At 73.8% G+C, this 56,469-nt stretch carries 50 protein-coding genes (2 of these 50 cut by a window edge); 19 read left to right on the top strand and 31 right to left on the bottom strand.

The annotated features are described in order from the left end of the window. The 9 genes from hpnD to ACFY15_RS14490 all read right to left on the bottom strand — a co-directional run. Positions 1-588 carry the 5' portion of a presqualene diphosphate synthase HpnD gene (hpnD, locus tag ACFY15_RS14530; protein WP_390686807.1) on the bottom strand. 363 nt of this gene lie to the left of the window's left edge, so the window shows 588 of its 951 coding nt (coding positions 1-588); the start codon lies at positions 586-588; the stop codon falls past the left edge of the window. Then, entirely contained in the window at positions 585-1,514 is a 930-nt protein-coding gene (gene hpnC / locus ACFY15_RS14525) for a squalene synthase HpnC (RefSeq protein ID WP_390686806.1), read from the bottom strand. Before hpnC ends, hpnD begins: the two co-directional genes overlap by 4 nt. A gap of 320 nt (positions 1,515-1,834) precedes the next feature. Then, positions 1,835-2,617: an ABC transporter ATP-binding protein gene (locus ACFY15_RS14520; RefSeq protein ID WP_390686805.1), complete on the bottom strand. Its 783-nt coding sequence runs from the start codon at positions 2,615-2,617 to the stop codon at positions 1,835-1,837. Beyond that, positions 2,610-3,539 (bottom strand): ABC transporter permease, encoded by a 930-nt coding sequence (locus tag ACFY15_RS14515; protein ID WP_390686804.1) that lies wholly within the window; start codon positions 3,537-3,539, stop codon positions 2,610-2,612. The genes ACFY15_RS14520 and ACFY15_RS14515 overlap by 8 nt, the downstream gene beginning before the upstream one ends. Positions 3,540-3,641: 102 nt before the next feature. Next, the gene (locus ACFY15_RS14510; RefSeq protein WP_390687052.1) at positions 3,642-4,514 is read right to left on the bottom strand and encodes a glycosyltransferase family 2 protein; all 873 of its coding nucleotides are present in this window, start codon (positions 4,512-4,514) and stop codon (positions 3,642-3,644) included. Between the two features lie 8 nt (positions 4,515-4,522). Further along, positions 4,523-5,302, bottom strand: coding sequence for a CDP-alcohol phosphatidyltransferase family protein (locus ACFY15_RS14505; RefSeq protein WP_390686803.1), 780 nt, complete (start codon positions 5,300-5,302; stop codon positions 4,523-4,525). Next, on the bottom strand, positions 5,280-6,341 hold the full coding sequence (locus tag ACFY15_RS14500; RefSeq protein WP_390686802.1) for an iron-containing alcohol dehydrogenase family protein: 1,062 nt from the start codon (positions 6,339-6,341) through the stop codon (positions 5,280-5,282). The genes ACFY15_RS14505 and ACFY15_RS14500 overlap by 23 nt, the downstream gene beginning before the upstream one ends. Beyond that, positions 6,329-7,081, bottom strand: a complete 753-nt coding sequence (locus ACFY15_RS14495) for a sugar phosphate nucleotidyltransferase (RefSeq protein ID WP_390686801.1) — start codon at positions 7,079-7,081, stop codon at positions 6,329-6,331. The genes ACFY15_RS14500 and ACFY15_RS14495 overlap by 13 nt, the downstream gene beginning before the upstream one ends. After that, complete coding sequence (locus tag ACFY15_RS14490; protein WP_390825574.1) at positions 7,078-8,721, bottom strand: DUF5941 domain-containing protein; 1,644 nt, start codon at positions 8,719-8,721, stop codon at positions 7,078-7,080. Before ACFY15_RS14490 ends, ACFY15_RS14495 begins: the two co-directional genes overlap by 4 nt. On the opposite strand from ACFY15_RS14490, the gene ACFY15_RS14485 reads away from it, so the two are divergent. Then, positions 8,689-8,826 (top strand): hypothetical protein, encoded by a 138-nt coding sequence (locus ACFY15_RS14485; protein ID WP_390825572.1) that lies wholly within the window; start codon positions 8,689-8,691, stop codon positions 8,824-8,826. The two genes, ACFY15_RS14490 and ACFY15_RS14485, sit on opposite strands and share 33 nt — an antisense overlap. Before the next feature lie 922 nt (positions 8,827-9,748). Beyond that, positions 9,749-10,351, top strand: coding sequence for an isopentenyl-diphosphate Delta-isomerase (gene idi / locus ACFY15_RS14480; RefSeq protein ID WP_390686800.1), 603 nt, complete (start codon positions 9,749-9,751; stop codon positions 10,349-10,351). An 84-nt stretch (positions 10,352-10,435) separates the two neighbouring features. Here idi and ACFY15_RS14475 read toward each other — a convergent pair whose 3' ends face one another. Then, the gene (locus ACFY15_RS14475) at positions 10,436-10,930 is read right to left on the bottom strand and encodes an ATP-binding protein (RefSeq protein ID WP_390687050.1); all 495 of its coding nucleotides are present in this window, start codon (positions 10,928-10,930) and stop codon (positions 10,436-10,438) included. A gap of 130 nt (positions 10,931-11,060) precedes the next feature. Continuing rightward, a complete protein-coding gene (locus ACFY15_RS14470; RefSeq protein WP_390686799.1) occupies positions 11,061-11,255 on the bottom strand; it encodes a hypothetical protein in 195 nt (64 codons plus the stop codon). 129 nt (positions 11,256-11,384) lie between these two features. On the opposite strand from ACFY15_RS14470, the gene ACFY15_RS14465 reads away from it, so the two are divergent. Continuing rightward, positions 11,385-12,140, top strand: a complete 756-nt coding sequence (locus ACFY15_RS14465) for an enoyl-CoA hydratase/isomerase family protein (RefSeq protein ID WP_390686798.1) — start codon at positions 11,385-11,387, stop codon at positions 12,138-12,140. On the opposite strand, the gene ACFY15_RS14460 is transcribed toward ACFY15_RS14465, so the two are convergent. Together ACFY15_RS14460 and ACFY15_RS14455 are read right to left on the bottom strand one after the other, a co-directional pair. Next, positions 12,141-12,812 carry a DJ-1/PfpI family protein gene (locus ACFY15_RS14460; RefSeq protein ID WP_390686797.1) on the bottom strand — a complete coding sequence of 224 codons (672 nt, stop codon included), beginning with the start codon at positions 12,810-12,812 and terminating at the stop codon, positions 12,141-12,143. Between the two features lie 59 nt (positions 12,813-12,871). Further along, the gene (locus ACFY15_RS14455) at positions 12,872-13,840 is read right to left on the bottom strand and encodes a GlxA family transcriptional regulator (RefSeq protein WP_390686796.1); all 969 of its coding nucleotides are present in this window, start codon (positions 13,838-13,840) and stop codon (positions 12,872-12,874) included. 132 nt (positions 13,841-13,972) lie between these two features. Between ACFY15_RS14455 and ACFY15_RS14450 the strand changes: the two genes are divergently transcribed. Both ACFY15_RS14450 and ACFY15_RS14445 read left to right on the top strand, forming a co-directional pair. Then, a complete protein-coding gene (locus ACFY15_RS14450) occupies positions 13,973-15,235 on the top strand; it encodes an SLC13 family permease (RefSeq protein ID WP_390825594.1) in 1,263 nt (420 codons plus the stop codon). A gap of 38 nt (positions 15,236-15,273) precedes the next feature. Further along, the gene (locus ACFY15_RS14445) at positions 15,274-16,911 is read left to right on the top strand and encodes an ABC-F family ATP-binding cassette domain-containing protein (RefSeq protein ID WP_390686795.1); all 1,638 of its coding nucleotides are present in this window, start codon (positions 15,274-15,276) and stop codon (positions 16,909-16,911) included. Between the two features lie 55 nt (positions 16,912-16,966). Here the strand turns inward: ACFY15_RS14445 and ACFY15_RS14440 are convergent, their stop codons facing one another. After that, positions 16,967-17,770: a hypothetical protein gene (locus tag ACFY15_RS14440; RefSeq protein WP_390825571.1), complete on the bottom strand. Its 804-nt coding sequence runs from the start codon at positions 17,768-17,770 to the stop codon at positions 16,967-16,969. Positions 17,771-18,114: 344 nt separating this feature from the next. Here ACFY15_RS14440 and ahcY point away from each other — a divergent pair, with 344 nt between their 5' ends. The 10 genes from ahcY to ACFY15_RS14390 are packed head-to-tail and all read left to right on the top strand — an operon-like array spanning position 18,115 to position 29,849. Next, the gene (gene ahcY, locus ACFY15_RS14435) at positions 18,115-19,635 is read left to right on the top strand and encodes an adenosylhomocysteinase (RefSeq protein ID WP_390686793.1); all 1,521 of its coding nucleotides are present in this window, start codon (positions 18,115-18,117) and stop codon (positions 19,633-19,635) included. Positions 19,636-19,680: 45 nt separating this feature from the next. Then, positions 19,681-20,637 carry a cupin domain-containing protein gene (locus ACFY15_RS14430; RefSeq protein WP_390686792.1) on the top strand — a complete coding sequence of 319 codons (957 nt, stop codon included), beginning with the start codon at positions 19,681-19,683 and terminating at the stop codon, positions 20,635-20,637. Between the two features lie 43 nt (positions 20,638-20,680). Beyond that, positions 20,681-21,952 carry an aminotransferase class III-fold pyridoxal phosphate-dependent enzyme gene (locus ACFY15_RS14425; protein WP_390686791.1) on the top strand — a complete coding sequence of 424 codons (1,272 nt, stop codon included), beginning with the start codon at positions 20,681-20,683 and terminating at the stop codon, positions 21,950-21,952. Beyond that, positions 21,949-24,171, top strand: a complete 2,223-nt coding sequence (locus ACFY15_RS14420; protein ID WP_390686790.1) for a hypothetical protein — start codon at positions 21,949-21,951, stop codon at positions 24,169-24,171. The genes ACFY15_RS14425 and ACFY15_RS14420 overlap by 4 nt, the downstream gene beginning before the upstream one ends. Then, positions 24,168-25,361 carry a M16 family metallopeptidase gene (locus ACFY15_RS14415; protein ID WP_390686789.1) on the top strand — a complete coding sequence of 398 codons (1,194 nt, stop codon included), beginning with the start codon at positions 24,168-24,170 and terminating at the stop codon, positions 25,359-25,361. The genes ACFY15_RS14420 and ACFY15_RS14415 overlap by 4 nt, the downstream gene beginning before the upstream one ends. After that, a complete protein-coding gene (locus ACFY15_RS14410; RefSeq protein ID WP_390686788.1) occupies positions 25,358-26,233 on the top strand; it encodes a hypothetical protein in 876 nt (291 codons plus the stop codon). The genes ACFY15_RS14415 and ACFY15_RS14410 overlap by 4 nt, the downstream gene beginning before the upstream one ends. Position 26,234: 1 nt before the next feature. Further along, entirely contained in the window at positions 26,235-27,329 is a 1,095-nt protein-coding gene (locus ACFY15_RS14405) for a nucleotidyltransferase family protein (protein ID WP_390686787.1), read from the top strand. Then, entirely contained in the window at positions 27,326-28,279 is a 954-nt protein-coding gene (locus ACFY15_RS14400; RefSeq protein ID WP_390686786.1) for an ABC transporter ATP-binding protein, read from the top strand. Before ACFY15_RS14405 ends, ACFY15_RS14400 begins: the two co-directional genes overlap by 4 nt. Continuing rightward, positions 28,276-29,043 (top strand): ABC transporter permease, encoded by a 768-nt coding sequence (locus tag ACFY15_RS14395; RefSeq protein ID WP_390825570.1) that lies wholly within the window; start codon positions 28,276-28,278, stop codon positions 29,041-29,043. The genes ACFY15_RS14400 and ACFY15_RS14395 overlap by 4 nt, the downstream gene beginning before the upstream one ends. Next, complete coding sequence (locus ACFY15_RS14390) at positions 29,040-29,849, top strand: ABC transporter permease (RefSeq protein WP_390686784.1); 810 nt, start codon at positions 29,040-29,042, stop codon at positions 29,847-29,849. The genes ACFY15_RS14395 and ACFY15_RS14390 overlap by 4 nt, the downstream gene beginning before the upstream one ends. On the opposite strand, the gene ACFY15_RS14385 is transcribed toward ACFY15_RS14390, so the two are convergent. From ACFY15_RS14385 to ACFY15_RS14355, 7 genes are all read right to left on the bottom strand, one after another. Continuing rightward, positions 29,839-32,217, bottom strand: a complete 2,379-nt coding sequence (locus ACFY15_RS14385) for a tetratricopeptide repeat protein (protein WP_390686783.1) — start codon at positions 32,215-32,217, stop codon at positions 29,839-29,841. The genes ACFY15_RS14390 and ACFY15_RS14385 overlap by 11 nt on opposite strands. A gap of 205 nt (positions 32,218-32,422) precedes the next feature. Further along, positions 32,423-32,668, bottom strand: a complete 246-nt coding sequence (locus ACFY15_RS14380; protein WP_390686782.1) for a hypothetical protein — start codon at positions 32,666-32,668, stop codon at positions 32,423-32,425. Positions 32,669-32,738: 70 nt separating this feature from the next. Continuing rightward, positions 32,739-33,530 (bottom strand): SDR family NAD(P)-dependent oxidoreductase, encoded by a 792-nt coding sequence (locus ACFY15_RS14375; RefSeq protein WP_390686781.1) that lies wholly within the window; start codon positions 33,528-33,530, stop codon positions 32,739-32,741. Positions 33,531-33,560: 30 nt separating this feature from the next. Then, positions 33,561-34,757, bottom strand: a complete 1,197-nt coding sequence (locus tag ACFY15_RS14370; RefSeq protein ID WP_390686780.1) for an MAB_1171c family putative transporter — start codon at positions 34,755-34,757, stop codon at positions 33,561-33,563. After that, entirely contained in the window at positions 34,747-35,199 is a 453-nt protein-coding gene (locus ACFY15_RS14365) for a hypothetical protein (RefSeq protein ID WP_390686779.1), read from the bottom strand. The genes ACFY15_RS14370 and ACFY15_RS14365 overlap by 11 nt, the downstream gene beginning before the upstream one ends. Positions 35,200-35,519: 320 nt before the next feature. Continuing rightward, on the bottom strand, positions 35,520-37,934 hold the full coding sequence (locus ACFY15_RS14360; RefSeq protein ID WP_390687048.1) for a Tex family protein: 2,415 nt from the start codon (positions 37,932-37,934) through the stop codon (positions 35,520-35,522). A gap of 96 nt (positions 37,935-38,030) precedes the next feature. Beyond that, complete coding sequence (locus tag ACFY15_RS14355; protein WP_390686778.1) at positions 38,031-38,894, bottom strand: hypothetical protein; 864 nt, start codon at positions 38,892-38,894, stop codon at positions 38,031-38,033. A 318-nt stretch (positions 38,895-39,212) separates the two neighbouring features. On the opposite strand from ACFY15_RS14355, the gene ACFY15_RS14350 reads away from it, so the two are divergent. After that, positions 39,213-40,700 carry a M1 family metallopeptidase gene (locus ACFY15_RS14350; protein WP_390687047.1) on the top strand — a complete coding sequence of 496 codons (1,488 nt, stop codon included), beginning with the start codon at positions 39,213-39,215 and terminating at the stop codon, positions 40,698-40,700. Positions 40,701-40,742: 42 nt separating this feature from the next. Here ACFY15_RS14350 and ACFY15_RS14345 read toward each other — a convergent pair whose 3' ends face one another. Next, positions 40,743-41,633 (bottom strand): oxygenase MpaB family protein, encoded by an 891-nt coding sequence (locus tag ACFY15_RS14345; RefSeq protein WP_390686777.1) that lies wholly within the window; start codon positions 41,631-41,633, stop codon positions 40,743-40,745. Between the two features lie 140 nt (positions 41,634-41,773). On the opposite strand from ACFY15_RS14345, the gene sph reads away from it, so the two are divergent. Continuing rightward, the gene (gene sph / locus ACFY15_RS14340) at positions 41,774-42,763 is read left to right on the top strand and encodes a sphingomyelin phosphodiesterase (protein WP_390686776.1); all 990 of its coding nucleotides are present in this window, start codon (positions 41,774-41,776) and stop codon (positions 42,761-42,763) included. A gap of 481 nt (positions 42,764-43,244) precedes the next feature. Here sph and ACFY15_RS14335 read toward each other — a convergent pair whose 3' ends face one another. Then, the gene (locus ACFY15_RS14335; RefSeq protein WP_390686775.1) at positions 43,245-45,071 is read right to left on the bottom strand and encodes an AMP-dependent synthetase/ligase; all 1,827 of its coding nucleotides are present in this window, start codon (positions 45,069-45,071) and stop codon (positions 43,245-43,247) included. Positions 45,072-45,156: 85 nt separating this feature from the next. On the opposite strand from ACFY15_RS14335, the gene ACFY15_RS14330 reads away from it, so the two are divergent. After that, positions 45,157-45,885 (top strand): MerR family transcriptional regulator, encoded by a 729-nt coding sequence (locus ACFY15_RS14330; protein ID WP_390825569.1) that lies wholly within the window; start codon positions 45,157-45,159, stop codon positions 45,883-45,885. On the opposite strand, the gene ACFY15_RS14325 is transcribed toward ACFY15_RS14330, so the two are convergent. The 8 genes from ACFY15_RS14325 to ACFY15_RS14290 form a co-directional block, all read right to left on the bottom strand. Further along, complete coding sequence (locus ACFY15_RS14325; RefSeq protein WP_390686773.1) at positions 45,834-48,086, bottom strand: M48 family metalloprotease; 2,253 nt, start codon at positions 48,084-48,086, stop codon at positions 45,834-45,836. The two genes, ACFY15_RS14330 and ACFY15_RS14325, sit on opposite strands and share 52 nt — an antisense overlap. Beyond that, positions 48,083-48,613, bottom strand: coding sequence for a hypothetical protein (locus ACFY15_RS14320; protein ID WP_390686772.1), 531 nt, complete (start codon positions 48,611-48,613; stop codon positions 48,083-48,085). Before ACFY15_RS14320 ends, ACFY15_RS14325 begins: the two co-directional genes overlap by 4 nt. A gap of 141 nt (positions 48,614-48,754) precedes the next feature. Next, positions 48,755-50,929: a 3-hydroxyacyl-CoA dehydrogenase NAD-binding domain-containing protein gene (locus tag ACFY15_RS14315; protein ID WP_390686771.1), complete on the bottom strand. Its 2,175-nt coding sequence runs from the start codon at positions 50,927-50,929 to the stop codon at positions 48,755-48,757. Positions 50,930-50,975: 46 nt separating this feature from the next. Further along, complete coding sequence (locus ACFY15_RS14310; protein WP_390825568.1) at positions 50,976-52,190, bottom strand: acetyl-CoA C-acetyltransferase; 1,215 nt, start codon at positions 52,188-52,190, stop codon at positions 50,976-50,978. A gap of 60 nt (positions 52,191-52,250) precedes the next feature. Further along, the gene (locus tag ACFY15_RS14305; RefSeq protein ID WP_390686769.1) at positions 52,251-53,393 is read right to left on the bottom strand and encodes an acyl-CoA dehydrogenase family protein; all 1,143 of its coding nucleotides are present in this window, start codon (positions 53,391-53,393) and stop codon (positions 52,251-52,253) included. 9 nt (positions 53,394-53,402) lie between these two features. Next, entirely contained in the window at positions 53,403-54,428 is a 1,026-nt protein-coding gene (locus ACFY15_RS14300; protein WP_390825567.1) for an LLM class F420-dependent oxidoreductase, read from the bottom strand. After that, on the bottom strand, positions 54,428-55,564 hold the full coding sequence (locus tag ACFY15_RS14295; RefSeq protein ID WP_390686767.1) for a CaiB/BaiF CoA transferase family protein: 1,137 nt from the start codon (positions 55,562-55,564) through the stop codon (positions 54,428-54,430). Before ACFY15_RS14295 ends, ACFY15_RS14300 begins: the two co-directional genes overlap by 1 nt. A 129-nt stretch (positions 55,565-55,693) precedes the next feature. After that, entirely contained in the window at positions 55,694-56,080 is a 387-nt protein-coding gene (locus ACFY15_RS14290) for an MmcQ/YjbR family DNA-binding protein (RefSeq protein WP_390686766.1), read from the bottom strand. Positions 56,081-56,176: 96 nt separating this feature from the next. Here ACFY15_RS14290 and ACFY15_RS14285 point away from each other — a divergent pair, with 96 nt between their 5' ends. Continuing rightward, positions 56,177-56,469: the beginning of a saccharopine dehydrogenase family protein gene (locus ACFY15_RS14285; protein ID WP_390686765.1), read on the top strand. The gene runs 919 nt beyond the window's last position; the window shows 293 of its 1,212 coding nt (coding positions 1-293); it begins with the start codon at positions 56,177-56,179; its stop codon lies beyond the right edge, outside the window.

Raw genomic sequence — 56,469 nt, 5'->3', positions numbered from 1 at the left:
TCCGTTGCCGGCGTCCTCGCGGACGTCGCGCAGGATGTTGGTGAGCTGGAGGGCCAGGCCCAGGGTGTCGGCGTACTCCTCGGCGTGCTCGCCGGGGCCGACCGTGCCGAACACGCCGAGCGAGAGCCGGCCGATGGCCCCGGCGACACAGCGGCAGTAGGCCTTGAGATCCTCCCAGGTCTCGTACTCCTCGCCGCGGACGTCCATCAGGACGCCGTCGATGAGCTCGTCGAGGCCTCCCAGGGGGATGGGGAAGCGACGGGCGGCGTGCGCGAGGGCGACGGCGACCGGGTCGGTGTCGTCCTCCTCGATCTCCCCGGCGCGGATCCGGCCGAGGAGGGCGCGGGTCTCCTCCAGGCGGGCCAGTTTGGCCTCGGGGGCGAGGGTGCCGTCCCCGATGTCGTCGACGCGCCGCGAGAAGGCGTACAGCGCGGACATCGCCTGCCGCTTGTCGGTGGGCAGCAGCCGGATGCCGTACGCGAAGTTGCGCGCCTGGGTTCCGGTCACGGCCTCGCAGTAGCTGTAGGCGGCGAGGACCGGGGCGGACGGAGCGGACGCGTGGTTGGGGCCCTCCACGGTGGGGCTCACCCCTTTCTCGGCGCTGTGCGCAGGACGGCGGCCACCTCGCGCAGGAGTTGACCGCGGGTGGGCTTGGGCGGGCCGGGCAGGACGTCGAAGCCGGCGGCCGAGACCGCCTTCAGGGCGGCCCGCCCGCCTCCCACGAACCCCGCGAGCAACAGCCGCAGCCTGCCGTGGACGCTGCCCACGAGCGGGGTGCCCTCGTCCAGGAGGGCGCGCGCGCGTTCCGCCTCGAAGGCGACCAGGGCGCGGACGGAGGATCCGGCGGAGCGGACCGCGAGGTCGGCCTCGGCGACGCGGAAGCGCCGCATGTCCTCGGCCGGGAGGTAGATCCGGTCGCGGCCGAGGTCCTCGGCGACGTCCTGGAGGTGTTCGGCGATCTGCAGGGCGGTGCAGACCGCGTCGGAGCGGCGGATCCGCTCGGGGGTGCTGGTGCCGGTGAGCTCCAGCACGAGGCGGCCGACGGTGTTGGCGGAGAGCTCGCAGTAGGCGAGGAGCTCCCCGTACGTCGCGTAGCGGGCGACCTTCTGGTCCTGGCGGTTGGCCTCGATGAGCCCGAGGAAGTGCTCGCGGCCGAGCCGGTGGTCGCGCACGACGGGCTGGAGGGCGAGCAGCAGGGGGTGGCGCGGGGGGCCGTCGGTGCCGCCGAAGACGCGCAGCAGGTCGGCTTCCAGGGCGTCGAGCATCGCGAGGCGGTCGTCGGCGGCGGCCGGGTCGAGGCCCAGCAGGACGGCGTCGCGTCCGCCGGGGGCGAGGTCGCCGTCGCCGATGTCGTCGACGAGGCGGGCGAACCCGTAGACCGCCATCAGGCCCTGGCGCCAGGCGCGGGGCAGGAAGGCGGGGGCGACGGGGAAGTTCTCCGAGGCGGCCTTGGCGAGGGTGGCCGCGCCGGGGGCCGGGGCCGACGGGTGGCGGAGGCCGTGCCCGGGGGTCACCGCCCGCCGCCCGGGGCCGGGACGGCTGGCGTGCCTGGGGGCCGCAGAATTCCCGTAGCCATTGCCGTCACGTCTCCCGTTCTACACTGCTGACCCAAGTCATCCCATTTCGGACACGCCGCGGAGTTTACCGGGGAGTATCCCGGGCGAACCGGCTGCGGGGAATCGTCCCCTCTTGGCGCGATTGAGAACTGGTACAGCTTACGCTGTACAACACCGCGGGGGCCTATCGGGTGGCCACCGCGCCCGGAATGTCGGCCGCACGGCGAGGCCCCCGCCGCGGCGAGCGGCAGGGGCCTGCGTGACGGCGCGTCGGCCGGTCAGTGACCGCTGGCCTTCTCGTACGCCGAGACGACCTCTTCGGTGGGCCCGTCCATGAGGAGCTCGCCCTTCTCCAGCCACAGCACCCGGCTGCAGGTGTCGCGGATGGAGTTGTTGTTGTGGCTCACCAGGAAGACCGTGCCGGCCTTCTCCCTCAGCTCGCGGATGCGCGCCTCGGAGCGGACCTGGAACTTGCGGTCGCCGGTGGCGAGCGCCTCGTCGATCATCAGGACGTCGTGGTCCTTGGCGGCGGCGATCGAGAACCGCAGGCGCGCGGCCATTCCGGAGGAGTAGGTGCGCATCGGCAGGGAGATGAAGTCGCCCTTCTCGTTGATCCCCGAGAAGTCGACGATGTCCTCGTACCGCTCCTTGATCTGCTCGCGGCTCATGCCCATCGCGAGACCGCCGAGGACGACGTTGCGCTCGCCGGTGAGGTCGTTCATCAGCGCGGCGTTGACGCCCAGCAGGGAGGGCTGGCCGTCGGTGTAGACCTTGCCGGACTCGCAGGGCAGCAGGCCCGCGATCGCGCGCAGCAGCGTGGACTTGCCGGAGCCGTTGGAGCCGATGAGGCCGATGGCCTCGCCGCGGTAGGCGGTGAAGGAGACCCCGCGCACGGCGTGGACCCGGCGCACGCCCGGGGCGTCGCCCTTGCCGCGGCGGAGTATCTTGCTGAGCGCCGCGGTGGCGCTGCCCTTGCCGGAGCTTCCGGTGTTGACGCGGTACACGATGTGCACCTCGTCCGCGATGACGGTGGGCACGCGGCCCTGGGTGATGTCAGCCACGGCCGTAACGCTCCTCAGCCTTCCAGAAGTACACGAAGCCGCCGACACCGATGAGGACGGCCCAGCCGATCGCGAAGGCCCAGACGTGCGGCGGGAGGTTCTCGGCGCCGTAGTCCTTGATCAGCGCGAAGCGGACCAGGTCCATGTAGATCGCCGCGGGGTTCCACTGGAGGACGTCGGAGATCCACTGCGGCTTGCCCTTCAGCATGGTGCTGATCGAGAACATGACGCCCGAGGCGTACATCCACGTACGCGTGAGGAACGGCATGAGCTGCGCGAGGTCGGGGGTCTTGGAGCCCATGCGCGCGAAAATCAGGGCGAGGCCGGTGTTGAAGCCGAACTGGAGGGCCAGCGCCGGGACGACCAGCAGCCAGGACAGCGCCGGGTAGTTCCCGAAGGCCACGGCGACGACGACCACGACGACCATCGAGTAGAGCAGCTGCTGGAGCTGCTGCATCGAGAAGGAGATGGGCAGCGAGGCGCGCGGGAAGTGCAGCGCGCGGACCAGGCCGAGGTTCGTGGGGATCGCCCGGACGCCCGCCATCAGCGAGTTCTGGGTGAAGGTGAAGACGAAGATGCCCATCACCAGGAACGGGATGTAGACGCTCTTCTCCATGCCGCGGCCCGCGTTCAGGATGAGGCCGAAGATCAGGTAGTAGACGAGCGCGTTCAGCAGGGGGGTCGCCACCTGCCAGATCTGGCCGAGCTTGGCCTGGCTGTACTGCGCCACCAGCTTGGCCCGGGAGAAGGCCATGATGAAGTGGCGCCGACCCCAGAGCTGCCGCACGTATCCGCCCAGGCTGGGCCGCGCGCCACTGACGGACAGGCCGTACTTCCTGGCGAGCTCCGCGGGGCTGAGTCCCGCGTCGTCGGACGGCGGCCTGCTCGTGGCGAGGGCGCCGTCGTGGGTTGTGTCACTCACAAGTTGAAACTTTCCGTCTTCACGTTGCGGCAGGTCAGGTGGGGCGTCGGGGCTGGAGCGCCGGACCCGTGATCGGGGCCCATGGTCCCAGACGCGAGCTTCTCAGATGACAGGCGGTCGGCCCAGCCGCGTCAACCGCCAGACCGTGCGCCACCTCATGGGGCGCCGGGGACCGCAGGGGGTGGTCCAGCCCTCCTTGAACCCGCCGAACCAGGCCTTGAGCGCCGGCGCCGAGGGCCTGCGCACGAGGGTCAGCCCGAGCCAGACGCCCAGGTAGACCGGGACCAGCGGGGCGGGCAGGTTGCGGCGGGCGAGCCACACCCGGTTCCGCGCCACCATGCGGTGGTAGACCGCGTGCCGCGAGGGCGCGGTGGTCGGGTGCAGGAGGACCATGTCCGCGCGGTAGTCGATCAGCCACCCGGCGTCGAGGGCCCGCCAGGCCAGGTCGGTCTCCTCGTGGGCGTAGAAGAACTCGGCCGGCAGGGTGCCGGCCTGTTCGAAGACCTGCGTGCGAACGGCGTTGGCGCCGCCCAGGAAGGTGGTCACGCGGGAGGAGCGCATCGGGTCCGAGGCGCGTAGCCGGGGCACGTGGCGGCGCTGGGTCGCCCCGGTGTCCGGGTCGGCGATCCGGAAGCTGATGATCCCGAGCTCGGGGTCCTCGGCGAAGGCCTGCCGGCACAGCTCCGCGGTGTCGGTGCGCTCCAGCAGCCCGTCGTCGTCGAGGAAGAGCAGCACGTCCGCGTCGCGGCCGGCGGGGCCGAAGGCCTCGATGCCGACGTTGCGGCCGCCGGGGATGCCCAGGTTCTCCGGGAGGTGCACCGTGCGCACCCCCTCCGGGAGGCCGGTGACCTCGACGCCCTGGCCGACGACGACCACCTGGACGGGGTCGCCGTCCTGCCGGGCCACCGAGTCCAGGAGCGCCTTCAGTTCGTCGGGGCGGTCGCCCATGGTGATGATCACCGCACCGACGCGCAGCGGGGCGGTCACCGCAGCCTGCTCGACGCGAGGATGGACACCAGGTGCAGCACCGTCTGCAGCAGAGCGATGCCGGCCAGGACGGCGACGCCCAGGCGGGAGTAGAACAGGTCGCCGTGGATCTGGTCGAGGACGGCCAGCACCAGGATGAGCAGGGAGGCCTCGATCCCCAGGACGAGGCGGTGGAACTTCAGCGCGGCGGCGGCCCGGCGGGCCAGTGCCATGCCGGAGGAGCGCGGCTCGGCGGCGGCGTCCTGGACCACGGGCTTGCCGGCCTGGTGCCGGGCGACGCCGACCAGGTCCGTCTCGGCCTTGATCAGGATCGCGCCGAGCGCGGCGAGGGTGCCCAGGAAGGCCCAGAGCCAGTCGACGGACCCGCCGCCCCACAGGTCGGCGGCGCGCAGGCCGAAGCCGGTCAGGACGGCCGCGTCGCACAGGTAGGCGCCGACCCGGTCCAGGTAGACCCCGGAGAGCGAGTACTGCTTCTTCCAGCGGGCCACCTCGCCGTCGACGCAGTCGAGCAGCAGGTAGAGCTGGACCGCGACCACGCCGAGGACGGCGCCGAGGATCCCGGGCACCAGCAGGGCCGGGAGCGCGAGGACTCCGCAGAGGGTCATCACGTAGGTCAGCTGGTTGGGCGTGACCTTGGTGGTGACCAGCAGGCGGGTGATGCGCAGGGAGATCTCGCGCATGTAGAGGCGTCCGCCCCAGTGCTCGCCACTGCGCCGGTCCTTGACGCCCGCCGGATGGACGACGGGCCGGAGTTCAGCTACGGATGGTCTGGGCATAGTCGGCGTAAGCGTCCCTGATCTCGGCTGCGGACAGGTTGAGGTGCTCCAGGATCGTGAAGCGTCCCGGGCGGGTCTGGGGGGCGTACTCGACGGCGGCGACGAACTCGTCCACGCTGAACCCGATCTCCTCGGGCAGCACGGGCAGGCCGTGGCGGCGCAGGACCTCCGTGAACAGGCCGCTCTGCTCGGCGGCCCCGCGCAGGTGCATGGCGAAGGCGGCGCCGATGCCGACCTGCTCGCCGTGGAGCGCGGAGCGCCCGGGGTGGAGCAGGTCGAAGGCGTGGCTGATCTCGTGGCAGGCGCCGGACGACGGGCGGGAGTCGCCGCTGATCGACATGGCGATGCCGGAGAGCACGAGGGCCTCGGCGAGCACGGTGAGGAACTCGTCGTCGCCGCAGCCGCCGGGGTGGCGCAGGACGGACTCGCCCGCGGTGCGGGCCATGGCGGCGGCCAGGCCGTCCACGGCCTCACCGGTGATCCTGTGCGAGAGCTCCCAGTCGGCGATGGCCGAGATGTTGGAGATCACGTCGCCGATACCGGCCCGGATGAACCGGGTGGGCGCCTCACGGATCACGTCGAGGTCGATGACCATGGCGATCGGCGTGGGAACGCCGTAGGAGCCCCGGCCGTTGTCGTTGTCCAGGATGGACACCGGGGAGCAGATGCCGTCGTGGGAGAGGTTGGTGGCGATCGCCACCATGGGCAGGCCGACCCGCGCCGCGGCGTACTTCGCCACGTCGATGATCTTGCCGCCGCCCAGCCCCACGACGGCGTCGTAGCGGCGGCCCTTTATGTCGTCGGCCAGCTTGACCGCCGAGTCGATGGTGCCGTCGACGACCGGGTACCAGTCGGCGTGCGGCAGAGCCTGATCCAGACGGGCGCGCAGCGCCTGCCCGGAACCCCCGCTGATCGCGATCGCCAGCCGGCCGGACGCGGAGATCCGCTGGTCGGCGAGGATGCCGTCCAGCTTGTCCATCGCCCCGCAGCTGATGTCGACGACGACCGGCGAGGGGATCAGCCGCGTCAGTACTGGCATGCGATCGTCCGGCCCTTGGCGAGGTCGTCGTGGTTGTCGATCTCGACCCACTCGACGTCGCCGATGGGGGCCACGTCGATGGTGAAGCCGTCGTCGACGAGCTGCTGGTAGCCGTCCTCGTAGTAGAGGTCGGGGTCGCGCTCGAAGGTGGTCTTCAGGGCCTCGGCCAGCTGCGCGGCGGCCTCGGGCTCGATGAGGGTGACGCCGATGTACTCGCCCGTCGCGTCGGCGGGGTCCATCAGCTTGGTGATCTTCCGCACGCCCCGGCCGTCGGCGGTGACGACCTTCATCTCCTCGTCGGCCAGGCTCTTGACCGTGTCGAGGGCGAGGATGATCTTCTGGCCGTCGCCGCGGGCGGCGAGGAGGGTCTTCTCCACGGAGACCGGGTGGACGGTGTCACCGTTGGCGAGGATCACGCCCTGCTTCAGGACCTCACGCGCGCACCACAGGGAGTAGGCGTTGTTCCACTCCTCGGCCTTGTCGTTGTCGATCAGCGTGATCTTCAGGCCGTACTTGGCCTCCAGGGCCTCGCGGCGCTCGTACACGGCCTCCTTGCGGTAGCCGACGACGATCGCGACCTCGGTCAGGCCGACCTCGGCGAAGTTGCCGAGCGTGAGGTCCAGGACCGTGAGGCTTTCCTCGTCGCCTTCGGGGCCGACGGGCACGAGGGCCTTGGGCAGGGTGTCGGTGTAAGGACGCAGACGGCGTCCGGCACCGGCAGCGAGTACAAGGCCGATCATGCTGGTTCTCCTTCGTCGTGTACGGCGGGTGCTCCGGCGGAGACCCAGAAGCGGATGCTCTCCACGAGCACCACCAGAGCCACGAACACGGCCACGGCCGTGAGCGCGACGGGGTACGCCTCACGGGCGAGGACGGCTGCCAGGACCACGGCCAGCAGGACCCTGCCCTCGTGACCGCCCGTCGTCCGCACCAGCCAGCGCGGGGGAGCGCCCGAGCCACCGCGGATGCGGTAGACCGTGTCGTAGTGATGGTAGGCGACCGCCGCGACCAGTCCGAATGCGGCTGGAAGGGCCCCGGGGACGTCCGCCTTGACGGCGAGGACGAGCACGGTGGTGTACTCGGCTGCCCGGAACAGCGGGGGCAGCAGCCAGTCCAGAGGCCCGCGCGGCGGGATCCCGACGGCGTAGCCGCTGAGGAGGGCGTACAGCAGGGCGGCACAGATCACCGTCGTGCTGCCGAAGGGCTCGTACCAGGCGGCGCCGACGACCAGCGCCGCGCCGAGCACGGCGAAGGGCAGGCGCGGGAGGGGCGTGGGGCGGGAGGCCGCCCTGGCGACCAGCTCCGCGATCGGGCCCGAGTCGGCGAGGTCGGCCAGGGCCTGGGCGGCCCGGTCCGTGCTCCCCCGGCTGCCCCCGGCCCGCCGGGTCACCGAGCGCAGGACGCGTCCGGCGGTGGTGTACAGCGCGCCGAAGGCGCAGCCGACCAGCAGGGCGTAGAAGACGATCCGGGGGGTGGTGGTGGCGGTCAGGACCGCGATCATCGCCCAGCGCTCGCCGATCGGCAGGATGATCATCCGCCGGACCCAGACGGTCCAGCCCACGCTGTCGAGCCGGTCCGAGAGGGCCGCCGTGGGGCTCGTGTTGGCGGTGGCGTCGTGGTTGGCCTCGTTGAAGGAGAAGTCCACCACGTGCCGGCAGGTCATCAGGATCATCGCGCCGAGCGCGAGCGCCCAGACGTCGTCCCCGTCGCGGGCCGCACCGAGCGCGAGCCCGGCGTAGAAGGAGTACTCCTTGACCCGGTCGAAGGTCGCGTCCAGCCAGGCGCCCATCGTCGAGTACTGGAGCGAGTAGCGGGCGAGCTGCCCGTCGGTGCAGTCCAGGACGAAGGAGAAGAGCAGCAGCACGCCGGCCACCACGTAGCCCCAGCGCTCGCCGGTGGCGGCGCAGCCCGCCGCGAGCAGCGCGGTGAGCAGGGAGGCGGTGGTGACCTGGTTCGGGGTCAGGCCGCGGCGCGCGCACCAGCGGGCGATGTAGCGCGAGTACGGGCTGATGCAGAAGGTGGTGAAGAACCCGTCGCGGGACTTCACGGCGGAGCGCAGCCGGACGGCCTCGTCGTCCACGGCCGCGACGGCGGCCAGGGCCTCGGCGCGCTCCTCCTCGCCGGAGGGCACGGCGGCGACCAGCGTGCCGAGCTCGGGCCGCTGGACGGGGGTGCCGGAGGCCTCGACGGCGGCGGCGAGCCGGTCCGCGTACGGGCCCTCGCCGTCCGGGGACAGCGCCGCGGCCCGCTCCAGGGCCGCGCGGGCCCCGGCCTGGACGGCGAAGGCGCCGGTCACGGCGCAGGCGTCGAAGCGCGGGTCGGTCAGCGCGAGGCGCAGCGCGTGCGGGTGTCCGACGAAGCCGCTGTCGACGACGGCCACGCGCTGCGCGGCCGGTACGCCGGCCAGGGCCGCGGCGGTGTCCTCGGGAGCGGGGACCTGGCGTACGTCGAACCCGAGCGAACGGAGCTCGTCTTCAAGCGGTGATCCGGGGACCGGCAGGCCGGTGAGGATGACGGTCGACAGACGAACTCACTCCTTGCGACGAAACATGTCCGGGCGGCGCCTTGTGGGCTGCGGAAAGAGCTGCGACACGGCGGCCACGGCTGTCGCCAGAGGCTATCGGATGAATGGAAGGCGGCATTCATCAGCCGTTCGGCCCACATCCGTCCGGTTTGAGAGCGGATGTCAGGGTGGACGCCGAATCGGGACGTGGAAGAGGGGGATGTCGATGACCGTCGCAGCGCTCGCTGCCGTGCGCGGCGGACTCCGGTCCATCCCCCCGTCGTCCCGGGCGTCCCGCCGGGCCTGAGCCCCTCCCCTTCCGACAGGTCGGCCCCGTCGGCCGGAGCCCCCGTTCAAGGGTTCACGTTGACCGACACCGCCAAGAACACCGAGGACAGCTCCCACGCGTCCGCGACCGAGGTCTTCGCGGCGTTCATGGAGCTGCACCGCCGGCTGCCCCGGCAGTCCCCCGGCTCCGACGCCTCCCCCGGCACCTGCTGTCCCTGGGCAGGCCGCTGCCCGAGCGGCCGCGCGTCCTCGACGTCGGCTGCGGTCCGGGCCGAGCGCCCTGCTGCTCGCCGCCGAGGCGGGCGGGGCGGGCCGTCAACCTGTCGGCTTCGCGACCCCGCTGGAGGCTGATCTCGCGCCCGCTTCGCGTTACGGGATCACGGCTCCTTCGAGGTGCCGGACGAGGTCGTGACGGCACTGTGCTGGACGATTCCGCGGCGGTGCCGATGGGCACGCCCGGATATCCGGCCCCGTCCGGGATCCGAGGCGCCGACGGACCGTCCGCTTCCCGCCGTTTATCACGCGGCGGGGGGCGGACATGCGCGGATGACCGAAGTGGGGACAAGCCTCTTTTGTACGGCAGACTGAAGACCGAAGTCCGAAGCGAAGGATGGGTATGCCGACCACATCAGCCACTGACGCCACCAGCAGCGCGTCCGCCGGCACCGGCGCTCAAGAATCGATCATGCTCGAGCTGGTCGACGAGTCCGGCAACACCATCGGCACGGCCGAGAAGCTCTCCGCCCATCAGGCCCCTGGTCTGCTGCACCGGGCGTTCTCCGTGTTCCTCTTCGACGAGCAGGGCCGGCTGCTGCTCCAGCAGCGCGCCCTCGGGAAGTACCACTCCCCCGGCGTCTGGTCGAACACCTGCTGCGGTCACCCCTACCCCGGCGAGTCCCCGTTCGCGGCGGCGGCCCGGCGCACCCACGAGGAGCTGGGGCTGTCGCCCTCGCTGCTCGCGGAGGCGGGGACGGTGCGGTACAACCACCCGGACCCCGCCTCGGGTCTGGTGGAGCAGGAGTACAACCACCTGTTCGTGGGACTGGCCCAGGCCTCGCTGGACCCGGACCCGGAGGAGGTCGGGGACACGGCCTTCGTCACGGCCGAGGAGCTGGCGAAGCGGCACGCACAGGTGCCGTTCTCGGCCTGGTTCATGACGGTGCTCGACGCCGCGCGCCCCGCGATCCGCGAGCTGACCGGCGACGCGGCCGGCTGGTAGCCGCTGCGCCCTTGCCGGTGCGCTCGCGCGGGGGCCCCGGGCGGGGATCCCGGCGGCGCGGGCCGGACTCAGAGGGGGCCGGACTCAGAGGGGGCCGGCCTGGGTGTCCAGCGGCAGGGCGGCCCAGATCACCTTGCCGCCGGTGGAGGTGTGCTCGACGTCGCACACCCCGCCGGCCTCGCGGGTGACCTCGCGGACCAGCAGCAGGCCCCGGCCGCCGGTCTGGCCGAAGTCGGCCTCCAGCGCCTTGGGCCGATAGGGGTGGTCGTCCTCGACGGCCACCCGGACCCACTCCCGGCCCACCGCCACCTCGACGGCCACCTCCGGGGAGAGCAGGGCGGCGTGCCGGACCGAGTTCGTCACCAGCTCGGAGACGATCAGCAGCAGGGAGTACACCAGGTCCTGCGTGGCCGGCACCTGTCGGCGGCCGAGCAGGTCGCGGACCGCCCGGCGGGCCTGCGGAACGGATTCTTCAACGGCCGGCACGGTGAAGCGCCACACCCCCTCGTACGCGAGGGGGTCGGCCGGGGCCGCCGTCTCACCCCCCCTGGCCTGCGGGATGCTCCCGCTGTCGTCCATCTTCCGGCCCCCGTCTTCGCGCTCGATCGTCTCCACGCGTCAAGAGTGGCGAGCGCCCTGGTCCGGACCGCTCGACTGACCAGAAGTCAGCGGCATTCGAACACTTTCTGACCGCTGGAGTATGACGGAGTCAGTTGTTGGACCGTTCCTGATCCGCCGCGCTCCGCTTGGCAGTGTCTGCCGCGTCCGGCCCGCCCTCCCCGTCCTCCCTGACCAGAGCCAGGATCCGCCGGTCGCCCATGCCCGCGGCCACCAGGCTCAGCCCGTCGAACAGCAGGGCGAGGGAGAAGAAGGTCCCGATCACGTACAGGCGCCGCCGGGCCACTGCGCGAGGAGCAGGACACCGAGCAGGACGCCGAAGGCCCCCTGAACCAGGCGGCCGGCACGAGGACCACCCCCCGGGGACGGAATCCCCTTGATCATAGGATCGTCGCCCCGGGATAGCATCCGGCGCATGGACGCAGCCCTCCACCACGCGGTCGCCGACGGGGTGGCCACCGTCACCATCTCCCACCCGGCGAAGCGCAACGCCATGACCGCCGCGATGTGGCGGGCCCTGCCCGGGCTGCTGGGGGAACTGGCCGCCGACCCGGCCGTACGGGTGCTGGTCCTCACGGGCGCCGGCGGGACCTTCTGCGCGGGCGCCGACATCTCCTCCCTCACCGGGGACGAGGACCCGCAGGCCCTCGCGGTGGCGGCGGAAGAGGCCCTGGCCGCGTTCCCGAAGCCGACGGTCGCGGCGGTCCGCGGCTTCTGCGTGGGCGGCGGCAGCCAGCTGGCGGCGGCCTGCGACCTGAGGTTCGCGGAGGAGGGGGCGCGGTTCGGGGTGACCCCGGCGAGGCTGGGCATCGTCTACCCGGCGTCCTCCACCCGGCGGCTGGCCTCGCTGGTCGGCCCGGCATGGGCCAAGTACCTGCTCTTCTCGGCCGAGCTGATCGGGGCGGAGGCCGCGCTGCGGGCCGGGTTCCTCAACGAGCTGCTCCCGGCCGGCGCACTCGAGGGGCGGGTGGCCGAGTTCGCCCGGATCCTGACCACCCGCTCGCAGCTGACGCAGGCCGCGACGAAGGAGTTCGCGGACGGGCGCACCGACCGCGACGCGTACTGGAGCGCCCAGGCCGCCGCGAGCGGCGACACCGCGGAGGGTGTCGCCGCCTTCCTGGACCGCCGGGACCCGGCCTTCAGCTGGCAGCCCCTCCCGTCGAAGGACTAGCTAGTGCTCTTCCGGATCCAGCCGTTCAAGCCCGGCAGGATCCGGAAGAGACGGCCCGGCGGCGCGCAGCCGGGCGACGATCTCGGCCGGGGCCTTGTCCGGCGAGCCGGCGTCGTAGGGCGGCTGGGGGTCGTACTCGCACATCAGCTGCACGGTCTGGGCGTACTGGTCCCCCGCGATCCGGCCGAGCAGGCCGAGGCCCATGTCGAGGCCGGAGGAGACCCCGGCGGCGGTGACGTACTTCCCGTCGAAGACCACCCGCTCGCCGGTGGGCTCGGCGCCGAAGGAGGTCAGCCGGTCGAGGTAGAGCCAGTGGCTGGTCGCCCGGCGCCCGCCGAGCAGGCCGGCGGCGGCGAGGAGCAGCGAACCGGTGCAGACGGACGTGGTCCAGGTGGTGGTGGCGTCGACGGTGCGCAGCCAGTCGAGGACGGCGGGGTTCTTCATCTCGATCTCGGGGTGCGGGCCGCCGGGAACGATGACGATGTCGGGGCGGGTCACCTCGTCGAGAGCCTTGTCCGCGACGAGCACGGCCGCGCCGTTGTCGGTCCGCACCGGGCCGGGGCGCTCCGCGACGAAGACGGTCTCGGCGCCGTCGAGGCGGCTGAGGGTCTCGTAGGGGCCGATGGCGTCGAGGGCGGTGAAGCGGTCGTAGAGCAGTACGGCGATCTGCATGTCTCCTCCGGAGGGGTCGCTGTGAGGGGTGCGCTGGGGTGTCCGCCGCGCGGGGCGGCCTACGGGTGCGGGGTGCCGAAGCGGCGGCGGTATTCGGCCGGGGACTGGCCCAGGGTCTTCACGAAGGCGCGGCGCAGGGCCTCGGGGGTGCCGTAGCCGCACGCGCGGGAGATCCGGGCCACCCCCTCCCCCGACTCCTCCAGCAGCCGCCGCGCGTGCTCCACCCGCACCCGCTCGACGTACCTGCCCGGAGTCACCCCCGTCTCCGCCTGGAAGGCCCGCGCGAAGTGCCGCGGCGACAGTGCGGCCCGGGCCGCGAGCGCCTCCACGCTCAGGTCCCCGCCCGGGTGCTCCGAGATCCACCGCTGCACCTCCCGCAGGGGCTCGCGCCGCGCCGTCTGGGCGGCCAGCTGCGCGCTGAACTGCGCCTGGTTCCCCGGCCGGCGCAGGAAGACCACCAGGTGCCGGGCGATCAGCAGCGCCGCGTCCCGCCCGAGGTCCTCCTCCACCAGGGCCAGCGCGAGGTCGATCCCCGCGGTGACCCCGGCCGAGGTGGCGACCGGTCCGTCCCGGACGTAGATGGGGTCCGGGTCCACCGCCACCCGCGGGTAGTCCCGTGCCATGCGTTCGCTCGCCGCCCAGTGCGTCGTCGCCCGCCGCCCGTCCAGCAGCCCGGCCTCCGCCAGCAGCAGTCCGCCCGTGCAGACGGACACCAGCCGCCCCGCACAACCCCCGTACGCGCGCAGCCAGTCGGTGATCCGGGGCTCGAAGTCCCCGGTGAAGCGGCCGCCGGGCACCAGCAGGGTGGTGTCCGGGCCGGGGCGGGCGCTCTCCAGGTCCCCGTCCGGGAGCAGGTTCAGCCCGCTGCCGGTGCGGACCGGACCGCCCCCGGGGGAGACCGTCCGCACCGCGTACCCGCCGTCGTCCGGGCGGCAGCGGCCGGCCCCGTCGAAGACCTCGACCGGGCCCGTCACGTCCAGGCTCTGGACCCCGTCGTACACGACGACCAGCACGTCTCGCAGTGGCATGGCTCCATGGTGTGACGGGGTCCCGGCGGCCGCAATGACGGGCAGCCCACCTATCCGGACATCCGGCGGAAGGCGGCGGACGCGGGGGTGCGATCCTGGTGCGCCGCCCCCGCACCCCTCCGGAGTACCGCCCTGAACACCGTCCTCGCCGAGACGCTGTCCTGCGCCCTGCTGATCCTGGTCCTGGCCTTCGCCGTGGTGCGCCCGCGCGGACTGCCCGAGGCGGCCGCCGCCGTGCCGGCCGCCGGGCTGCTCGTCGCGCTCGGGGTGGTGTCGCCGGCCGGGGCGTGGGAGCAGCTGCGCGGGCTGCTGCCCGTGGTCGGCTTCCTGGCGGTGATCCTGGCGCTCGCCCAGTTGTGCGCCGACGAGGGCCTGTTCCGGGCGGCCGGGGCCGCCGTCGCCCGGCGGGCGGCCGGGCGGGGGGCGGCGGGGCTGCTGGGCGGGGTGTTCCTGGTGGCCTCGGCGGTGACGGCCGCCCTGAGCCTGGACGCCACGGTGGTGCTGCTGACGCCGGTGGTGCTGGCCACCTCCGCCCGGCTGGGCGCGCGCCCGCGCCCGCACGTGTTCGCCACCGCCCACCTGGCGAACACGGCCTCGTTGCTGCTGCCCGTCTCCAACCTGACGAACCTGCTGGCCTTCGCCGCGAGCGGGCTGTCCTTCACCCGGTTCGCGGCGCTGATGGCCCTGCCCTGGACGGTCGCGATCGCGGTGGAGTACGTGGCGTTCCGCCGGTTCTTCCGGGCCGACCTGGCGGCACCGCCCGAGCACATACCCGGGGCGGCGGAGCCCGCGCCGCTGCCCCGCTTCGCCCTGGCCGTGCTGCTGCTGACCCTGGCGGGCTTCGGCGTCGCCTCGTTCGCGGGGGCGAGCCCGGCCTGGGCCGGGCTGGCCGGCGCGGTGGCGCTGGGCGTACGGGCGCTGTGGCGCCGCGAGACCACGCCGCGGCGGCTGGCGGCATCCACCGCGCCGGCGTTCTGCCTGTTCGTCCTCGCGCTGGGGGTGGTCGTACGGGCCGTGGTGGACCACGGGCTCGGCGACGGCCTGGAGTGGCTGCTGCCCGACGGGGACGCGCTGCCCGCGCTGCTGGCCGCGGCCGGGGTGGCCGCCCTGCTTGCCAACCTGATCAACAACCTCCCCGCGGTCCTCGCCCTGCTCCCGCTGGCCGCGCCGGGCGGGCCGGGCGTGGTGCTGGCCGTGCTGATCGGCGTGAACATCGGCCCCAACCTCACGTACGCGGGCTCGCTGGCCACCCTGCTGTGGCGGCGGATGCTGCACGCGCACGGCGAGGACGTCCGGCTGGGCGACTTCACCCGCCTCGGGCTGCTCACCACCCCGGCGGCGATCGCCGCGGCGGTGGCCGCCCTGTGGGCCGGCCTGCGCCTGACCGGCGGGTAGGCCGCGGGCCGGCGGCGCGCCGATAGGATCGGGGCATCATGACTGCAACCCTCGTCGCCAAGAACCTCACCGCCGCGCACGGCGAGCGCACGCTCTTCGCCGGACTCGACCTCGTCGTCGCGCCCGGCGACGTCATCGGCCTCGTCGGCGTCAACGGCGCCGGGAAGTCGACCCTGCTGCGGCTGCTCGCCGGGCTGGACACTCCCGAGACCGGTGAGCTGCGGCTCTCCCCGCCCGGTGCGGCCGTCGGCCACCTCCCCCAGGAGCCCGAGCGGCGCGAGGGCGAGACGGTACGGGATTTCCTGGCGCGCCGTACCGGGGTCGCGGCCGCGCAGGCGGCGCTGGACGAGGCCACGCAGGGGCTGGTGGACGGCACACCGGGCGCCGACGACGCGTACGCGGAGACCCTGGACCGCTGGCTGGACCTCGGCGGCGCCGACCTGGACGAGCGGGCCCAGGAGACCGCGGACGAGCTGGGCCTGGCCGTGAGCCTGGACCTGCCGATGACGGCCCTGTCCGGCGGCCAGGCCGCCCGCGCCGGCCTCGCCTCGCTCCTCCTCTCCCGCTACGACGTGTTCCTCCTCGACGAGCCCACGAACGACCTGGACCTCGCCGGTCTGGAGCGGCTGGAGCGGTTCGTGACGGGGCTGCGCGCGGGCACGGTCGTCATCAGCCACGACCGCGAGTTCCTGGCCCGCACCGTCACCAAGGTTCTCGAACTCGACCTGGCCCAGCAGCAGATCAACCTCTTCGGCGGCGGCTACGAGTCGTACCTGGAGGAGCGCGCGCGGGCCCGCAGCCACGCCCGCGAGGAGTTCGAGGAGTACGCGGACAAGAAGGCCGCCCTCGAGGGCCGCGCGCAGATGCAGCGCAACTGGATGGACAAGGGCGTGCGCAACGCCCGCCGCAAGTCCTCCGACAACGACAAGATCGGCCGGGCCCTGCGCGGCGAGTCCAGCGAGAAGCAGGCCGCGAAGGCCCGCCAGACGCAGCGGGCGATCGAGCGGCTGGAGGTCGTCGAGGAGCCGCGCAAGGAGTGGGAGCTGCGCATGGAGATCGCGGCGGCCCCGCGCTCCGGCTCGGTCGTCGCCACCCTGCGCGAGGCGGCCGTCAAGCGCGGGGGCTTCGCCTTCGGCCCGGCCAGCCTCCAGATCGACTGGGCGGACCGGGTGGCGATCACCGGGGCCAACGGCGCCGGCAAGTCCACCCTCCTCGCGGTACTGCTGGGCCGGCTGGCCCCGGACTCCGGCTCCGCCACGCTGGGCTCGGGCGTCCTGGTCGGCGAGGTCGACCAGGCGCGCGGCCTGTTCCTCGGGGAGGAGTCCCTGCTGGAGGCCTTCTGCGCGGCGGTCCCCGACACCGAGCCGGCGGAGGTCCGGACGCTGCTGGCCAAGTTCGGCCTCAAGGCGGCGCACGTGCTGCGCCCGGCGGCGACGCTCTCCCCGGGCGAGCGCACCCGGGCGGCCCTGGCGCTGCTCCAGGGTCGCGGGGTGAACCTCCTGGTGCTGGACGAGCCGACGAACCACCTGGACCTGCCGGCCATCGAGCAGCTGGAGTCGGCCCTGGACTCCTACGAGGGCACCCTGCTGTTGGTCACCCACGACCGCCGCATGCTGGACGCCGTCCACGTGACCCGACGGCTGGAGGTCGCGGACGGCAGGGTCACCGAACTCTAGTGGTCCGGCCGGAAGGGTGTGCGCCCCTGCCCCGGGCCACCGGGGCCGGGGGCGCTCAGTAGTAGCGCAGCAGCGCCGGCTCGGCGTGGCGCGCGTAGGCCGCGAGCACGCCGCGCTGGTGGGTCAGCCGGGCCTTCTCGGCCCGGCGGATCGCCATGAGGGTGGCCAGCGTCTCCTCGAAGTCGTCGTTGACCACGTGGTAGTCGTGCCGGTCGACGAAGTTGAAGTCGCGCAGCGCCATGGTGTGGCGGAGCTCGCGCTCCTGCTCGTTCTCGCTGCCGCGGCCCGCGAGACGCCGGTCCATCATCCGCACGCTCGGTGCCATCACGAAGACGCCGACGGTCTGCTCCGGGAAGGCCCTCTTCAGGTTCAGGTACCCCTCGGGGCAGTAGTCGAGGACCAGGTCGCGGCCCTCGTCGAGGGCCTGCCGGACGGGCTCGAGCAGGGTCCCGTAGTACTCGTCGAAGGACGGGTGGATCCACTGCACGAACTCGCCGTTGCCGGCCATCTTGAGGAACTCGTCGCGGGTCACGTGGTCGTAGTGCTCCTCGCCGCCTCCCGGGCGCGGCTCACGTGTGGTGACGGACCGGGTGCCGGCCAGGGTCGGGTCGGCCGCGACCATGGCCCGGCTCAACGAGGTCTTTCCCGTACCGGAAGGTCCCGACAGTACGAAAAGGCAGCCCGTGGGGCGGATGAGAAAAGGCTTGGGGTCGGCTGACACGGCGAGCTCCACCTCAACATTCGAAAGGAATTCTTCGCGGAATTCCGGGGTCTGACACCGGGCGCCGGGAAACTGCCGGAGCCGGCGCCCGGATATGCCGGTGAGTGCCGCGGACGCAGGGGCCGCGGCACTCACCATGGGGTCAGGATCGGGCTCAGCGGCCGGCCTTGACCTTGTCGAGGCGCGGGCGGAGGCCCACAGCGTGGTTACGCATGTCCGAACACCTCCTTTCTCTGACGGGAGGGACTTCCACGGACCGGTTGTTCCGGAGGCGGTGTTCCCTCTGCCCAGAAGCCTTCCCGGTGCGATTCACGCAGACAAGGGGTTGCCCGTTTCTGGCAACGGGGCAACGAGGAACGGCATTTCCGCCTTCCGGGCGGGAGGGGGTTGCCGATCCGATCGGGCAACGGGCAACCCCTTGAGCCGTGTTCACCGCGGCGGCGACCCTCCAGGGACGACCACCGAACAGGGGGAGGCCACCCATGACCTCGGCAACCAGCCGGACCACACAGCCGTCTGCGCGGGGTACCGCGGACCCGGTGCTGCGCACCCGCCGCGCCGGGCACCCCGACGGCCGGGACCTGCGGGTGGCGGACTTGTCCCTGGCCGCGCGGGGACGTACCGAGATCCGCCTGGCCGAGCACGAGATGCCGGCCCTGACGGCGCTGCGCGCACGGTACGCGGGGCAGGCGCCCCTGGCCGGCGCGCGGATCACCGGGACGCTGCACATGACGGTGCAGACGGCGGTGCTGATCGAGACGCTGACCGCCCTGGGCGCGCGGGTCCGCTGGGCCGGCTCGAACGTGCTGTCCACCCAGGACGCCGCGGCGGCGGCCGTGGCGGTGGGGCCCGGTGGCGGGCGGGCGGGGGTCCCCGTGTTCGCCTGGAAGGGACAGAGCCCGCAGGAGTTCTGGTGGTGCGTCGAGCGGGCGCTGTGCTGGCCCGACGGGCGGGGGCCGAACATGCTGCTCGACGACGCGGCCGGCTCCACCCTGCTCCTGCACCGGGGCGTGGAAGGGGAACGGGCAGGCTCCGCGCCCGCCCCCGATCCCGACGGGGACGGTGACGAGCTCGAGGAAGCCCTGGCCGGGCTGTTGGCGGCGGTACGTGCCGAGGAACCGGACCGCTGGAGCCGGATCGCGCAGGGCGTGCGCGGGGTCACCGAGGAAACGACGACCGGGGCGCACCGGCTGCGCCGGCTGGCCGCGTCGGGTGCCCTGCTCTTCCCCGCGATCAGCGTCAACGACTCGGTGACGAAGTCGAAGTTCGACAACATCTACGGCTGCCGGCACTCCCTGATCGACGGGATCAACCGGGCGACGGACGTGCTGATCGGCGGCAAGACGGCGGTGGTCTGCGGTTACGGCGACGTCGGGAAGGGCTGCGCCGCGGCGCTGCGGGGTCAGGGCGCCCGCGTGGTGGTCACCGAGATCGACCCGATCTGCGCGCTCCAGGCCGCCATGGACGGCTACCAGGTCGCCGCGCTGGAGTCGGTGGTCGAGCGGGCCGACATCGTGGTGACCACCACGGGCAGCCGACACGTCCTCACCGCCGGCCACCTGGCCCGGATGAAGCACCAGGCGATCGTCGGGAACATGGGCCACGCCGAGGGCGAGATCGACCTCGTGGGACTGGCGGCCCTGCCCGGGATCCGGCGGCAGACGGTCAAACCGCAGGTGGACGAGTGGATGTTCGCGGACGGGCACACGCTGATCGTGCTGTCCGAGGGGCGGCTGCTGAACCTGGGCAACGCCACCGGGCACCCCAGCTTCGTGATGTCCGGCTCCTTCGCCAACCAGGTGCTCGCACAGCTGGAGCTGTACACCGGGGCGGACCGCTACCCGGTCGGCGTGCACGCGCTGCCCAAGCACCTCGACGAGGAGGTCGCCCGGCTGCATCTGGGGTCCCTGGGCGCGGAGCTGACCGCCCTGACCGAGGCGCAGGCCGCCTATCTCGGCGTCCCGGTCGCCGGCCCGTACAAGCCGGACTCCTACCGGTACTGACCCGATGCCATCCGCCCTTCCGACACACCGGGGACGCACGCACCCATGGATCGACCCGACGACCTGATACGCCTCCTTGGCCTCGCGCCAGCCGCCGACGGCGGCTGGGCCGGAGGGCCGGGCGCACACGATTCCTACGACGGAGCCCCGCTGGAGCGGCGGGTGATGTCCTTCCGCACCCGGCTGCTGGAGGCTCGGGCTCCGCGTACCGGATGGCGGCGGGCGGAGGCGGACACCGTCCTCGTACGCCATCCCCCGCACGGGCCGGACACCGTGCTGCTGCTGTGGACCCGGGAGGGGGAGGGCCGGCCCGAGGGACGGCCCCTCGGCGGGTTCCCCGCCTCCGGCGAACCGTTCCAGCTGACCGTGCCCGCCGGCCGGTGGTACGCCGTGGAGCTCGCGGCCGGCGCGGCCGGTCTCTGGAGCGAGTCGCTCGTACCCGGCCTGGACTTCGAGGACGCCGAGCGGGACTCCGCCTGGCCGGAGCTGCCGCAGGCGGGCGTGCCGGCCGCCGCGCCGGACGAGCTGCCGTTGGAGGCGGCCCTCGGGCTCGAACCGCACATCGAGGGCGGCTACTTCCGTCAGTACTACGAGTCCGCCGGGACGCTGGAGACCGGCCGGGGCACGCGACCCCTGGCCAACACGATCCACTACCTGCTCGACCGCGACTCGCCGATCGGGTACCTGCACCTCAACAACGCCCACATCACCCACTTCCTGAACGCGGGCGGCCCCATCCACTACCAGCTGCTCTCCCCCGACGGCGTCGTGCACGAGGTGGTCATGGGCGAGGACGCCGGGGCCGGCCAGGTCCTGGTGTTCACCTGCCCGGGCGGCTGGTGGAAGGCCAGCCGGCTCCCGGAGGGCGTCTCCCACGGACTGATCAGCGAGGTCGTCGCCCCCGGCTTCGACTACCGGGACCAGTCCCTCGCCCGGGCCGACGAACTGGCCCGGCAGTTCCCCGGCGCCGTCGAGCGGCTGCGCCCCTGTATCCGCGGCTGACCCGCCGCCGCACCCCACCACCGGCCGAGGCCGAGGAGAGCTGATGAACGACAGCGCGCACGAGAGCGCACAGGGGCGGTACGCCGCCTCCCGGAAGCTGCTGGCACGTGCCGAGCGGGTGATCCCCGGCGGCGTGTGGGGGCACAACAAGTTCCCCGCCGTCTACGACCCCGCCGAGTACGCCTGGTTCGCCGACCGCGGGGAGGGCCCCCGGCTGAGGGACGTGGACGGCAACTGGTATGTCGACTACCTCTGCGGCTACGGCACCATGGTCAACGGGTACGCCCGCGCCGAGGTCGACGCGGCCGTGCTCGGGCAGTCCCGGCTGGGCGAGTGCCTCAGCCAGGCCACGGCCCGCTCCGTGGAGCTGGCCGAGCTGCTCGTGGACACGGTGGACGGGGCCGCCTGGGCGGCCTGGGGCAAGAGCGGCTCGGACGCCACCTGGATCGCCCTGCTCACCGCGCGGGCGCACACCGGACGCAGCCTGGTCGCCTGTGTGGAGGGCGCCTACCACGGCTCGCACGGCTGGTGCGCGTGGTGCAATCCGGGCGAGGGCCGCCGGCCCTCCGACTCCCACGACGTGGTGACCGTCCCCTGGAACGACGTCGAGGCCCTGGAACGGCTGTTCGCCGAGCGCGGTGCCGAGCTGGCCGCCGTCGTCATCACCCCCTTCCAGCACCCGGTGCCCGGGGCTGCCGCGCTGCCGGACCCGGCGTGGCTGAAGGCCCTGCGCGAGCACTGCGACCGCGCGGGCACCCTGCTCGTCTCGGACGACGTCCGTGCCGGGTTCCACCTCGACATGCGCGGCTCGCACGCCTGGTTCGGCTACCGGCCGGATCTGGTGGCGTTCTCCAAGGCGCTGGCGAACGGCTGGCCGATCGCCGCCGTGACCGGCACCGAGGCGCTGCGCGAGGCCGCCTCCACCGTCTTCGTGGCCGGGACGTACTGGAACTCGGGCTCCGCGATGGCCGGTGCGATCGCCAACCTGCGGCTGCTGAAGGACGACGGCGGCATCGAGCGGATGCACGCCGCGGGCGGGAAGCTGGTGGCGGGCCTGGCCGCGCTCGGCACACTGCACGGCGTCCCGCTGCGGGTGACCGGTCCGGCCACGATGCCCACCCTCACCGTGGACGGCGACGAGGACTTCGCGTGGATGCGCCGCTTCAGCGTCCACATGGCCGCCCGGGGGTCGTTCGTCCACCCCATGCACAACTGGTTCGTCTCCGCCGTCCACGACGACGAGGCCATCGAGGAGACCCTGGAGCACGCGGCGCACGCCGTCGTGCGCACCCAGGAAGAGCTGGCCGGCGCATGAGCACCGTCACGATTTCGGGGAAGCTGGACGTCGGCCGGCTGGCGGCCGGGCTGGCGGGCGCGGCGGACGGCCTGACCGTGGCCGCGGCCGGTGACGGGCTCACCGAGGTGCGCACCGGCGGCGCGGGGCGCGACCGCGCGCTGACCGTGCCCGACGGACTCGCGTGCGACGCCTCGTGGTGGGCCGCCTCGGTGATCCGCCGCGAGCTGCGGCGGGTGCCCGACGCCGAGGCCTGCGCCTCCCCCGGCCTGGAGTCCGTGCTGCGCACCGGCCTGTGGCGGCATCCCGATGCTCCCTGCGGCCCGGTCGACGCGGCCGGGGTGGTCCTGTTCAAGCCGGGGATGGCCGTGGGCGCCGCGACCCTGCGCGAGCTGGCGCGGCGGCTGGCCGACTGCGGGTACCGCGCGGAGCGGGCGCGCGTCCTGGAGGACGAGGAGATCGTCGGCCGCGGTCTGGCCGCCGACCACTACCTGCCGCACGCCGAACTGGCCCGGCGCGGGACGCTGACCGCCGAGGAGCGGATCGCCTTCCTGCGGGTGTACGACCGGCCCGAGTTCCGCGACCGGTTCGGCGCCCGCCCGCAGGACCTGCCCGTGGAATGCGCCTACGGCCTGCTCGCGGGCGGACGGCTGACGGTGGAGCGGCTGGAGGCATGGAGCACGGCCTCCGCCGAACTGCGCGGGCTCGACAGCGGGGCGGTGGACGGCCCGAACGAGATCGGCGACTGCCTCTTCGTCAACGTGTACGCGGATCCGGAGCGGCCGGGGGAACCGCCGGTGCTCGTGATCAATCCTCACATGCCCGGTGTGCTGGGGCAGTTGGAGGACATCGGACACCGGGCGGTCGCCGTCCTGGTGTCCCCCGCCGGTGCGCGTCCGCTGCCCTGGGCACGGATGCGCCGCGAGTTCTGCGGGGTCACCGACCCGGCCAGGGCACTGCCCGGCAGCCTGCGCGGGGACGCGCTGGCGGGCCTCTTCCCGCTGAGCGGTCCGGCCGGCGAGCCGGTGCGCCGCACCAACAACGGGGTCCACCTCAGCAACGGGGCGATCGAGGCGCTCCAGGACGCACGCACCTGGTTCGGGCTGCGGCCCGACGGGACCGCCGCCGGGCAGGCGCTCCGGGCGTCCGGGCTGGACCCGGACGCCGTCCTGGCCCGCCCGTTCCTCGAACACGCCGGGCGGCGCCGGGCGGTGGCCACCGTCACCGACGGGCTCGGCGCCGGGGCGGCGGCCGCCGCGCTGGCCGCCGCCCGGCTCTGCGAGGTGGACGGGTTCCCCGGGAGCGCCGAGAGCGTCCGCCGGGTGGACCTCGCCTGGGGGCTGGCCGGTGAGCTGGGCCGGGAGTCCGGCGCCGTCGCGGTGCTCGCGACCGGTTCGGTGGGGCGCAACCGCGCCTGCCCGGACTCCGACCTGAACCTCCTGGTCCTCCACCGCACGGGGCCGGGCGCCGCGGGAGGGCCGGGGGCGCCCCGGCGCACCGCGGTGGACGGGGTGGAGGTGTCCGTGGAGTACCTCTCGCTGGAGGCAGCGGAAGAGCTGACGCTCGGGTTCGACGCGGACGCCGCCGGCTCGTTCGACGCGGTCTCCCGGCGGCTGGGTTCCGCCGCGCGGCTCGGCGGCCTGGTCCTGCTGGACCCTGAGGGGCGGGTGCCGCGCCTCGCGGCACGGGCCGCCGCGCAGCGCGTGCCGGCCGGCCTGCTCACGGAGGCGCTGTCCGCGGTGCGGCGCCGGGTGGAGCCGGGCCGCGGGGCGGCGCACGGGCCCGGCTGGGACGTGCTCCGCAGCGCCTCCTACGAGCTGGCCCGCGTGGTGCTCACCACCGCGCCGACGCGCTTCCACCAGGCCAAGTGGGTTCCGGACGACCTCCGTTCGGCCGGCCGGTCGCAGCTGTGGGATGTGCTGCGGGAGGCCTGGCAGCTGGGCGAGCCGGACGAGGAGCGGGTCCGGGCGGTGCTCGGGAGTGCCGGCGGACCGGCCGCCACCGATCACCGCGCCCTGGCCGACGCCCGCGGGCTGCTCGCCGCCGGACGGTTCGCGGACGCCCTGTTCCGCGCCCGCGCCGCGACAACCGTCCCGGGTCCCGGGCCGCGTAAGGGTGGTGCGCCGCCCGCCGCGCTCGCCGAGCGGATCGCCGCGCTGTGCACGGAGGAACTCGGCGGAGCCGCACGCCCCGGCCACCCTTCCCCCTCCCCCCTCTCACCCCAAGGAAGCCCCCGATGATTGCCCTCGATCGGATCCCCCTGGTCCTCGCCGTCGACGAACGGCTGCGGACCACCAGCATCTGTGTCGGCGTGGCGTACGGGGCCCGCCACGATCCGGCGGGCCGCGGCGGTCTGGCCCACATGCTGGAGCACCTGCTGATGTCGGCTCCGGTGACCGGCGGCACCCCGCTCGTCCAGCACATCGAGAGCCGGGGCGGCAGCGCCAACGCCGAGACCGGCCTCGAACACATGCTGTTCTACGCACAGGTGGACGCCGACGACGCGGACGAGGCCGCCGAGCTGCTGCTGCGCGGGGTGCTCAGCCCCGCACTGGACGAGGCCACCCTGGAGACGGAGCGGTCGGCCGTGCTCCAGGAGCTCGCCGCCGCCGAGGCCGATCCGGCCGACGTGGTCCAGGACGCCTTCCTCGCCACCCTCTTCCCCGGGCACCCGCTGGGCCGCCCCGTCGGCGGGACCTCGCGGGAGGTGCGCGCGCTCGACCTCGACGCGGTGGCGCGCGGCCACCGCGATCAGTTCCTGACCGCCCCGCTCGCGGTGGCCGTGGTCGGCCCGCGGCTGCCCGCCCCGTTCGCCGGGCTCGCCGACGGCCGCTCCGGGGCCGCTGCCCGGGCCGCCGCGCCCGCGACGCCGCCGGGACCGGTCCGGGCCTGCGCACCGGCCTGGCCCGCGGGGTTCGGCTGGGTGGCCGTCGGCGGGCGCTCCGCCGGGCTGGCCGAACCCGACCGCCACCGGTACGCGGTGCTGGCCAACCTGATGGGGGGCAATGCCTCCTCGGTGCTGTACCGGGAGCTGCGGGTCGCGGCCGGTCTGGCGTACTCCTTCCAGGCCTGGGACCGGGGCTACACCGAATCCGGGGCCTGGCGGGTGCTGATCGGCGTGGACGCCGGCAACGGCCCCCGGGCGGTGGAGATCGTCACCCGTGAACTGGCCCGGCTGGCGGCCGACGGGCCGACCCCCGCCGACCTCGACGCCGCGCGCCGGCACCTGCGGATGAGCCTGGTCCTGGACACCGAGACGCCGATGGAGCACGCCCGGCTGCTGGCGATGCGCGCCCTGACCCGCCCCGTCCCCTGGGACGTGGACCGGGAGCTGGAGGAGATCGCCGCCGTCTCCGCCGACGACGTGCGCCGGGCGGCCGCCGAGCTGAGCGCCGGCCTGGTCGCGGTGGTCCGCCCGGAGGCGTCGTGAGCGCCCCGGTGGCGGCCGCGTCGGGCCGCTACCTCGCCGAGGCGGCCGCGGCGGGCCTGCTGCACCGCGTGCGGGGCCTGCGGTACGTGGCGGGAATGCACCACGACCCGCTACTGGACGAACGGCGGTTCCTGGTCGAGTACGGCGACGAGGAGCTGCTGGCCGACCCGGTGTGGCGGGCCGGCCTCGTCGAACAGGCCCTCGGCGAGGATCCGCAGGCGGTCTCGGTCGTCGTGCGCGCTCCGGCGTCGGTCCTGTTCGGCGGGCCCTGGCAGCGTGAGCTGAGCTACCTGTACCACCCGGCGGACGACGCCGGCGTCCCGGCGGCCGGCCCGGACGACGGCCCCGGGCCGTGCGTCGCAACCGCCGGGCCGGACGAGGAGGAAGCCGTCGCCGACTGGCTGGTGCAGGCGATGGTGCGGGGCAGCGCCGACCTCGGTGCCGCGGCCGACCCCGAGGTCGCCGGGCAGCTGGCCCGCGAGTGCCTCGCGGCCCCCGGCCGCCACTCCTACGTGGCCCGCCTCGACGGCCGGCCGGTCGGGCACGCCACCTTGCTGTGCCGGGCCGAGGACGAGGTCACCGGCCGGCGGGCCGTGGAACTCGTCGACATGCTGATCGACCTGCCGGACGGGCCCCGCCGGGAGGCCGCCGCCGCACTGACGGCGGCGGCGCTCGCCCACGCCCGGCGACTGGAACTGCCCCTGCTGGGGCACGTCGTCCACCCGTCGCCCGGGGCCGACGGCTCCGACCACGGCGCCCGGGTCGTCGCCTCGCTCGTCGGCCGGGGCTGGGAGGCCGACCACGTCTTCTGGCGGTGCCCGACCGGCTCCGCCGCCGATTCCCCCTCCCGCTTCACGAAGGACGCCGCCTGAAATGGACCTGGCCCTGCTCTATGACGTGCTGGACGTTCCCGAGGACTTCGGCCCCGGCCACTTGCTCTTCGCCGCCCGCAGGCAGCACTACACCCTGCCGTACCTGGTCCTCTCCGCCCTGGCCCGCGAAGGCGTCCCGATGAGCGGGGCGGCACTCGGCGAGCTGGACCGCGCCCGGCGGCGGGCCGCCCACTACGGAACGGTGCTCGACCGGGTGGCCGCCGAGGTGCCCGTCCAGCCCCTCAAGGGCCCTTTGCTGGCCCGTGCCTACCCGGAGGACCTGCTCCGCCCGCAGGGCGACCTCGACCTGGTCACCGTCGGCGAGCCCGACCTGTGGCGGGTGGTGCGGCTGCTCATGGCGGACGGGCCCCGGCACGTGGGCGTGACCGTGCTGGGCGCTCCGCAGCGGCACGTGGTGGTGACCCTGAGCGGGCCGGCCGAGGACCCGCTGCTCGATCCGGAGCTGCGGGTGGAGGTCGCCACCGCCGCGCTGGTCGGCGACCAGGGGGCGGTCCCGATCCGGGCGGCCATGCCCGCCGACGCGCTGGCCTCCAACCTGCTGGCGCTGGCCGAGGAGCGCTTCCAGCGTCCGTTCCACGCCCGTGACGCCATCGACCTCCACCAGCTCGGCCGCTCGGCTGTCCCCTCGACGGCGGAGCTGGTCGCGGCGGCGGCCTCGTACCATCTGGCCCCGGAGCTGGCGGAGCTGCTCGCGTACGCCGGGGACAGGGTCCCGCTGGGCTCCCTCGCGCCGCTGGCCGGCCACGCGCTCGCCGCGGAGGCCGACGCGGAGCGCGCCCGCCGCGCCGCCGTGCCCGCCTCCGCTCCCCCCGCGCCCGGCGCCGAGGCGGCCCTGGCGGCCGGGGTGCCGCTCTACGGCATGCCCCTGCGGCGCACCGCGGAGCAGCTCGCGGCGCGCTCCGGCTGGGAGCGGGCCAGGGTGCACCGCTTCGGCGAGGACGAGGCCCTGCTGCTCACGCCGGTCGGAGACTACCTCCTGGTCACGGGGGAGCTGGTCGGGCAGGAGCGGTACGACGCGGCCCTGCGCGAGCTCGACGGCCACGGGCCGGGCGGCCGCGCCGGAGAAGGCTCGTGACGGCGGTGGTCACCCGGGCCCTGACCCGCCGGTACCGGGCCCCGAAGGCGGGGAACGAGGTGAGCGCCCTGGACGGGGTGGACCTGACGGTCGAGCGCGGCGAGGTGTACGGCCTGCTGGGGCCCAACGGCGCGGGGAAGACCACCCTGTGCCGGATCCTGTCGACGATCCTGCTGCCCACCTCCGGCACCGCCGAGGTGATGGGCCTGGACGTCGTCCGGGACACGGCCCGGGTCAAGCAGTCCATCGGCATCGTCTTCGGCGGCGACCGCGGCCTGTACGGCCGGCTCACCGTCCGGGAGAACATCCGCTTCTGGGCGGCGCTGTACGGTCTGCACGGCTCCGCCCTGCGCGGGCGCACCGACGCCCTGCTGGAGCGGCTGGGACTCGCGGACCGGGCCGGGGACCGGGTCGACACCCTCTCGCGGGGCATGAAGCAGCGCCTGCACCTGGCCCGCGGACTGGTCGCCGATCCGCGGCTGCTCGTCCTCGACGAACCCACCGTCGGCATGGACCCGGTCGCCGCCCACGACTTCCGCGCACTGGTCGGCGAGTTGCGGGAGGACGGGCGGACCGTTCTGCTCACCACGCACGACATGGCCGAGGCGGAGGCGGTCTGCGACCGGGTCTCGCTCGTCGACCGGGGCCGGATCGTCGCCACGAAGGCGCCCTCCGAGATCGGCGCGCTGATCTCGCGCCACGAGCGCGTGGAAGCGGGCCCGGTGCCCTCCGGGGCCGCCGAGGCGCTGGGGCGGCTGCCGGGCGTGGTGTCGGTCGAGCCGGCGGACGGCGGCAGGCTGCGGATCGGGACACGGGACACCGACGCCACGCGGGCGGTGCTGCGGCTGCTGGTCGACGCCGGGGTGACCTCCGTGACCACCGGGCGGCCGGGCCTGGAGGAGGTCTACCTGCACCTGGTCGGGGACCGGGGGATGGCGGTGCACCCGTGAGGCTGTTCGCCACCGCCGTGTGGTTCCAGCTGCGCATGGCCCGCCGCTCCCCGCACACCGTGCAGGTCTGCCTGACGGCCCCGCTGCTGACGGTGGTGCTGCTTGCCGTCAGCGAGAGTTCGGGGCGCGGGGACCTCTCCGGCTACGCGGTCGTCGCGCCGACCCTGATGTCGCTGTGGCTGCTGGCGCTGTACACGGCCGGCGAGCTGATCAGCGAGGAGCGGGCCCTGGGCACCCTGGAGGGGCTGGTGGCCGCACCCGCCCGCCTCGGGGTGGTGGTGATGGGCCGGCTGTGCGCGGTCACCGCCGTGGGCCTGTTCGCCTTCGCGGAGTCCTGGCTGACCGCCGGGCTGGTCTTCGGCCGGTGGATGGGCTTCCCGCATCCCCTGACGACGGCGGCCTGTGTGCTGGCCACCGGTCTCGCCACGGCCGGAACGGCCTCCGTCCTCTCGTCGCTGTTCGTGCTGATGCCGTCGGCCCGGATCGTGCAGAACACCCTGAGCTACCCGTTCTACCTGCTGGGCGGGGTGCTGGTCCCGGTGGCCGATCTGCCGGAGTGGCTGCAGCCCGTGTCCCGGCTGGTGTTCCTTTCCTGGTCCTCCGATCTGCTGCGCGACTCCCTCGGCGCGCCGCCCGTCGGCTCCCCGCTGCTGCGGCTCGCGGCGATCACCGCCCTCGGCGCGGCGGGAGCCGCCCTGGGACTGGTGCTGCTGGGCCGGGTCCTGACCACGGTGCGCCGGCTGGGCACCCTCAACCGGACGTGAGGTCCGCCATGTTCCTCCAACAGCTGCGGATCGTCGGGTACAGCGCGGCCAACGCGTGGGCCGACCTGAGGGCCGTCTACACCTGGAAGACCTGGATCTTCGGCTGGCTCGGCCGGATGCTCGCCCAGGTGACCTTCTTCACCCTCCTCGGGAGGGCCGTGGGCGGTCCGTCCGGCGCCGAGTACCTGGTCCTGGGCAACGCCCTGATGACCTGTGTGATCGAGTCCCTGTCGGTGGTGGCCTCGTCCGGCTGGGAGCGGGCCGCCGGCACGCTCGGCCTGCTCGCCGCCTCCCCGGCGCGGATCACCTCGGTGTTCGTGGGCCGGAGCCTGCAGTGGCCGGTGAGCGGGACGGGCACCTCCGTGGTGGCGCTGTTCGCGCTGGGGCCGCTGTTCGGCCTGCGCTGGGAGCCCGGTCAGGTCCTGCCCGCCGTCGGGCTGGTGGTGCTGACCGCGCTCGGCTCCTACTGCTTCGGGCTGTTCCTGGCGGCGCTGGTGCTGAACGCGAGCGGTCTGCGCAACGTCGTCTCCAATGTCGGCTACCTGCTGATGATGGCGGTCTGCGGGGTGCAGGTACCGGTCGCCTACTGGCCGGCCTGGGTGGGCGTGGTCGCCGAGGCCGTGCCGCTGACCCACACGCTCGCGGCGCTGCGCGCACTGGTGCGCGGGGACGGCGCGGCGGCGGTGGCCGGGCACGCCGCGGCCGGCGCCCTGGTGGGGCTGGGCTGGCTGGCCGCCGCGCACCTGGCGTTCGGGCTCCAGCTGGCGCGCGGCCGCAGGGCGGGAACCATCGAGTTCACCCCCTGACCGGGACGGCCCTGCCGGACGGCGGGTGCCCTTCGCCGTCCGGCAGGGCCGTCCGGCAGGGCGCCAGCGCGGCGAGGCGGACCAGGAGGTCCCGGGCGCGCGGATCGCCCAGGTGGTCGTAGAGCGCCCAGGCCCTCAGCCAGGCCCGGCGCGCCTGCGGGATCCTGCCCTGCGCGTCGAGGCAGCTGCCGAGCTGGTGCAGGGCGTGGGCGGTGCCCGCACGCATGCCCGTGCGGGCGTGGAGTTCCAGCGCCCGTCGGTAGCAGTCCTCGGCGCGGGCGTGGTCGCCCCGTTCCCGGTGCGCGGTCCCGATGAGGGTCCAGGTCGACGCCTGCATCCACAGGGACCCGTGGGCCCGGTGCAGTTCGAGGGCCAGGGAGAGCGGGGCGAGCGCCGCCTCCGGGCGCCCCTGGACGAGATGTGCCTCGCCGATCCCGACCAGCGCACTCGCCGCGCCCCAGGTGCTGCCCGTCGCCGTGAACAGTTCCAGGGCCCGGTCCACGTGCCCGGCCGCTTCCGCCACGCGGCCCTGCCGCACGCAGGACATGGCGTACGCGAGCAGCACGGCGCCCTCGCCGATGCGGTCCCCGGCGGCGGCGAACAGTTCGAGGGCGCGCCGGTAGTGGACGTCGGCCGCCTGGTGCTCGCGCAGCCCGGCACGCGCGCTGGCCAGTACCGCTTCGGCGCAGGCCCCGGCGAGCGGCCCGGTGTCGGCGTCGGCGGCTCGGCGGGCGACGTGGCCGGCGTTCAGCTGGTCGACGTGGTGATGGTGCAGGAAGAGGAAGGGCCAGAGGGAGTAGGGAAGCTGCCAGGCCACGGCGCTGCCCGCCGTCCGCGCGGCCCCGGCGCAGGCCAGCAGGTTCACGCGTTCCGTCTCGCACCATTCCAGCGCGTCGGCGGTCGAGCCGAAGCGCAGCGGCTCGCACCGCTCGGGCGGCGGATCGACCGGCGGGCGGTGGCGGCCGTCGCCCAGCAGCTGGTCGCCGGCGGCCTCGGCGGTGTGCAGGTACCAGGCGAACGTCCGCCGGACGGCGGCGGCACGCGCCTGCGCGGTCTCCTCCGCCTCGGCGCGTTCCCCCGCGTACTCGCGGAGCAGGTCGTGCATGCGGTAGCGGCCCGGCTCGACCTCGGCGAGGAGGTGGGCGGCGTGCAGCTCGCCGAGCAGCCGCGAGGCCGTCCCGGGACCTTCCCCCAGCAGTGCGGCGGCGGCGCCGACCCCCGCGACGGCGCCCGGGTGGAGCGCGAGCAGCCTGAAGGCCCGGGCCTGATCGGCCGGGAGCCTGCGGTAGGACAGCGCGAACACCGGGCGCACGGCCGCACCGGCCTCCCCGGGAAGCGCCAGTGCGTCCAGACGGGTGCCGGTCCGGCCGAGTTCGGCGGCCAGCGCCGGGGCGGCGGCCGGCCCCTGCTCGGCCATGCGCTCGGCGGCGATCTGCAGGGCCAGCGGAAGGTGGGCGCACCGCCGGGCGATGACCGCGAGCACCTCGTCCGCGCCGTCGGACGCGGCGTCCGTGTCCGACGCGCCCCGCCCGTCCTCGGCGGCGGGAACCGCGCGCCGGCCGAGCTCCCGGCGCAGCAGGAGGACGGCCTCCTCGGTGGCCAGCGGGTCCAGGCTCAGGCGCAGCGCACCGTGCCGCACGCTCAGCGCGGTCAGCCGGATGCGGCTGGTCACCAGGAACAGGCTGCTGCCGGCGGCGGGCAGCAGCGGGGCCACCTGCGCCACCGAGTCGGCGTCGTCGAGCAGCACGACCACCCGGCGCTCGGCCAGGGCGCTGCGCAGCAGTGCCATGCGCTCGGCGGGGTCCGCGGGAGCCTGCGCGGTCAGGGGACCGAGGGTGCGCAGCAGCCCGGCGGCGATGTCGCCGGCCGCCGCGGGCAGGCCGGCCCGGCCGTGGGCCTGGAGGTCCGCGAAGAGCGCTCCGTCGGGGTAGGCGCGGCTCAGACTGCGGGCGAGGGAGACGGCGAAGGTGGTCTTGCCGATGCCGCCGATCCCGTCCAGCGCGATGACGGCGGGCCCTCGCTGGCGGGCCAGGAAGGCCTCGCAGCGGGCGAGTTCCCCGTGGCGCCCCCACATCCGGCCGGCGGCGGGGAGCTGCGCCGGCACGGGTCGCGCGGGCGGGACGGGCTCGCCGGCGCCTTCCGTGCCGTCGGCGTCCGCCGGCCGCCCGGCCGGTTCCGGCGTCCCGGCCGCTGCCAGCAGCCGGGCCAGCTCGCCGTCCGTGCCCATCGTGTGGTCGCACAGGCGGGCCAGCTCGAGCGACGGCATCCGGGATCCGTTCTCGACGCGACTGAGATAGCCCTTGCTGTAATGGACCCGTTCCGACAGCCGCGCGAGCGACCAGCCGCGCTCCAGGCGTAGGGTCCGCAAACGTTCTCCGACCAACACCCTTGTGCCCCCGCATTGTTCACGGTCGGGCCGGACCCTGCTGCGGGCCGCCCGGAATTTCACCTCACGTCCGCTTGTGGACGTCAGGGCAGGAGCATCGCGTGAATAATGTATAGACCAAGTAAATTGCGGCGCGCAGCGGCGAATCCACGCCACAGGATGGCTCGGAACCACGAGTTTCGTTTCCCTACCCGCCCTGACGCCTCTCCGGGCCCTTGCCGGGGCGGCGGTCTCCTCGGGGATCGCCCGGGTCCGGGGTCCCGGGGCGGTCGAGGCGGCTCGCCTCGTCCGTGTCCTCGCGCCGGACGGGGCCGGGCCGCGGCCCGGAGCGGGATTCCCGGGGGACGGTCCGGGCCGTGTGCGGCCTGCGCCGCTGCTGCGGGTCTTCGTCGCCGTGCAGCGGGACGCCTCCGGCGCCGCCTTGCTCGTCCATGACGGAACCTCCTGCGCTGGTCCCCCTCGCCCGGCGACTGCCCGCGCGACGGTCCCGCAAACCGGCCGGCTCAGTCCTGCGGTCCGGCCGGGGCCCTGCGTTTGCGAGCCATCCGGCCGGCCACGAAGGTGCGCGGGAGGTGGCGGGCCGCGAAGGCGTACGCCTGGTACCCCCGGCCCGTGACGCTGAGCGGCCGGCGCAGGGCGAGGTCGCGCAGGGCCTTGGCCACCACCGCCTCCGGCTCCAGCCAGACGGCGTCGCGCAGGGCGCTGACGTCCATCCCGGCACGTTCCTGGAACTCGGTGCGGGTGAAGCCGGGCACCACCGCCAGGACGCGGACCCCGTACGGTGCCATGTCGATCCGGAGCGACTCGCTGAAGGCGGTGACCCAGGCCTTCGCCGCCCCGTACGTCCCGGTCGGCAGCAGTCCGGCGACCGAGGAGACGTTGAGGACCGCGCCCCGGCGGCGCTCGCGGAGGCCCGGCAGCAGGGCGTGGGTGAGGCGGAGCGGGACCTTCACCAGGAGGTCGAGCATCCGCTCCTCGTCCTCGACGGGGCTGTACGGGTAGGGGGCGGGCAGGCCGAAGCCGGCGTTGTTGACCAGGACGTCCACGGGCCGTGCGGTGTCGGCGAGCCGGTCGGCGACGGACCCGCAGCCGGCCGGGTCGAGGAGGTCGGCGGGCAGCACCTCGCAGAGCGTCCCGAAGTCCCGGCCGAGCTCCCCGGCCAGGGCCTCCAGGCGGGACTCGTCCCGGGCGACCAGGACCAGGGCGCAGCCCTTGGCGGCGAAGCCCCGGGCGAAGGCGGCGCCCAGGCCGGAGCTGGCCCCGGTGATCAGAACGGTGGTGGTCAAGCGGTTCACGTCCTCGGTGGTGCGGACGGCGCCGGCGGTTCAGGCGGCGCCGGGTACGGGGGCGAAGGCGGCGGTCTCGGGCGAGGCGTAGGCCTGGGCCACGTCCACCAGGAAGCGGGCCTCGTCGTCCAGGCCGCCGCCCTCCGCGGAGGTCTGCATCGCGGCCGGCAGCTCCAGGGCGGGGGCCTGCGCCGGCTGCCCGGGCAGTCCGGCGAGCTTGGCCCGGCGTGCCTCCTTCAGGACGCAGGCCAGCGCGGCGGCCGTGTGCCGCTGCTCGGGGATGCGGCTGCCGGCGACGTGGCCGCGCGCCAGCTCGGGGACGCCGGGGGCCACGTACTCCCCCAGGATCAGGATGGCGTCGCGGGTCTCGATGACCTTGCGGTAGACGAGCAGGTTGCGCGGCATGGGCGGCCAGAGCAGCTCCAGCACCCGGCCGGCGCGGGGCTGGGAGAGGACCACGTGCGGCACGGCCTGGACCAGGTCCCGCCACAGCGGCCACAGCCGCCAGGCGGTGGCGGTGTCGGCGAGGGTGAGGCGGAGGGTGAACAGGGTGGGCACGAGGATGGCGGCGGCGCGCAGCAGCCCGTGCAGGTTCATCAGCAGCGGCAGGGCGGGCGCCGCCCAGGTGCTCGCGAACAGGGCCTTGAGGAGGTAGGCGAACCAGAACAGCCAGGCCAGGCCGGTGCCCAGACCGAACAGCCGCAGTCCGGCGGCCAGTCCCCGGCTCTCGGTGCGGCGGCCGTAGCGCCAGCACACGTACACGCAGATGGTGTTGGCGATCAGGTGGGCGGAGACCAGCACGAGCCAGTACGGCAGGGAGGGCACGGGTGCGCCGGAGGACGGGATGGTGTGCGTGCCGTGTGCGGGCGCGGCGGCGTCCAGGGCGACGAGGGTGGTGAGCCAGACCAGGGTGCCGGCCCAGGATGCGCGTTGGAGGCCGCGCCCGCGGGTGGCGGCGGCCACGAAGTAGAGCACGGCGCCCGCCGACAGGACCCCGGTGAGGTTGCGGACGAGTCCGATGGCGTGCGCGTACGAGGCCTCGCGACGCAGGGCGTACGCGACGACGTCGGGCAGGTTCAGGGTCATCGCGGCGGCCGCGGTGGCGACGGCGAGCCAGAGCCCGCGCTGCTGCGGCGAGCGCAGCGCGCCGGGGGCCCGCAGCAGCACCGCGAGCCACAGGCAGACGACGCTGGGGACCGCCAGCCGGTCGCCGAGCGCGGCGAGTTCAGCTGCCATCGCGATGGCCCCGCTCGTACCCCATGGCGGATTCCAGCCGTGCGAGCGCTCCCCGGGGGCCGGGAGCGGGCCGGGGACGGCCGGCTCCCGAGGTGCGGATGCGGATCATGCTCGCGAGCATCTCCGCCTCCTGCTCCTGGCGGGTGGTGTAGTTGGTGCGCCCGAGGACCACGGGGGCGTGGCCGCCGTTCTCCTCGCCCTCCAGGGAGTGGTGGCCGAAGAGGATGTGGCCCAGCTCGTGGAGCACGATGTGCTCGCGGTGCAAGGGGGTGGTGTGGGCCTCGTAGAAGACGTAGTCCACGGTCTCGGTGCCCACCCACAGCCCGCAGACGCCCGATTCGGCGGCTTCGCGGGGCAGGGGGTGGAGCCGGATCGGACGGCCGCGCCGGTCGGCTATGCGGGCGCACAGGGCGTCCAGGGAGAACGGGTGCGTCAGATCCATGTGACCGAGAATCATCTCGCAGCGTCTGCGCAGGCTGAGATTCCGGTAGGGCATGTGTTCCCTCTTCGGACCCTTTCTCGGGCAGCGTCGGTAGGCGTGGGTGGGCATCGGCATAACGTCCTGTGCCTTGAGGCGGCCTCGGGAGCGCGGTCCCGGACGGGGAAACGCGGAACGCCCGTCCGAGCGAGACGAACGGGCGTTCCACCATGCCTACCGATCACGTGCGGGAGTTGGCAAGGACGGCCGCTTTCCGGGGGTCTTATCCGGCCAGAACTGCCGACCCTGCCGGCCGCGGCGGCCCGGGGCCGTCCCTCGTCCCCCTACCGCTTGCGGCGGTCCTCCTGACCACCGGTGAGGCCGGCGCGGCGCAGGGCGTCGGCCATGGCGCTGTTGGCGGGGGCCGGGGCGCCGGAACGCTGGCCTCCGCCGCCGCCCTGGCGCTGGCCGCCGCCGCGCTGGCCCTGGCCCTGGCCGCGGCCCTCGCCCTGGCCGCGCTGCTGCGGGGGACGGCCGCCGCCCCGGCGCTCGTCGCGCTGGCGCGGCGCGCCGGCCCCGCGCTCCGCGCCGGCCTCGTCGTCCAGGCGCAGGGTGAGCGAGATCCGCTTGCGCGGGATGTCCACGTCCATGACCTTGACCTTGACGATGTCGCCCGGCTTGACCACGTCCCGGGGGTCCTTGACGAAGGTGTTCGACAGGGCGGACACGTGCGCCAGGCCGTCCTGGTGGACGCCGATGTCGATGAAGGCGCCGAAGGCGGCCACGTTGGTGACGACGCCCTCCAGGACCATCCCGGGGGCCAGGTCTCCGATCTTCTCCACGCCCTCCTTGAAGCTGGCCGTCCTGAAGGCGGGGCGCGGGTCGCGGCCCGGCTTCTCCAGCTCGCGCAGGATGTCGGTGACGGTGGGCAGGCCGAAGGCCTCTGTGACGAACTCGTCCGGGCGCAGGGAGCGCAGGACGGCGGTGTTGCCGATCAGGGCCGCCACCTCGCCGCCCGCCTTCTTGCCCATGGCCCGCACCACCGGGTAGGCCTCGGGGTGCACGGCGGAGGCGTCGAGCGGGTCGTCGCCGCCGCGGATGCGCAGGAAGCCCGCGCACTGCTCGTACGCCTTCGGGCCGAGCCGGGCGACGTCCTTGAGGCCCTTGCGGCTGCGGAAGGGGCCGTTGGCGTCGCGGTGGGCCACGATGTTCTCGGCGAGGGTGCCGCTGATGCCCGAGACCCGCGAGAGCAGGGGCGCGGAGGCGGTGTTGACGTCCACGCCGACGCCGTTGACGCAGTCCTCGACGACCGCGTCGAGGGAGCGGGAGAGCTTCACCTCGGACAGGTCGTGCTGGTACTGGCCGACGCCGATGGACTTCGGGTCGATCTTCACGAGCTCGGCCAGGGGGTCCTGGAGACGGCGGGCGATGGAGACCGCTCCGCGCAGCGACACGTCCATGCCGGGCAGTTCCTGCGAGGCGAAGGCGGAGGCCGAGTACACGGAGGCGCCGGCCTCGGAGACCATCACCTTGGTCAGCCCGAGTTCGGGGTGGCGGGCGATGAGGTCGCCGGCGAGTTTGTCCGTCTCGCGGGAGGCCGTGCCGTTGCCGATGGCGACCAGCTCGACGTCGTGCTCCTTCGCCAGGCGGGCGAGGGTGGCCAGGGACTGGTCCCACTTGTTGGCGGGAACGTGCGGGTGGATCACGTCCGTGGCGACGACCTTGCCGGTGGCGTCGACGACGGCGACCTTCACGCCGGTGCGGAAGCCGGGGTCGAGCCCGAGGGTGGCGCGGGTGCCGGCGGGGGCGGCGAGCAGCAGGTCGCGGAGGTTGGCCGCGAAGACCCGTACGGCCTCGTCCTCGGCGGCGGCGCGCAGCCGGGTCCGCAGGTCGATGCCGAGGTGGACCTGGATCTTCGTGCGCCAGGCCCAGCGGACGGTGTCGGCGAGCCACTTGTCGCCGGGGCGGGCGCGGTCGGCGATGCCGAAGCGGCGGGCGATCAGGCCCTCGTAGGTGGAGGGGCCGGGGACTTCCGAGGGCTCCTCGGGCTCCAGGTCCAGGCTGAGCACCTCCTCCTTCTCGCCCCGCAGCATGGCCAGGACGCGGTGGGAGGGCAGGGCGGTGAAGGGCTCGGTGAAGTCGAAGTAGTCGGAGAACTTGGCACCCGCCTCCTCCTTGCCCTCGCGGACCTTCGCGGCGAGCCGGCCGCGGCCCCACATGCGCTCGCGGAGGTCGCCGATGAGGTCGGCGTCCTCGGCGAACTTCTCGGTCAGGATGGCGCGGGCGCCCTCCAGGGCGGCGGCCGGGTCCGCCACCCCCTTGCCGGCGTCGACGAACGCGGCCGCGGCGGCAACCGGTTCGGCGGAGGGGTCGGCCAGCAGCCCCTCGGCGAGCGGCTCCAGGCCGGCCTCGCGGGCGATCTGGGCCTTGGTGCGCCGCTTGGGCTTGAAGGGGAGGTAGATGTCCTCCAGCCGGGCCTTGGTGTCGGCCGCGGTGATCCGGGCCTCCAGTTCGGCGTCGAGCCTGCCCTGCTCCCGCACGGAGTCGAGGATCGCCGCGCGGCGGTCCTCCAGCTCGCGCAGGTAGCGCAGCCGCTCCTCCAGGGTGCGCAGCTGCGCGTCGTCGAGCATCTCGGTCGCTTCCTTGCGGTAGCGCGCGATGAACGGCACGGTGGAGCCGCCGTCGAGCAGCTCGACGGCGGCCTTGACCTGCCGTTCCCGTACGCCGAGCTCCTCGGCGATCCTGCCTTCGATGGACATCGTCGTCACTGCGGTCCCGCCTGCCTTCGTGCCTTCGTGCGTGTGCGTGGAAGGCTGCAATTGTGGCAGGTGCGGGTGACGGCGGCGGGGAGCCCCTCAGCCCTTTCCGAAGAGGTCGGGCGGAAAGGCCCCGGCGCCGATGGCCCGCTGGACGAGGGCCCCGCCGAGCGCGTGGAGCCGGGCGACGCCGTCCGCGCCGAGGTGCTCGTACGGGGCGGCGTCCAGGCGGTCGGTCTCCGTCTCCAGCCGCTCGCGCAGGGCGTGGCCCGCTTCGGTGAGCTCGCCGTCGGCGTCGAGGACGCCGCGGGCGCGGAGCCGGTCGGCGGCGGCGTCGAGGTCGGACTGCTCCCAGCCGCGGATGCTCTTGACCCACTTCGCGGTCATGCCGCGGCCCGTGGCGGTGTGGCTGACGAGCGCCTCCAGCGGGTCGAGGCCGGTGAGGAGGAGGGCGGCGAGGTGCCCGTCGCCGCGGTGCTCGCGCAGCAGGGTCGTGGCATGCCAGAGCCGCAGGTGCGGCTCCTCGGGGACGGGGAGGTCGGCATGGGCGGCGTAGAGGGTCCGGCCGTGCCGGGTGCAGGCCTCGGTGGCCCGTATGGCGAGGTCGGCGGCCTCGGCGAGCTCGGGCGAGGCGATGGTCCCGGGGCCCAGGAGGCGGCGCAGGGACCGGTCGGCGGCGCGCAGGCGCGCGGCGAGGACCTGCTCGGGGGTGGCGGTGTCCCAGACGGCGGGCAGGTACCGGGTGACGAGGTCGTGGCGGTAGTTGTAGAAGGTCGCGGTGACCGTGCCGGGGCCGACGGCGCCCATGGCCGCGGAGCGGCCGGCGAGGTTGACGGCCACCCGGTGGGTGATGCCGAGGGCGCCGAACTCCTCGAAGATCTCCGGGGAGAAGTAGCTGGTGGCGTGGAGGGGGTTGATGGCGGCGTGCCAGCAGCGGCGTGCGGCGTGCGGGTCGATGCTCATGAGCGCACCCTACCGACTAGCCGGTATGCTGCCTACCCTCCCAGGGGCGGATACGCACGCGGCGCGGGGCGCATTCGCGCCAACCTGGCCCCCGCCGCGCAGGTGCGGGAAAGCCGCAGAACGGACTCCCCCGACCCCGCGTCCCACGGACGGCGCACCGCACGGGGCCGTGATCGTGACGGCCGAATGGCGATCGTGTGACAGCAGGGACCATGGACATGACCTGAGGGACCACGGGTGAATACGGTCGAACGACGTACGACGGACGTCGAACCGATCTGTCTCCCCTACCCCTTGGAGCTCTTCGTGTACCGCAAAATGATCGCCCCGAGCGTCCTGGCCGCCTCCCTCCTGCTGGTGATCCCGGCATCGGCGGCCGGCTCCGTCCAGGGCGCGCCCGGGATCGGCGACAGCTACTACCCGGAGAGCGGGAACGGCGGCTACGACGTCTCCCACTACGACCTGCGCCTGCAGTACCAGCCGAAGACGGACCTGCTGGAGGGCACGGCCACCCTCCTCACCACCGCCAAGCAGGACCTGTCCCGCTTCAACCTGGACTTCGGCCTCAAGGTGAGCGAGATCCGGGTCAACGGGGCCAAGGCGAAGTTCGCCACCGCCGGCGCGCACGAGCTGGAGGTCACCCCCGCGCAGCCGCTGGCCAAGGGCAGTCAGGCGACCGTCGTCGTCAAGTACGCCGGAAAGCCCTCGGAGTTCAAGATCGACGGCTGGTCCGCCTGGCAGCGCACCCCGGACGGCGGCATCGCGGCTCAGGAGCCCGACTCGGCCGTCTGGTGGTTCCCGAGCAACGACCACCCGCTCGACAAGGCCACCTTCGACGTCTCGGTCAACGTCCCGGACGGCACCCAGGCCATCAGCAACGGCGTGCTCCAGTCGCAGACCTCCCGCCTCGGCTGGACCCGCTACAACTGGCGCTCCAACAAGCCGCAGGCCACCTATCTGGCCACCCTCGCCATCGGCCGGTTCGACATCACCACCGACAGGACGGCGAGCGGCCTGCCGATCCTCAACGCGTACAGCAAGGACCTCGGCGACAACGCGGGCTCGGCGCGCGCGAGCGTCGAGCGGACCGGCGAGGTCGCGGAGTGGCTGGAGTCGGTCTTCGGCCCGTACCCCTTCAACGCGCTGGGCGGCTACGTCCCGAACGTGCCCTCCGGCTTCGCGCTGGAAACCCAGACGCGGCCGTTCTACAGCCCGCGCCAGTTCGCCAACGGCGCGAACGTCTCCGTCGTCGTGCACGAGCTGGCCCACCAGTGGTACGGCGACAGCGTGTCCGTGGACAACTGGAAGGACATCTGGGTCAACGAGGGCTTCGCCCGCTACGCCCAGTGGCTGTGGTCGGAGAAGGAGGGCGAGGGCACGGCGCAGGAGCTGGCGCAGTGGACGTACGACAACCGTCCGGCCGAGGACCCGTTCTGGCAGGTCAAGCCGGGTGACCCGGGCGCCGAGAACCAGTTCCACGGGGCCGTCTACGACCGCGGCGCGATCGCGATCCAGGCGCTGCGCAACGAGGTCGGCGACGAGAGGTTCTTCCAGATCCTCAAGGGCTGGCCGACCGAGCGGGCCTACGGGAACGCCAAGGTCGGGGACTTCGTCCGGTACGCGGAGAAGGTCTCGAACAAGCCGCTCGCCCAGCTCTTCGACACCTGGCTGTACACCCCCGGCAAGCCGTCCTTCGGCGCCCCCGCCGCCCAGGCGGGCTCCCGCTCCCTGGCCCCGGCGAAGCCGGCCGTGGAGCCGAAGTCCTGGAAGAAGATCGCCGCGACGAACACCATCCACGACCACTGACCGACCGACCGACCGCGGTACGCGGACGCGCGCCGGGAGCCCTCAGCGGGCCCCGGCGCGCCGGCGCGCCCGTGCGGCGCGGGCCCGCGGGAGGTAGCGCAGCCGTTCGGGCAGGAGCGGTACGACAAGCCGCACGGCGGTGCTGAACCGCCGCAGCCGCCGCTCCTGGGCCGGCGTCCACTCCAGGCCGATGGCGGAACGGGCGTCGGGCGGCATGTAGCCGACGGTGACGAACGCGCGGAAGCGCAGGTAGCCGGGGCGCAGGAGCGGCCAGGTGATCCGCAGCAGCAGCCGCAGCGCCCGGGAGGCCGGCTCGGGGCGCGGCAGGTCCGCATCGGTGGCGACCAGCTCGCGGGCGACCTTGGTCGGCTCGATCTCCTCGGCCAGCATCCGGTGGTAGTACGGCCAGAACTCCTCGATGCTCTGCGGCATGTCCCGGTCGCGCAGCCCCAGGATCCGGCCCACCTGGAGCCACTCCCGGTACATCTGCCGTTCCTGGGCGGGGGTGGTGCGGCGGAAGAGGTAGCGGCCGGCGTACTGGGCGACCGGGAAGCCGGTGGCGTGCACCCAGGCGTAGCAGGCGGGGTCCAGGGAGTGGTAGTGCCGGCCCCGGGTGTCGGTGCCCTGGATCTCCTTGTGCAGGCGGCGCACCCGGCGTCCCTCCGCGGCGGCCTCCTCCCCGCCGTAGACCCACAGCATCACGGAGCGCAGCGAGCGCTCGCCGCGCCCCCAGGGGTCGGTGCGGAAGACCGAGTACCGGTCGACACCGGCCCCGACGGCCGGGTGGGCGACCTGCATCGTGAAGGCCGCGGGCAGGGTCAGCAGGGAGCGGATGTCCCCCGCGGTGCTCCACAGCACCCCGCCGGGCGGCGGAGGCTCGGGATCGAGGCGCCTGACGGGGCCTTCGGGGGAGATGCGACCCGTGCGGTTCATGAGTTCCATTATGCGAGCGCGAGAAGTCGCGGGCCGGACAGAAAGTCTTGTCACGGGTGTTACCCCGAAGTAACCGCGGCTGCTTGGATGACGGCGTCGATCTTCCCCCGCAGGATTCCACAGGACCGATGGAGACCTCCATGCCGCAGATCCCGCCCCGCAGCCGCGCCGCCGCCACGGCCGTCGCCGCGACCGCCGCCGCCGCGGCCCTCGCCCTCGCCTCCGCGCCCGCCGCCACGGCCGCCGAGACCGCTGCCGCGCCCCGGATGAGCGTCCTGACGTACAACACGTTCCTGATGAGCAAGAACCTCTACCCGAACTGGGGCCAGGACCACCGGGCCGCAGAGATCCCCAAGGCCTCCTTCTTCCAGGGCCACGACGTGGTGGTCCTCCAGGAGGCCTTCGACAACGGAGCCTCGGACGCGCTGAAGGCGAACGCCGCCGCCCAGTACCCGTACCAGACCCCGGTCGTGGGCCGCAGCAAGAGCGGCTGGGACGCCACGGGCGGCTCGTACTCCTCCACCACCCCGGAGGACGGCGGAGTCACGGTCCTCAGCAAGTGGCCGATCGTGCGCAAGGAGCAGGTGGTGTACAAGGACGCCTGCGGCGCCGACTGGTGGTCCAACAAGGGCTTCGCGTACGTGGTGCTGGACGTCAACGGCACCAGGGTGCACGTGGTCGGCACGCACGCCCAGTCCACCGACCCGGGCTGCGGCGCGGGCGAGGCGGCGCAGATGCGCAGCCGCCAGTTCAAGGCGATAGACGCGTTCCTGGACGCCAGGAACATCCCGGCGAACGAACAGGTCATCGTGGCGGGCGACATGAACGTCGACTCCCGCAGCGCGGAGTACTCCTCGATGCTCGCGGACCTCGACCTGGCCGGCGCCGACACCCGCACGGGCCACCCGTACTCCTTCGACACGGCGCTCAACTCGATCGCCAACTACCGCTACCCGACGGACCCCCGCGAGGACCTGGACTACGTCCTCTACCGCAAGGGCAACGCCCGCCCGTCGGGCTGGGAGAACAACGTGGTCAAGGAGCAGTCGGCCCCCTGGACGGTCTCCAGCTGGGGCACGTCGTACACGTACTCCAACCTCTCGGACCACTACCCGGTCGTGGGCCGCTGATCGCGGCCTGCCCCGCTCCTCCCCTCGATGGGCGCAGCGGGGCCGGCCCGGCGGGACCGGGGGTCGACGGGACCTGGGCCGGGCGGTCTCAGGGAGGTGTTGGGGGTTTCCCGCCAGGCAGCGCGTAGCGAGCTGACGCGTGCGGCGGCCCGGCACCGGTCACGCCGGATGCGGCCCGGATGCCCAGTCCGCCGGCCCCCGGTCTGCCCGGCTCGGTGCTGGTCCCGCCGCGTGCCTCTCTCCGGTCCGTCCCGTTCGTTCGGGGGTTTCCCGGCAGTCTTCGGCTCTTCGTGGCGGGACGCCCTGTCAAGGGTGGAGCGCAGCGACATCGCGAAGCGACGCGACGGAGGAGCGCCGTTGACAGGGCGGCCCGACGCGGAAGGACGAGGAGACTGACGGGAAACCCCGAGGCCTCCCCACACCGCCCGGCCGAGACCCCGCCCTCCCGGGTCCCGGCCGACCGTCGAGTCCCCGCCGGCGGTCAGTCCCCCTCGTACAGCCCCTCGATCAGGGCTCCGTACCGCTCCCGGACCACCCGGCGCCGGAGTTTCAGCGTCGGGGTGAGTTCGCCCGTCTCCGGGCCCCACTCCTCGGCCAGGAGGCGGTAGCGCTTGATCTGTTCCGTGCGGTTGAGGCGGGCATTGGCGGTCTCCACCGCGCGGGCGGTCTCCTCCAGGATCGCCGGGTGGGTGGCCAGGTCGGCCAGGGTGGTCGCCTCGATACCACGGGCGGCGGCCCAGGCCGGGGCCAGCTCGGGGTCCAGTACCAGCAGGGCGACGAGGTAGGAGCGGCCATCGCCGTGGACCAGGGCCTGGCCGATCAGCGGGTGCTCCTTGACGGTGTTCTCCACCAGGGCCGGGGCCACGTTCTTGCCGTTCGAGGTGATGATCAGCTCCTTCTTGCGGTCGGTGAGCCACAGGAAGCCGTCCTCGTCGATCCGGCCGATGTCCCCCGTGGGGAACCAGCCCTCGGCGTCGGCGGCGCCCTCCACCGTCCCGTCGGGCCGCAGGTAGCCGTCGAAGACGGTCGCTCCGCGTGCGAGGACCTCCCCGTCCTCGGCGAGCCTGAGCTCCAGCCCCTCGATGGGCCGGCCCACCGAGCCCAGCCGGAAGCCTCCGGGGCTGTTGCTGTTGACGGTGCACACGCCGGAGGTCTCGGTCAGGCCCCAGGCGTCCATGATGGTGATCCCCCAGCCCGCCCAGAAGCGGACCACGTCGATCGGCATCGGCGCGGTCGCGCTGGCCGTCCACAGGAGCCGGTCCAGCCCCGCCAGCCGCAGCAGCGGGTCCAGCACCCGCTCCTTCGCCTCCGCGTACGCGGCCTCCAGCGCGGCCGGGACCTCCTCGCCGCGCTCCCGGTGGCCCGCCCGGGCGCGAGCCACGTCCCCGGCCTCCTCGATGGCGCGCCGCTGCTCCTCCGGGAGGCCCGCGAGCACCGCCCGTACGCCCGCGGCGAGCTTCTCCCAGACCCGGGGCACGCCGAAGAACTGCACGGGCCGCAGCTCGCGGACCGCGGCGGCCACCGCGGCGGGGTCGGCGACGAGCCGGACGTGCGCGGCGCGCAGCAGCGGCAGGTAGATGCCGAGGAGCCGTTCGGCGATGTGGGCGAAGGGCAGGTAGCAGACGTGGTCGGCGTGCTCGGGGAGGTCCACGTGCCGGTCGAGGCGCACGGACTGGAGCAGGATGTTGCGGTGGCTGAGCCGTACGCCCTTGGGGTCACCGGTGGTGCCGGAGGTGTAGACGACCGTCAGGGGGTCCTCGGGGCGGGCCTCCTGCCAGGCCTTCTCGAAGGCGTCGGCGCGGTGGAGGCGGGCCCCGCTCGCGCAGAGGGAGGCGTAGGTGGTGTGGGGGCCGGCCTCGGCGGCCTCGGCGACGACGAGGCGTTCCAGCGGGGTGGCGGGGTCCTCCAGCAGCGGTGCCCACCGGGCGAGTTCGCGGGCGCCCTCGACGACGGCGAGCCGGGCCCGGCTGTGGCGGGCGATGTGGGCGATCTGCTCCGGCGCGGAGGTCCCGTAGACGGTGACGGGGACGGCGCCGAGGTGGACGAGGGCGAGGTCGCTGAGCCAGTGCTCGGGCCGGTTGCCCATCATCAGCAGGACGTGCTCGCCGCGGGCGACGCCCAGGGCGGTGTATCCGGCGGCAAGGACGGCGACGCGGCGGCGGGCCTCGCTCCAGGTGAGGGTCTGCCAGCCGTCCCCGGTGCGCCAGGAGAGGGCGGGCAGGTCCGGGTGTTCGGCGGCGTTGCGGGCGAGCAGGGACGGGAGGGTGAGGTCTTCGGGACGTCCGGGCAGTCGCAGGTTCGTGGTCATGGGCAGCTCCTGGCCGTTTCACATCGTTGGTGCGACAGCAATACTGTTGAACCCGAGCCGTGCAGCAGAGAGCGAGGCGCAGACGATGGCCGACCACCGGGCGACCGAGCCGATGCTCACCGTCGACGAGCTGGCGTCGAAGGCCGGTGTCACCGTCCGCACCGTACGGTTCTACAGCACGCGCGGGCTTTTGCCCCCACCCGTGATCGGACCCCGTCGGGTGGGGCACTACGGCCCGGAGCACCTGTCGCGGCTGGCGCTGATCGAGGAGCTCCAGCACCAGGGGATGACCCTGTCGGCGATCCAGCGCTACCTGGACGCGCTCCCCGACGACCTGAGCGCGCACGACCTGGCGATCCACCGGGCGCTGGTGGCGGCCTGGGCGCCGGACGCGGCGCGGGAGGTCTCGCGGGCGGAGTTGGAGAAGCGGGCCGGGCGGAGCCTGTCGGACGGCGATCTGCGCCGGCTGGCCGCGATGAACGTGATCGCGTGCCGCGGTGAGGGGTTCCGGGTGGATCTGTCCCTGATGCGCCTGGGGGTGGCCCTGCTCGACGTGCCGATCTCCCACGAGACGATCCTCTCGGCGCGCTCGGTCGTGCTGGAGCACGCCCGGGCCACGGCGCACGAGCTGACCCACCTGTTCCGGGACGAGGTATGGGGCCCGTTCACCGAGGACGAGAGCGATCCCGAGCGGGTCGAGTCGATGAAGGCGCTCTCCGCCCACATGCAGCCGATGGTGGTGCAGGCTCTGGTGACGGCGTTTCAACGGTCCCTGCGGGAGGAGCTGCGGGCGGCCTTCGCCGCCGAGGAGTGAGTCGGTGCCGGCGCGCGGCCCACCCGCGGCTGCGGGGCCCCGGCCTGCCGGCGGTGCACCGCTCCGGCCACCCCGACAGCGGCCGCGAACAGCAGCCACGCGGGGCCCGAGGTCAGGGCCACACCGAGCATGACGAAGCGCAGCTGCCCGGTGTCGGGGAGGAGGTCGCACGCCGTCCCCGCGGGCAGACAGGACATCACCGCCCCCGGCAGCGCGATCAGCGTGAGCAGGGCCAGCGTCCCGCAGCCCAGCACCGCCACCATGCCCCGCGCCAGCCGCAGCGGGGCGTGGTCCCGGGTGGCCCGCGCCGCGGCCCACAGCTGGGCGAGCCCGCACGGTGGGAACACAAGCCACCACTGCTCCAACGCAAACAGCAGCACCAGGCACAGCACCCCCGCCCCTAGGCCGGCGGGCACCCCCAACCGGACGGCACGTCCCGCCGTGGGCACGGGCGGGCCGAAGCCGGTCGCTGGCGGTGCGCCGCGCGGGCGGCGGGCCAGGGCGTACCCGAGGACCGGCAGCAGGGCCCCCGTCAGCTCCAGGGGGAACAGAACAGTGGAGAGGCGGCCCGACAGGAGCACCGCGGTTCCCCCGACGAACAGCACGGCGCCGGGTACGGCGGGAGCGACGAACGATGCGGCGTAGATCATCAGGGCAGGCAGCCGCAACAGGAAGTCGAGCATGCCGAACAGGCCGGCGACCGAAGCCGTGAGGACGGCGGCCAGGACGAGGCGGGGCCGGCGCGCCCGCTCCAGTACGGGTTGCCAGGCCTCGGCCAGGGCCGCCAGCCAGCGCAGCAGCGACCACCCGGCCAGGCACATCAGGGCCGTGTACGGCAGGGCGTACGACAGCCCCTTCACGCCGGGGATGAGGGAGACCCACACGCGGTGCGCCCCGAGCAGGTCCGACACGCACAGTCCGAGGCCGAGGCCGAGCCCCGCGGCCCGCAGCCGTGGCACGGCGCCGTCCGTGACGGTCCGCCACACCACTGTGCCGGCCGCGCCGGTCAGCAGCAGGGCGGCGAGCAGCGCGGCGACCGCATCGGGCAGCGGGCCGGACCGGGAGACCCCGCCCGCCGGACCGAGAGCGATGATGTCGTGGAGGAAGGCGACCGCGGCGCCGACCGCCGCCATGTCCCAGAACCCCGTGAGTGAGGGCGGCCGGCCGGCCGCCAGAGCCGCCAGGCGCTGGGCCGGCACGGGATGGACCCGCCGCAGAAGCGCCAGCCGGCCGGCGGTGGCGGTGGCGGCGGGGCCGGGGGCATCCGGAGCGACGCGGGGCCCGTACACCTCGAAGAGCCGCCGCAGGGAGTCGCTGGACCCCTCCCATTCGCACACGCGCGCGTCCGCGTACAGCTCGCGGCTCCGCAGCACGGCACGGGTCAGCAGGGTCACCAGGACGCCCAGGAGCCCCATCTGGCAGGCGAAGAGTGCGAGCGCTGCCAACTGGACCGTGTCCGCCACCGTCGGCGCCAGGAAGAGCGCGAGCGCGACGGCACCCAGCATCGGCGGCCCGCAGGCCCGCCACACGATCAGGGTGAGGAATCCGATGTCCAGGTCGCGGTTGCGGATGTGGGCGAGCTCGTGGAGCACGACCGCCCGGAACGCCGGCCGGTCCCTGCCGTACAGGGCGAGCAGTCCGCCGCTGAGCAGCACCTGCCGCCGGCCCGCCCGGCCGAAGGCCAGCGCGGCCACCGTCGGGTCCAGGGGCTCCGTCAGGAAGGCCACCCGGGCCCGCACTCCCGTCTCGCGCAGGAGCGCCGTGAGGTACGCGGACAGCTCCGGCATGCCGGTGAGCGGCCGGTAGCCGCGCCGGACGGACCGCCAGCGGGGCAGCGCCAGGTAGACCCCGGCGAGTGCCAGCACCAGGCAGCCGGTGGCGGCGAGCGGGAGCAGGCGTCCGGCCGTGCCCCGCGGATCGGTGCAGCCGGACTCGAAGTCGGGGACGAACACGGCCGGGTCCTCGGCGCGCCGGCGGGCGGCCTCGGCGCCGGCACGCCCGACGCAGTCCAGGTACGCCTGCAACTCTTCGAGGTTCAAGGCGTTCAGGACGACGGTCGCCGTCGCGTTCACCGCCAACGCCGTCACGGCCGCCACGGACGCGATGAGCAGGACGAAGCGGACGGTCGTCCCCGACGGCAGGGCGAACGGCCCGGCGGACGCCCCGCGCGCCGGGGGGACGGGTAACGGGCGCGCGGTCACCCCGCGGCGTCCGCCGGGCCCGGGGCGCCCTCCGCGGGGCCGGGGCCCTCGGCCGGCACCGCCGTGAGGGTGGCCAGCTCGGCGACGATGCCGTCCGCGATCGCCTGGGCGGCCGGTTCCGGTACCCGCAGGCGCAGGGCCGTGTCGTAAGCGACGTGGCGCAGCTCGGCGAGCTGGTGCGCGGACAGCGGCTCGCGGGAGGGCAGGACGGGCGACGGCTGGGCCCCGGGCTCGCGGCGGCGGCGCCGGAACCAGCCCCGCAGGCCCTGCCGGGCGGTGTCGGCCACCTGGTCGGCGGCCTGTTGGGAGAGGCGGTCGAGCACCTGCACGGCCGCGGTCAGCGCGACCGTGCCGAGCAGAGCGGCGGCCGTCTCCAGCCCCAGGCCCAGCGCTTCACCGCGTCGGGCGCCGCCGCCGAGCCGCCGGTGCCCGGGAGCGTCGTGGAAGGCCAGCGCCGTCATCTCGAACTGCGGCAGCTCGTGCGGGGCCGCCCGCTCCACCGCTCGCCGCGCCAGCCGTGTCGCCACGTCCCGGTCGTACGCCCCCATGCCGATCGCCCCCGTCCGGCCGTCCAGCCCCGTGGGGGCAGGGTACGCCGGAGACCGGCGGGAGAGGGAGGGTTCGCGCACCGGGGTCCGGAACCCGCCCTCCCCTGTCTTGACGCACCGTCAGTCGGAGTACGTCTCGCCGCGCTCGGCCTTCGCCACCAGGGAGGCCGGCGGGGTGAAGCGCTCGCCGTAGGTGGCGGCGAGCTCGCGGGCACGGGCTACGAAGCCGGGCAGGCCGCCCTCGTAGCCGTTGATGTACTGGATCACTCCACCGGTCCAGGCGGGGAATCCGATGCCCATGATGGAGCCGATGTTGGCGTCGGCGACGGAGGTGAGCACGCCCTCGTCCAGGCAGCGGACGGTGTCCACGGCCTCGGCGAAGAGCATCCTCTCCTTCATGTCCTCGAAGGGGACCTGGGCGGCGTCCGGCTTGGCGAAGTGCTCGCGCAGGCCGGGCCAGATGCGGGTGCGCCTGCCGGTCTCGTCGTACTCGTAGAAGCCGGCGCCCCCGCTGCGGCCGGGGCGGCCGAAGTCGTCGACCATGCGGTCGATGACGCGGTCGGCGGGGTGCTCGGTCCACTCGCGGCCCTCGGCCTCGAAGGCCTTGCGGGTCTCGTTGCGGATCTTGCGCGGGAGGGTGAGGGTGAGCTCGTCCATCAGGGAGAGCACCTTGGCCGGGTAGCCGGCCTGGGCGGCGGCCTGTTCGACGGAGGCGGGCTCGATGCCCTCACCGACCATCGCGACGCCCTCGTTGATGAACTGGCCGATGACGCGCGAGGTGAAGAAGCCGCGCGAGTCGTTGACCACGATGGGGGTCTTGGCGATCTGGCGGACCAGGTCGAAGGCACGGGCGACGGCCTCGTCGCCGGTGCGCCCGCCCTTGATGATCTCGACCAGCGGCATCCTGTCGACGGGCGAGAAGAAGTGCAGGCCGATGAAGTCGGCGGGGCGCGCGACCCCTTCGGCGAGGCCGGTGATGGGGAGGGTGGAGGTGTTGGAGCAGAGCAGGGCGTCGGGGGCGACGACGTCCTGGATCTCCTGGAACACCTTGTGCTTGAGGGCGGTGTCCTCGAAGACGGCCTCGATGACGGCGTCGCAGCCCGCCAGGTCGGCGGCTTCGGCGGTCGGGGTGATCCGGGCGAGCAGCTCGGCCCGCTTGGCCTCGGTGGTGCGGCCCTTGGCGAGCGCCTTGTCGAGCAGCTTCTCGGAGTACGCCTTGCCCTTGGCGGCGGCCTCGGGGGTGATGTCCTTGAGGACCACCTCGATGCCCGCGCGGGCGCAGGAGTAGGCGATGCCCGCGCCCATCATGCCGGCGCCGAGGACGGCGACCCTGCGGACCTCGCGCGGCGGGATGCCCTGGGGGCGGCTGCGGCCGGCGTTGACGGCCTGGAGGTCGAAGAAGAAGGCCTGGATCATGTTCTTCGCGGTCTGGCCGGTGACCAGCTCGGTGAAGTAGCGGGCCTCGATGGTCAGCGCGGTCTCGAAGTCCACCTGGGAGCCTTCGACGGCGCAGGCCAGGATGTTGCGCGGGGCCGGGTACGGGGCTCCGTTCAGCTGCTTCTTGAGGTTGGCGGGGAAGGCCGGCAGGTTGGCGGCGAAGCGCGGGTTGGACGGCGTGCCGCCGGGGATCTTGTAGCCGGGGACGTCCCAGGGCTGCTTCGACTCGGGGTTGGCGTCGATGAAGGCGCGGGCCTTGGCCAGCATCTCCTCGGGTGTGGCGGCCAGTTCGTGGACGAGGCCGTTGTCGAGGGCGCGCTGCGGGTTGTACTGGGTGCCCTGGAGGAGGACCTTCAGGAGGGCGTCGGCGATGCCCATCAGGCGGACGGTGCGGGTGACGCCGCCGCCGGCGGGAAGCAGGCCGAGGGTGACCTCGGGCAGGCCGATCTTGGAGCCGGGGGCGTCGAGGGCGACGCGGTGGTGGGAGGCGAGGCAGATCTCGTAACCGCCGCCGAGGGCGGCGCCGTTGATCGCGGCGACGACGGGCTTGCCGAGGGTCTCGATGCGGCGCAGCGAGCGCTTGATCTCGGTGCCGGTGTCGAAGGCGAGCTGCGCGTGCTCGGGGCGCAGTCCGATCATGTCCTTGAGGTCTCCGCCGGCGAAGAAGGTCTTCTTGGCAGAGGTGTAGATGATGCCGCGGATGGAGTCCTTCTCGGCCTCGGCGCGGTCGGCGATCGCCGCGATGGAGTCCTTGAAGGCCTGGTTCATCGTGTTGGCGGACTGGTTGGGGTCGTCGAGGACCAGGGTGACGACGCCGGTCTCGTCCTGTTCCCAGCGGATCGTGGTGGACTCGCTCATGTTCGCTACTTCCGTGTCAGGGGTGGGATCAGGGGGGCGGGACGGATCAGACGCGCTCGACGATGGTGGCGACGCCCATGCCGCCGCCGACGCAGAGGGTGACGAGGCCGTAGCGCTTGTCCTGGCGTTCCAGTTCGTCGACGACGGTGCCCAGCAGCATGGCGCCGGTGGCGCCGAGCGGGTGGCCGAGGGCGATGGCGCCGCCGTTGACGTTGACCTTGTCGAGGGAGACGCCCATGTCCTTGACGAAGCGCAGGACGACGCCGGCGAAGGCCTCGTTCATCTCGATGAGGTCGATGTCGTCGATGGTCAGCCCGGCCTTGGCGAGGGCCTTGCGGGTGGCGGGGGCGGGGCCGGTGAGCATGATGGTGGGCTCGGAGCCGGAGACGGCCGCCGAGACGATGCGGGCGCGGGGGCGCAGGCCGCCCCGCTCTCCGGCCTCGCGGGTGCCGATGGCGACGAGGGAGGCGCCGTCGACGATGCCGGAGGAGTTGCCGGCGTGGTGGACGTGGTCGATCTTCTCGATCCAGTGGTACTTCTGCAGGGCGACGGCGTCGAAGCCGCCGAGGTCGCCGATGTCGGCGAAGGACGGCTTCAGCTTGGCGAGGGTGTCGGCGGTGGTGCCGGGGCGGACGAACTCCTCGCGGTCGAGGACGACCAGGCCGTTGCGGTCGGTGACGGGGATCACGGATCCGGCGAAGCGGCCCTCCTTGATGGCGGTCGCGGCCCGCTCCTGGGAGAGGGCGGCGTACTCGTCGACGTCGCGGCGGGTGAACCCCTCGATGGTGGCGATCAGGTCGGCGCCGATGCCCTGGGGGACGAAGCCGGTGTCCCAGTTGGTCATCGGGTCGGCGAACCAGGCGCCGCCGTCGGAGGCCATCGGGACGCGGGACATGGACTCGACGCCGCCGGCCAGGACCAGGTCCTCCCAGCCGGAGCGGACCTTGGCGGCGGCCAGGTTGACGGCTTCGAGGCCGGAGGCACAGAAGCGGTTCTCCTGGACGCCCGCGACGGTGTCGGGGAGCCCGGCGGCGATGGCCGCGATGCGGGCGATGTCGGAGCCCTGGTCGCCGACCGGGCCGACGACGCCGAGGACGATGTCGTCGATGGCGGCCGGGTCGAGGCCGGAGTTGCGCTCGCGCAGGGCGTGGATGAGGCCGACGACCAGGTCGATCGGCTTGGTGCCGTGCAGGGCGCCGTTGGCCTTGCCGCGCCCGCGCGGGGTGCGGATCGCGTCGTACACGTACGCTTCGGTGCTCACAGGTCTTGCCTTTCGGGGGAGGTCCGGGATGCGTCGAAGAGGAGCCGGCGGGATCGGGTGTCAGCCGAGGAGGGAGCGGCCGATGATCTCCTTCATGATCTCGGTCGTGCCCCCGTAGATGGTCTGGATGCGGCCGTCGGTGAAGGCCCGCGCCACGCGGTACTCGGTCATGTAGCCGTAGCCCCCGTGCAGCTGGAGGCAGCGGTCGGCGACCCGCTTCTGGAGTTCGGTGGCCCACCACTTGGCCATCGAGGCGTGGACGTGGTCCAGTTCGCCGTTCGCGTGGTCGGTGATGCAGCGGTCGAGGAAGGAGCGGGTGACCGCGCACTCGGTGGCCATCTCGGCGATCTCGAAGCGGACGTGCTGGAGCCTGGCGAGCGGGCGGCCGAAGGCCTCGCGTTCCTTGACGTACGTTGTGGTGATCTCCAGCAGGTGCTCGGCGGCGGCGATGGCGGCCATGGCGATGCCCATGCGCTCCTGCGCGAGGTTGGTCATCAGGTGGACGAAGGCGCCGTTGAGCTCGCCGAGCAGGTTCTCCTTGGGGACGCGTACGTCGTTGAAGAAGAGTTCGGCGGTGTCCTGGGACTTCTGGCCGATCTTGTCGAGGTTGCGGCCGCGTTCGAAGCCCTCCGCGCCGCGCTCGACGACCAGCAGCGACAGTCCGTGCGCCCCGCCCTCGGGGGTGGTCTTCGCGACGACGATCACCAGGTCGGCGAGGATGCCGTTGGAGATGAAGGTCTTGGAGCCGTTGAGCAGCCAGTGGTCGCCGCGGTCCTCCGCGCTGGTGCGGATGCCCTGGAGGTCGGAGCCGGCGCCCGGCTCGGTCATCGCGATCGCGGTGACGGTCTCGCCCGAGCAGAATCCGGGCAGCCAGCGGCGCTTCTGCTCCTCGGTGCCCAGCGAGGTGAGGTAGGGGCCGATGATGTCGTTGTGCAGGCCGATCGCCAGGCCAGGGGTGCCGGCCCGGGTGAACTCCTCGGCGAGGACGGCCGCGTAGCGGAAGTCGGGGTTGCCGCCGCCCCCGTACTCCTCGGGCACGGCGAGGCCGAGCAGCCCCTGCCGGCCGGCGGCGCGCCAGGCCTCGCGGCTGACGATGCCGTCCTTCTCCCACTGCTCGTAGTACGGCAGCACCTCCTTGGCGAGGAAGGTGCGGACGGTCTCGCGGAACGCCTCGTGGTCGGCGTCGTAGATGCGGCGTTGCATCGGGGCCCCCTAGAGCCAGCTCTTGACGGTTTCGATCAGACGGGCCGGCTCGGGGCCGACGGGCGTGACGTTGAGCATGGTGACGCCCGCCTCGCGGAAGGCCTCGACACGCTCGCGCACGTACCCTTCGGGTCCGCAGAGGGTCATGAGCTCGCAGAACTCGTCCGGGACGGCGGCGGCCGCATCGCGCTTGCGGCCGGAGAGGTAGAGCTCCTGGATCGTGCGGGCCTCCTGCTCGTAGCCGTAGGCCACGGCGAGGTCGTTGTAGAAGTTGCGTCCGGGGGCGCCCATGCCGCCGACGTACAGGGCGATCTGCGGGCGCGCCAGGTCCCGCGCCTTCGCCGCGTCCTCCCCGATGGCCAGCAGGCCGCCGGCGACGGTCCGGAGCGGGCCGAGCTCAGCCGGCCGCTTCGCCGCGCCCTCGGCGAGGGCGCTCCCCCAGACGGCGTGCGCCTTCTCGGGGAGGAAGAGGGTGGGCAGCCAGCCGTCGGCGATCTCGGCGGTCAGGGCGACGTTGGCGGGGCCGAGGGAGGCGATGTAGACGGGGATCCGGTCGCGGACCGGACGGGTGAGGATCTTCAGGGGCTTGCCGTGGCGGCCGCCTCGCTCGGGCGGCAGCGGCATGTCGGTGATGCCGTGGTGGTCGATGGTCTCGCGGCGCCAGATGCGCCGGCAGAGCTCGACGGTCTCGCGGGTGCGGCCGAGGGGCCGGTCGTAGGGCCTGCCGTGCCAGCCCTCGACCACCTGCGGGCCGGAGGCGCCGAGGCCGAGCAGGGCCCGGCCGCCCGAGACCGCGTCGAGTCCGGCGGCGGTCTGGGCGATGAGGGCGGGGGTGCGGGAGTAGACGTTGACGATGGCCGAGCCGATCTTCATCCGCTCGGTCCGCGCCGCCAGATAACCCATGATGGTCGGGGAGTCGAAGCCCCAGGCCTCGGCGACCCAGACGGCGTCGAGGCCGGCCGGCTCCAGGGCCGCCGCCTCGTCGGCGGCCCGGCGCGGGTCGCCCGCGTAGTCGAGCAGCATGGACAGTTCCATCAGGCGTCCTTCCCTGTCAGGCCCGGTACGTCCCAGTCGCGGGCCACGGACGCGGTGTCCGCCCCGGGCTGTGCCGGACCCCTGACGACGCCGGTCGGGGTGGCGGAGAAGCGGGGTGCGGGGGCGGGCTGGGTGATCCCGCCGGACTCGGTGAAGGTGGAGCGGGCGGCGAGGTGCGGGTGGTGCGGGGCCTCGCCCAGGGAGAGCACGGGGGCCACGCAGGCGTCGGTGCCCTCGAAGACCTCCGTCCACTCGGCGCGCGTACGGGCCCTGAAGCGCGCGGCGACGCGTTCGCGCAGTTCGCCCCAGCGGGCCGGGTCCCTGCGGGCGGGGGCCCCGTCGGTGATCCCGAGGAGGCGGACGAAGGTGTCGTAGAACTGCTGCTCCAGCGCACCGACGGCCATGTACTTCCCGTCGGAGGTCTCGTAGGTGCCGTAGAAGGGGCAGCCGCCGTCGAGGAGGTTGGCCCCGCGCCGGTCCTGCCAGCCGCCGGCCGCGACCATGCCGTGGATCATGGTGGTGAGGTGGGCGGTGCCGTCGACGATCGCGGCGTCCACGACCTGGCCGCTCCCGCCGGGGGTGCGGGCGTGCTGGAGGGCCGCGAGCACGCCGACGACCAGGTAGAGGGAGCCACCCGCGTAGTCCCCGACCAGGTTGGCGGGGACGGCCGGGGGCCCGTCCGGGTCACCGATCATGCCGAGGGCGCCGGTGACGGCGATGTACGCGATGTCGTGCCCGGCGGTGTGGGCGAGCGGGCCCTCCTGGCCCCAGCCGGTCATCCGCCCGTACACCAGCTTCGGGTTGCGGGCGAGGCAGTCCGCCGGGCCGACCCCGAGCCGCTCGGCGACACCGGGGCGGAAGCCCTCGATGAGCACGTCGGCCCGCTCGACCAGTTCCAGCACCCGGGCGGGGCCGTCGGCGGACTTCAGGTCGACCAGTACGGAGCGCTTGTTGCGGTTGGTGATGTCGTACGCCGGATCGATGGCGAGCCCGCCGCCGCCCGGCCGGTCCACGCGGACGACGTCCGCGCCGAGGTCGGCGAGGAGCATGGCGGCGAACGGACCGGGCCCGATGCCCGCGAGTTCCACGACGCGCACCCCGGCGAGCGGGCCGGTCCCTGTCTTCGCCACTGTCATCGGGCCCCCAGCGTCCCTGGTGCGTGTGTGACACAACTGATGTAACACCAGCGATGCTAGGAACGCGCCCCACTCAGCACAAGAGCAAGCGCTTAGCCGATTGGCTCAATCTCCCCCGCCCCGTCACCTTCACGCCGGGTGCCGGGCGTCGAGCTCCCTGACGTGCCGTCTGAGCGCGACCGTCCGGTAGCTCTCCTCCACCCACTCGCACAGCACCTCCGCCGACGGCGCCCCCTTCTCCCCCAGCGGCACCGACACCCACCCCGCGCGGCCCAGGCCGTATCCGGTGGGCGTCGCGCCGGGCGCAGCCAGCGCGTGCCCGTGCAGGGCCTCGTCCTCGAGTTTCACCGAGAGGCCCGGCGGTTCGGGACCGTCCGCGTTCCCCAGGAAGACGAAGATCTTCTTGTTGACCTTCACCACGCCGTCCTCGGGTCCCCAGGGATGCTCCTCGACGGCCTCCGGCAGCCCCAGCGCGAACGCGCGCACCGTCTCCCACTTGCGCACCGCAGCCTTCATCGAACCCTCCCACTTACCGCAGGTCACACCTGCCCGCACGGGCAGTCGATCTCCACGCTAGCCTCAGCCACCGACACCAGCCGGGAGGAACGTTTCATGACCGCGCACGTCCACCGCAGCCGCCCACAGCCGGGTCCGGAACGGGAGTTCGATCTCGTGCTCTTCGGCGCGACCGGGTTCGTCGGGGCGCTGACCGCCGAGTACCTGGCCCTGAACGCCCCGGCCGGCTGCCGCTGGGCCCTGGCCGGACGCGACCCCGGGAAACTGGAGCGGCTGCGCGAGCGGCTGACCGCCCTGAACCCGGCCTGCGCCGGCCTGCCGCTGCTGCGCGCCGACGCCACCGACGGGCCGGCCGTGCGCGAACTGGCCGCCGCCACACGGGTGCTGGC

It is taken from the genome of Streptomyces sp. NPDC001373, from assembly GCF_042895815.1.
Classification (GTDB): Bacteria; Actinomycetota; Actinomycetes; order Streptomycetales; family Streptomycetaceae; genus Streptomyces.
The sequence above is the reverse complement of the archived record's forward strand: the minus strand, read 5'-3'. Positions and strand labels throughout refer to the sequence as shown.

What these genes read in the sequence shown, in the direction of transcription:
- ACFY15_RS14350 (WP_390687047.1), top strand. Translation starts at nt 39,213, where the DNA reads ATGATCGCCCCGAGCGTCCTGGCCGCCTCCCTCCTGCTGGTGATCCCG.
- ACFY15_RS14445 (WP_390686795.1), top strand. Translation starts at nt 15,274, where the DNA reads ATGACTGCAACCCTCGTCGCCAAGAACCTCACCGCCGCGCACGGCGAG.
- ACFY15_RS14315 (WP_390686771.1), bottom strand. Translation starts at nt 50,929, where the DNA reads ATGAGCGAGTCCACCACGATCCGCTGGGAACAGGACGAGACCGGCGTC.
- ACFY15_RS14305 (WP_390686769.1), bottom strand. Translation starts at nt 53,393, where the DNA reads ATGCAACGCCGCATCTACGACGCCGACCACGAGGCGTTCCGCGAGACC.
- ACFY15_RS14505 (WP_390686803.1), bottom strand. Translation starts at nt 5,302, where the DNA reads ATGCCCAGACCATCCGTAGCTGAACTCCGGCCCGTCGTCCATCCGGCG.
- ACFY15_RS14295 (WP_390686767.1), bottom strand. Translation starts at nt 55,564, where the DNA reads ATGACAGTGGCGAAGACAGGGACCGGCCCGCTCGCCGGGGTGCGCGTC.
- ACFY15_RS14465 (WP_390686798.1), top strand. Translation starts at nt 11,385, where the DNA reads ATGGACGCAGCCCTCCACCACGCGGTCGCCGACGGGGTGGCCACCGTC.
- ACFY15_RS14345 (WP_390686777.1), bottom strand. Translation starts at nt 41,633, where the DNA reads ATGAACCGCACGGGTCGCATCTCCCCCGAAGGCCCCGTCAGGCGCCTC.
- ACFY15_RS14475 (WP_390687050.1), bottom strand. Translation starts at nt 10,930, where the DNA reads ATGGACGACAGCGGGAGCATCCCGCAGGCCAGGGGGGGTGAGACGGCG.
- ACFY15_RS14460 (WP_390686797.1), bottom strand. Translation starts at nt 12,812, where the DNA reads ATGCAGATCGCCGTACTGCTCTACGACCGCTTCACCGCCCTCGACGCC.
- ACFY15_RS14420 (WP_390686790.1), top strand. Translation starts at nt 21,949, where the DNA reads ATGAGCACCGTCACGATTTCGGGGAAGCTGGACGTCGGCCGGCTGGCG.
- ACFY15_RS14355 (WP_390686778.1), bottom strand. Translation starts at nt 38,894, where the DNA reads ATGAGCATCGACCCGCACGCCGCACGCCGCTGCTGGCACGCCGCCATC.
- ACFY15_RS14430 (WP_390686792.1), top strand. Translation starts at nt 19,681, where the DNA reads ATGGATCGACCCGACGACCTGATACGCCTCCTTGGCCTCGCGCCAGCC.
- ACFY15_RS14360 (WP_390687048.1), bottom strand. Translation starts at nt 37,934, where the DNA reads ATGTCCATCGAAGGCAGGATCGCCGAGGAGCTCGGCGTACGGGAACGG.
- ACFY15_RS14330 (WP_390825569.1), top strand. Translation starts at nt 45,157, where the DNA reads ATGGCCGACCACCGGGCGACCGAGCCGATGCTCACCGTCGACGAGCTG.
- idi (WP_390686800.1), top strand. Translation starts at nt 9,749, where the DNA reads ATGCCGACCACATCAGCCACTGACGCCACCAGCAGCGCGTCCGCCGGC.
- ACFY15_RS14300 (WP_390825567.1), bottom strand. Translation starts at nt 54,428, where the DNA reads ATGGAACTGTCCATGCTGCTCGACTACGCGGGCGACCCGCGCCGGGCC.
- ACFY15_RS14380 (WP_390686782.1), bottom strand. Translation starts at nt 32,668, where the DNA reads ATGGACGAGCAAGGCGGCGCCGGAGGCGTCCCGCTGCACGGCGACGAA.
- ACFY15_RS14495 (WP_390686801.1), bottom strand. Translation starts at nt 7,081, where the DNA reads ATGATCGGCCTTGTACTCGCTGCCGGTGCCGGACGCCGTCTGCGTCCT.
- ACFY15_RS14335 (WP_390686775.1), bottom strand. Translation starts at nt 45,071, where the DNA reads ATGACCACGAACCTGCGACTGCCCGGACGTCCCGAAGACCTCACCCTC.
- ACFY15_RS14440 (WP_390825571.1), bottom strand. Translation starts at nt 17,770, where the DNA reads ATGGTGAGTGCCGCGGCCCCTGCGTCCGCGGCACTCACCGGCATATCC.
- sph (WP_390686776.1), top strand. Translation starts at nt 41,774, where the DNA reads ATGCCGCAGATCCCGCCCCGCAGCCGCGCCGCCGCCACGGCCGTCGCC.
- ACFY15_RS14425 (WP_390686791.1), top strand. Translation starts at nt 20,681, where the DNA reads ATGAACGACAGCGCGCACGAGAGCGCACAGGGGCGGTACGCCGCCTCC.
- ACFY15_RS14290 (WP_390686766.1), bottom strand. Translation starts at nt 56,080, where the DNA reads ATGAAGGCTGCGGTGCGCAAGTGGGAGACGGTGCGCGCGTTCGCGCTG.
- ahcY (WP_390686793.1), top strand. Translation starts at nt 18,115, where the DNA reads ATGACCTCGGCAACCAGCCGGACCACACAGCCGTCTGCGCGGGGTACC.
- ACFY15_RS14370 (WP_390686780.1), bottom strand. Translation starts at nt 34,757, where the DNA reads ATGGCAGCTGAACTCGCCGCGCTCGGCGACCGGCTGGCGGTCCCCAGC.
- ACFY15_RS14455 (WP_390686796.1), bottom strand. Translation starts at nt 13,840, where the DNA reads ATGCCACTGCGAGACGTGCTGGTCGTCGTGTACGACGGGGTCCAGAGC.
- ACFY15_RS14405 (WP_390686787.1), top strand. Translation starts at nt 26,235, where the DNA reads ATGGACCTGGCCCTGCTCTATGACGTGCTGGACGTTCCCGAGGACTTC.
- ACFY15_RS14500 (WP_390686802.1), bottom strand. Translation starts at nt 6,341, where the DNA reads ATGCCAGTACTGACGCGGCTGATCCCCTCGCCGGTCGTCGTCGACATC.
- ACFY15_RS14415 (WP_390686789.1), top strand. Translation starts at nt 24,168, where the DNA reads ATGATTGCCCTCGATCGGATCCCCCTGGTCCTCGCCGTCGACGAACGG.
- ACFY15_RS14365 (WP_390686779.1), bottom strand. Translation starts at nt 35,199, where the DNA reads ATGGATCTGACGCACCCGTTCTCCCTGGACGCCCTGTGCGCCCGCATA.